At 63.9% G+C, this 56565-nt stretch carries 55 protein-coding genes (1 of these 55 cut by a window edge); 27 read left to right on the top strand and 28 right to left on the bottom strand.

What is annotated here, in order from left to right:
* The first annotated feature begins 127 nt into the window (after positions 1–127).
* The 4 genes from ureE to F753_RS33735 all read left to right on the top strand — a co-directional run bounded on the left by ureE (position 128) and on the right by F753_RS33735 (position 3240).
* Complete coding sequence (ureE, locus tag F753_RS33750; RefSeq protein WP_023444947.1) at positions 128–628, top strand: urease accessory protein UreE; 501 nt, start codon at positions 128–130, stop codon at positions 626–628.
* The gene (locus tag F753_RS33745; RefSeq protein WP_023444946.1) at positions 625–1317 is read left to right on the top strand and encodes an urease accessory protein UreF; all 693 of its coding nucleotides are present in this window, start codon (positions 625–627) and stop codon (positions 1315–1317) included. Before ureE ends, F753_RS33745 begins: the two co-directional genes overlap by 4 nt.
* 658 nt (positions 1318–1975) lie before the next feature.
* Positions 1976–2590, top strand: a complete 615-nt coding sequence (gene ureG, locus F753_RS33740) for an urease accessory protein UreG (protein WP_023444945.1) — start codon at positions 1976–1978, stop codon at positions 2588–2590.
* Between the two features lie 77 nt (positions 2591–2667).
* The gene (locus F753_RS33735; RefSeq protein WP_023444944.1) at positions 2668–3240 is read left to right on the top strand and encodes a HupE/UreJ family protein; all 573 of its coding nucleotides are present in this window, start codon (positions 2668–2670) and stop codon (positions 3238–3240) included.
* A gap of 15 nt (positions 3241–3255) precedes the next feature.
* On the opposite strand, the gene F753_RS33730 is transcribed toward F753_RS33735, so the two are convergent.
* The 3 genes from F753_RS33730 to scpC form a co-directional block, all read right to left on the bottom strand.
* On the bottom strand, positions 3256–3498 hold the full coding sequence (locus tag F753_RS33730; protein ID WP_014818983.1) for a DUF2789 domain-containing protein: 243 nt from the start codon (positions 3496–3498) through the stop codon (positions 3256–3258).
* Positions 3499–3581: 83 nt separating this feature from the next.
* Positions 3582–5057 carry an AMP nucleosidase gene (gene amn / locus F753_RS33725; RefSeq protein ID WP_023444943.1) on the bottom strand — a complete coding sequence of 492 codons (1476 nt, stop codon included), beginning with the start codon at positions 5055–5057 and terminating at the stop codon, positions 3582–3584.
* A 221-nt stretch (positions 5058–5278) separates the two neighbouring features.
* The gene (gene scpC, locus F753_RS33720; protein ID WP_023444942.1) at positions 5279–6790 is read right to left on the bottom strand and encodes a succinyl-CoA:acetate CoA-transferase ScpC; all 1512 of its coding nucleotides are present in this window, start codon (positions 6788–6790) and stop codon (positions 5279–5281) included.
* Positions 6791–7312: 522 nt separating this feature from the next.
* Between scpC and F753_RS33715 the strand changes: the two genes are divergently transcribed.
* Positions 7313–8155: an ion transporter gene (locus F753_RS33715; protein ID WP_023444941.1), complete on the top strand. Its 843-nt coding sequence runs from the start codon at positions 7313–7315 to the stop codon at positions 8153–8155.
* 22 nt (positions 8156–8177) lie between these two features.
* On the opposite strand, the gene F753_RS33710 is transcribed toward F753_RS33715, so the two are convergent.
* Together F753_RS33710 and F753_RS33705 are read right to left on the bottom strand one after the other, a co-directional pair.
* Complete coding sequence (locus F753_RS33710; RefSeq protein WP_023444940.1) at positions 8178–9824, bottom strand: acyl-CoA dehydrogenase family protein; 1647 nt, start codon at positions 9822–9824, stop codon at positions 8178–8180.
* Between the two features lie 129 nt (positions 9825–9953).
* Positions 9954–11954 (bottom strand): sensor histidine kinase, encoded by a 2001-nt coding sequence (locus F753_RS33705; RefSeq protein ID WP_023444939.1) that lies wholly within the window; start codon positions 11952–11954, stop codon positions 9954–9956.
* Between the two features lie 224 nt (positions 11955–12178).
* Between F753_RS33705 and F753_RS33700 the strand changes: the two genes are divergently transcribed.
* The 10 genes from F753_RS33700 (at position 12179) to lnt (ending at position 21745) form a co-directional block, all read left to right on the top strand.
* Positions 12179–12973 carry a hydroxymethylpyrimidine/phosphomethylpyrimidine kinase gene (locus F753_RS33700; protein WP_023444938.1) on the top strand — a complete coding sequence of 265 codons (795 nt, stop codon included), beginning with the start codon at positions 12179–12181 and terminating at the stop codon, positions 12971–12973.
* A 14-nt stretch (positions 12974–12987) separates the two neighbouring features.
* Positions 12988–13629 carry a thiamine phosphate synthase gene (gene thiE, locus F753_RS33695; RefSeq protein WP_023444937.1) on the top strand — a complete coding sequence of 214 codons (642 nt, stop codon included), beginning with the start codon at positions 12988–12990 and terminating at the stop codon, positions 13627–13629.
* A 55-nt stretch (positions 13630–13684) separates the two neighbouring features.
* Positions 13685–14968 (top strand): glutamate-1-semialdehyde 2,1-aminomutase, encoded by a 1284-nt coding sequence (hemL, locus tag F753_RS33690; RefSeq protein ID WP_023444936.1) that lies wholly within the window; start codon positions 13685–13687, stop codon positions 14966–14968.
* An 8-nt stretch (positions 14969–14976) separates the two neighbouring features.
* Complete coding sequence (locus F753_RS33685) at positions 14977–15600, top strand: hypothetical protein (protein ID WP_023444935.1); 624 nt, start codon at positions 14977–14979, stop codon at positions 15598–15600.
* A gap of 117 nt (positions 15601–15717) precedes the next feature.
* Positions 15718–16254 carry a tetratricopeptide repeat protein gene (locus tag F753_RS33680; protein ID WP_014818973.1) on the top strand — a complete coding sequence of 179 codons (537 nt, stop codon included), beginning with the start codon at positions 15718–15720 and terminating at the stop codon, positions 16252–16254.
* A 97-nt stretch (positions 16255–16351) separates the two neighbouring features.
* Positions 16352–17665 carry a tRNA (N6-isopentenyl adenosine(37)-C2)-methylthiotransferase MiaB gene (gene miaB, locus F753_RS33675; protein WP_023444934.1) on the top strand — a complete coding sequence of 438 codons (1314 nt, stop codon included), beginning with the start codon at positions 16352–16354 and terminating at the stop codon, positions 17663–17665.
* Between the two features lie 119 nt (positions 17666–17784).
* The gene (locus F753_RS33670) at positions 17785–18792 is read left to right on the top strand and encodes a PhoH family protein (protein WP_023444933.1); all 1008 of its coding nucleotides are present in this window, start codon (positions 17785–17787) and stop codon (positions 18790–18792) included.
* Complete coding sequence (gene ybeY / locus F753_RS33665) at positions 18785–19267, top strand: rRNA maturation RNase YbeY (RefSeq protein WP_023444932.1); 483 nt, start codon at positions 18785–18787, stop codon at positions 19265–19267. The genes F753_RS33670 and ybeY overlap by 8 nt, the downstream gene beginning before the upstream one ends.
* A gap of 9 nt (positions 19268–19276) precedes the next feature.
* Complete coding sequence (locus F753_RS33660; RefSeq protein ID WP_003301723.1) at positions 19277–20119, top strand: CorC family transporter; 843 nt, start codon at positions 19277–19279, stop codon at positions 20117–20119.
* A 117-nt stretch (positions 20120–20236) separates the two neighbouring features.
* Positions 20237–21745 (top strand): apolipoprotein N-acyltransferase, encoded by a 1509-nt coding sequence (lnt, locus tag F753_RS33655; RefSeq protein ID WP_023444931.1) that lies wholly within the window; start codon positions 20237–20239, stop codon positions 21743–21745.
* Positions 21746–21994: 249 nt separating this feature from the next.
* On the opposite strand, the gene F753_RS33650 is transcribed toward lnt, so the two are convergent.
* On the bottom strand, positions 21995–22768 hold the full coding sequence (locus F753_RS33650; RefSeq protein WP_023444930.1) for a YdcF family protein: 774 nt from the start codon (positions 22766–22768) through the stop codon (positions 21995–21997).
* Between the two features lie 60 nt (positions 22769–22828).
* Positions 22829–23236, bottom strand: a complete 408-nt coding sequence (locus F753_RS33645) for a hypothetical protein (RefSeq protein WP_003301719.1) — start codon at positions 23234–23236, stop codon at positions 22829–22831.
* A 305-nt stretch (positions 23237–23541) separates the two neighbouring features.
* Between F753_RS33645 and leuS the strand changes: the two genes are divergently transcribed.
* From leuS to F753_RS33620, 5 genes are all read left to right on the top strand, one after another.
* A complete protein-coding gene (gene leuS, locus F753_RS33640; RefSeq protein ID WP_023444928.1) occupies positions 23542–26148 on the top strand; it encodes a leucine--tRNA ligase in 2607 nt (868 codons plus the stop codon).
* A 43-nt stretch (positions 26149–26191) separates the two neighbouring features.
* Positions 26192–26797, top strand: a complete 606-nt coding sequence (locus tag F753_RS33635; protein ID WP_023444927.1) for an LPS-assembly lipoprotein LptE — start codon at positions 26192–26194, stop codon at positions 26795–26797.
* A 36-nt stretch (positions 26798–26833) separates the two neighbouring features.
* The gene (gene holA, locus F753_RS33630) at positions 26834–27862 is read left to right on the top strand and encodes a DNA polymerase III subunit delta (RefSeq protein WP_023444926.1); all 1029 of its coding nucleotides are present in this window, start codon (positions 26834–26836) and stop codon (positions 27860–27862) included.
* A 106-nt stretch (positions 27863–27968) separates the two neighbouring features.
* Positions 27969–28127, top strand: a complete 159-nt coding sequence (gene arfA / locus F753_RS33625; RefSeq protein ID WP_003285150.1) for an alternative ribosome rescue factor ArfA — start codon at positions 27969–27971, stop codon at positions 28125–28127.
* A 62-nt stretch (positions 28128–28189) separates the two neighbouring features.
* Positions 28190–29485, top strand: coding sequence for a lytic murein transglycosylase (locus F753_RS33620; RefSeq protein ID WP_023444925.1), 1296 nt, complete (start codon positions 28190–28192; stop codon positions 29483–29485).
* Between the two features lie 73 nt (positions 29486–29558).
* Here the strand turns inward: F753_RS33620 and F753_RS33615 are convergent, their stop codons facing one another.
* The 13 genes from F753_RS33615 to F753_RS33555 form a co-directional block, all read right to left on the bottom strand.
* Positions 29559–29903 carry a hypothetical protein gene (locus F753_RS33615; protein WP_003301712.1) on the bottom strand — a complete coding sequence of 115 codons (345 nt, stop codon included), beginning with the start codon at positions 29901–29903 and terminating at the stop codon, positions 29559–29561.
* 212 nt (positions 29904–30115) lie between these two features.
* Positions 30116–31093 (bottom strand): lipoyl synthase, encoded by a 978-nt coding sequence (gene lipA, locus F753_RS33610; protein ID WP_023444924.1) that lies wholly within the window; start codon positions 31091–31093, stop codon positions 30116–30118.
* Positions 31086–31742 carry a lipoyl(octanoyl) transferase LipB gene (lipB, locus tag F753_RS33605; RefSeq protein ID WP_023444923.1) on the bottom strand — a complete coding sequence of 219 codons (657 nt, stop codon included), beginning with the start codon at positions 31740–31742 and terminating at the stop codon, positions 31086–31088. Before lipB ends, lipA begins: the two co-directional genes overlap by 8 nt.
* Positions 31742–32023: a DUF493 domain-containing protein gene (locus tag F753_RS33600; RefSeq protein WP_023444922.1), complete on the bottom strand. Its 282-nt coding sequence runs from the start codon at positions 32021–32023 to the stop codon at positions 31742–31744. Before F753_RS33600 ends, lipB begins: the two co-directional genes overlap by 1 nt.
* Positions 32024–32090: 67 nt before the next feature.
* Positions 32091–33248 carry a D-alanyl-D-alanine carboxypeptidase family protein gene (locus tag F753_RS33595; protein ID WP_014818959.1) on the bottom strand — a complete coding sequence of 386 codons (1158 nt, stop codon included), beginning with the start codon at positions 33246–33248 and terminating at the stop codon, positions 32091–32093.
* A 47-nt stretch (positions 33249–33295) separates the two neighbouring features.
* Positions 33296–34288 carry a septal ring lytic transglycosylase RlpA family protein gene (locus F753_RS33590; RefSeq protein WP_014818958.1) on the bottom strand — a complete coding sequence of 331 codons (993 nt, stop codon included), beginning with the start codon at positions 34286–34288 and terminating at the stop codon, positions 33296–33298.
* Positions 34285–35262: a lytic murein transglycosylase B gene (mltB, locus tag F753_RS33585; RefSeq protein ID WP_023444921.1), complete on the bottom strand. Its 978-nt coding sequence runs from the start codon at positions 35260–35262 to the stop codon at positions 34285–34287. The genes F753_RS33590 and mltB overlap by 4 nt, the downstream gene beginning before the upstream one ends.
* Positions 35263–35309: 47 nt before the next feature.
* Positions 35310–36455 carry a rod shape-determining protein RodA gene (gene rodA / locus F753_RS33580; protein WP_023444920.1) on the bottom strand — a complete coding sequence of 382 codons (1146 nt, stop codon included), beginning with the start codon at positions 36453–36455 and terminating at the stop codon, positions 35310–35312.
* Positions 36452–38341 carry a penicillin-binding protein 2 gene (mrdA, locus tag F753_RS33575; protein WP_023444919.1) on the bottom strand — a complete coding sequence of 630 codons (1890 nt, stop codon included), beginning with the start codon at positions 38339–38341 and terminating at the stop codon, positions 36452–36454. The genes rodA and mrdA overlap by 4 nt, the downstream gene beginning before the upstream one ends.
* A gap of 18 nt (positions 38342–38359) precedes the next feature.
* A complete protein-coding gene (rlmH, locus tag F753_RS33570; RefSeq protein WP_014818954.1) occupies positions 38360–38827 on the bottom strand; it encodes a 23S rRNA (pseudouridine(1915)-N(3))-methyltransferase RlmH in 468 nt (155 codons plus the stop codon).
* A gap of 3 nt (positions 38828–38830) precedes the next feature.
* Positions 38831–39190: a ribosome silencing factor gene (gene rsfS, locus F753_RS33565; RefSeq protein ID WP_014818953.1), complete on the bottom strand. Its 360-nt coding sequence runs from the start codon at positions 39188–39190 to the stop codon at positions 38831–38833.
* A gap of 15 nt (positions 39191–39205) precedes the next feature.
* The gene (nadD, locus tag F753_RS33560) at positions 39206–39865 is read right to left on the bottom strand and encodes a nicotinate-nucleotide adenylyltransferase (RefSeq protein ID WP_023444918.1); all 660 of its coding nucleotides are present in this window, start codon (positions 39863–39865) and stop codon (positions 39206–39208) included.
* On the bottom strand, positions 39865–41130 hold the full coding sequence (locus F753_RS33555) for a glutamate-5-semialdehyde dehydrogenase (RefSeq protein WP_023444917.1): 1266 nt from the start codon (positions 41128–41130) through the stop codon (positions 39865–39867). Before F753_RS33555 ends, nadD begins: the two co-directional genes overlap by 1 nt.
* A gap of 203 nt (positions 41131–41333) precedes the next feature.
* Between F753_RS33555 and F753_RS33550 the strand changes: the two genes are divergently transcribed.
* Positions 41334–42653 (top strand): bifunctional DedA family/phosphatase PAP2 family protein, encoded by a 1320-nt coding sequence (locus F753_RS33550; protein ID WP_023444916.1) that lies wholly within the window; start codon positions 41334–41336, stop codon positions 42651–42653.
* A gap of 169 nt (positions 42654–42822) precedes the next feature.
* On the top strand, positions 42823–44577 hold the full coding sequence (locus F753_RS33545; RefSeq protein WP_023444915.1) for a bifunctional alpha/beta hydrolase/class I SAM-dependent methyltransferase: 1755 nt from the start codon (positions 42823–42825) through the stop codon (positions 44575–44577).
* Positions 44578–44653: 76 nt separating this feature from the next.
* Here F753_RS33545 and F753_RS33540 read toward each other — a convergent pair whose 3' ends face one another.
* The 4 genes from F753_RS33540 to F753_RS33525 form a co-directional block, all read right to left on the bottom strand.
* The gene (locus F753_RS33540; protein ID WP_023444914.1) at positions 44654–45238 is read right to left on the bottom strand and encodes an LON peptidase substrate-binding domain-containing protein; all 585 of its coding nucleotides are present in this window, start codon (positions 45236–45238) and stop codon (positions 44654–44656) included.
* Positions 45239–45248: 10 nt separating this feature from the next.
* Positions 45249–45968 (bottom strand): LrgB family protein, encoded by a 720-nt coding sequence (locus F753_RS33535; protein ID WP_084799372.1) that lies wholly within the window; start codon positions 45966–45968, stop codon positions 45249–45251.
* Positions 45965–46327 carry a CidA/LrgA family protein gene (locus F753_RS33530; protein ID WP_003285172.1) on the bottom strand — a complete coding sequence of 121 codons (363 nt, stop codon included), beginning with the start codon at positions 46325–46327 and terminating at the stop codon, positions 45965–45967. The genes F753_RS33535 and F753_RS33530 overlap by 4 nt, the downstream gene beginning before the upstream one ends.
* Before the next feature lie 346 nt (positions 46328–46673).
* The gene (locus F753_RS33525) at positions 46674–47759 is read right to left on the bottom strand and encodes an IS5-like element ISPst12 family transposase (RefSeq protein ID WP_011913346.1); all 1086 of its coding nucleotides are present in this window, start codon (positions 47757–47759) and stop codon (positions 46674–46676) included.
* A gap of 132 nt (positions 47760–47891) precedes the next feature.
* Here F753_RS33525 and F753_RS33520 point away from each other — a divergent pair, with 132 nt between their 5' ends.
* The 3 genes from F753_RS33520 (at position 47892) to F753_RS33510 (ending at position 50759) form a co-directional block, all read left to right on the top strand.
* On the top strand, positions 47892–48347 hold the full coding sequence (locus F753_RS33520) for a MaoC family dehydratase (RefSeq protein ID WP_023444912.1): 456 nt from the start codon (positions 47892–47894) through the stop codon (positions 48345–48347).
* Positions 48348–48424: 77 nt separating this feature from the next.
* Complete coding sequence (locus F753_RS33515) at positions 48425–50098, top strand: C13 family peptidase (protein WP_023444911.1); 1674 nt, start codon at positions 48425–48427, stop codon at positions 50096–50098.
* 19 nt (positions 50099–50117) lie between these two features.
* Positions 50118–50759, top strand: coding sequence for an oxidoreductase (locus F753_RS33510; protein WP_023444910.1), 642 nt, complete (start codon positions 50118–50120; stop codon positions 50757–50759).
* Positions 50760–50945: 186 nt separating this feature from the next.
* On the opposite strand, the gene orn is transcribed toward F753_RS33510, so the two are convergent.
* Positions 50946–51488 (bottom strand): oligoribonuclease, encoded by a 543-nt coding sequence (gene orn / locus F753_RS33505; RefSeq protein WP_003301682.1) that lies wholly within the window; start codon positions 51486–51488, stop codon positions 50946–50948.
* 28 nt (positions 51489–51516) lie between these two features.
* Entirely contained in the window at positions 51517–52323 is an 807-nt protein-coding gene (locus F753_RS33500) for a class I SAM-dependent methyltransferase (RefSeq protein WP_031297515.1), read from the bottom strand.
* Positions 52324–52446: 123 nt separating this feature from the next.
* On the opposite strand from F753_RS33500, the gene rsgA reads away from it, so the two are divergent.
* Positions 52447–53478, top strand: a complete 1032-nt coding sequence (gene rsgA, locus F753_RS33495; RefSeq protein WP_023444908.1) for a small ribosomal subunit biogenesis GTPase RsgA — start codon at positions 52447–52449, stop codon at positions 53476–53478.
* Between the two features lie 8 nt (positions 53479–53486).
* Here rsgA and motB read toward each other — a convergent pair whose 3' ends face one another.
* Together motB and motA are read right to left on the bottom strand one after the other, a co-directional pair.
* Positions 53487–54488 (bottom strand): flagellar motor protein MotB, encoded by a 1002-nt coding sequence (gene motB / locus F753_RS33490; RefSeq protein WP_023444907.1) that lies wholly within the window; start codon positions 54486–54488, stop codon positions 53487–53489.
* A gap of 9 nt (positions 54489–54497) precedes the next feature.
* Positions 54498–55349, bottom strand: coding sequence for a flagellar motor stator protein MotA (gene motA / locus F753_RS33485; protein WP_023444906.1), 852 nt, complete (start codon positions 55347–55349; stop codon positions 54498–54500).
* A gap of 166 nt (positions 55350–55515) precedes the next feature.
* On the opposite strand from motA, the gene F753_RS33480 reads away from it, so the two are divergent.
* Positions 55516–56565: the 5' portion of an HDOD domain-containing protein gene (locus F753_RS33480; RefSeq protein ID WP_023444905.1), read on the top strand. 465 nt of this gene lie beyond the right edge of the window; only the first 1050 of its 1515 coding nucleotides appear in the window; its start codon is at positions 55516–55518; its stop codon lies beyond the right edge, outside the window.

Raw genomic sequence — 56565 nt, 5'->3', positions numbered from 1 at the left:
ATGACGGTGCGCTCAAAGCCCCATTATCAGGCACGCATGCCCCAAAGGCGCCGCGATCGCGATATATGGGACTGGTTGGCAAGCCACTTGCTCTTGTTCCGGAAACGATCCGACCGGAACTCTGCTCATGCTGGTGATTCGCCAACGCATCGACGCCCGCCCCGAGTGGCAGGCCGAACTCGAACTGACCTACGACGCGCGCAGCAAGAGTCGCCTGCGCTGCTTCAGTACCAGCGGCGAGGATGTCGGCCTGTTTCTCGAACGCGGCCAGCCGCCGCTGCACGATGGCGAATGCCTGCTCGCCGGTGATGGCCGTGTCGTGCGCGTGCGTGCTCGGCCCGAGCAACTGCTGCACGTCACCTGCACCAGCGCTTTCGAACTGACCCGCGCGGCGTATCATCTGGGCAACCGCCATGTCGCCCTGCAGGTCGGCGATGGCTGGCTGCGGCTGCTCGACGACTACGTGCTCAAGGACATGCTGTTGCAGCTGGGCGCCGGCGTCGAACACATCGAAGCCCCCTTCCAGCCGGAGCATGGAGCCTACGGCGGAGGTCATCACCATTCCCACGCGGGTGAGGCAGAGTTCAGCTACGCGCCGCGCCTGCACCAGTTCGGCGTACGGACGTGAACGCGACGGCCGCTCCCGGCTCGGCCTGGGCGCTGCTCCGGCTGGCCAGCCCGCAGCTGCCGATCGGCGGCTACAGCTATTCCCAGGGTCTGGAAATGGCGGTGGAAAACGGCTGGGTGAACGACCCGGACAGCGCTCGGCGTTGGCTGGAGGATCAACTGCTGCTCAACCTCGCGCGCTTCGAGGCGCCGCTGCTGCTCGCGCATTGCGAAGCGGCGGCACAGGACGACTGGCCGCGTCTGTTTCAGCTCGCCGCCGAGCACCGCGCCAGCCGCGAAACCCGCGAGTTGCAGCTGGAAAGCCGGCAGATGGGCTATTCCCTGACGCAGTTGCTCGACGGCCTGCCGGAACTCGACCAGCCAGCGCGCGACTGCCTGGCCGCTGCCGACGAGCCCGGTCTGGCACTGGCCTGGGCGCTGGCCGCCCGCGCCTGGCAGATCACGCCCGCCGACGCTCTCGCCGCCTGGTTGTGGGGCTGGCTGGAAAACCAGCTGGCGGTGCTGATGAAGACACTGCCGCTGGGGCAGCAGGCGGCGCAACGCTTGACCTCGCAGCTGGTGTCGGTCTTGAGCCAGGCGCAGCGGGAGGCCAGCGAACTGCCGGAAGCGGCCTGGGGCAGCGCGCCGTTCGGGTTGGTTCTGACCAGCATGGCGCATGAGCGGCAGTACAGTCGGTTGTTTAGGTCATGAGCGGATCGAGTCCGGCGTTGCCGTGCGCGTCTGTAGGGGCGAGCGCTGCTCACGAACCCGATGGTCACTCGTGGCGCACGGTGTTCACCGAACCAATGCGAAGGAATCTTGGCCACGAAACTGTTGGCTTTCTGCCTGAGTGCCGGCGCTCCGCGCTTTCCTCGGCGCGAGCGACAGGTTGCGCCTCTCACGGCGCCTTACTTTTCTTTGCACGCGCAAAGAAAAGTAAGCAAAAGAAAGCGCGCCCCTGCATCCGGCCCTGCGCTACGCGCAGGGTTCGTTCACTCCATCGCCGCTCCAAGGGCCGGCTTACAAGGGCCATCCATGGCCCTTTAAGCCTTTCGCCGCATCCATGCGGCTCATCCCCTTACGCAACGATTCCGCTCACCCTCCTGAAGGGGAATCGGGTGTTGCCTGTCAGGACGTGGATGGAAAAGCGAATGCCAGTGCAACGCAATATAGGGTGGAAAACTGCGCAGCATTTTCCACCACAGGCTACAACCACGCTCTCGCCGGACCATGGCGGATTACTTTTCAAAACGGTGGGTAAGCTTCGCATTACCCACCCTACGGACTTCGCGCCCCTCCGCGCACCACGGCAGCACGCCCTTCGCATCAACCCCAAGGCAGCCACACCGCCTTCCAGAGGAGACCACCCATGAACACCCAACCCCTGCGCGTCGGCATCGGCGGGCCGGTCGGTTCCGGCAAGACCGCGCTGACCCTCGCCCTGTGCCAGGCCCTGCGCGACCGCTACAACCTCGCCGTGGTGACCAACGACATCTACACCCAGGAAGACGCCCAGTTCCTCGTGCGTAACGAGGCCCTGGAGCCCGAGCGGATCATCGGTGTGGAAACCGGCGGCTGCCCGCATACCGCGATCCGCGAGGACGCCTCGATCAACCTCGAAGCCGTCGACCAGCTCAACCGGCGCTTCCCCGGCCTTGACCTGATCATCGTCGAGTCCGGTGGCGACAACCTTTCGGCGACTTTCAGCCCGGAGCTGTCAGACCTGACCATCTATGTGATCGACGTATCGGCTGGCGACAAGCTGCCACGCAAGGGCGGCCCGGGTATCTGCAAGTCCGACCTATTGGTGATCAACAAGGTCGACCTGGCGCCCATGGTCGGCGCCTCCCTGGAGGTCATGGACCGCGACACCCGCAAGATGCGTGGCGACAAGCCTTTCGTCTTCAGCAACCAGAAGGTCGGCCAGGGTCTCGAGGAAATCATCGCCTTTATCGAGAAACAGGGAATGCTCAGCGCCGCGTGACCTCGCCCAACCAACGGAAATCGACCGAGTGCCAGCTTCTCGGTCCAGCTCTCAGCCTTGCAATCAGAGGAACTCGCATGAACGTACAGAAAATCCTGGTCACCTCCGCCCTGCTGCTCAGCCCGGCGCTGGCCCTGGCTCACCCTGGGCATGACCACACCGGCGTGCTGTCCGGTATCGCCCACCCGATCTTCGGTCTCGACCATCTGCTGGCCATGCTCGCGGTGGGTCTATGGGCTGCCCAGCAGACTGGCAAGGCGCGCTGGGCGCTACCGCTGACCTTCGTCGCGACCATGCTGTTCGGTGGGCTGACCGGCTTTGCCGGGATCGAGATGCCGCTGATGGAAACCGGCATTGCCGGCTCGGTACTAGCCCTAGGCCTGCTGGTTGCCCTGGCGGTGCGCCCACCGCTGGTAGTGGCTGCCGCACTGACCGCGCTGTTCGCCGCCAGCCACGGCGTTGCCCACGGCCTGGAACTGCCAGAGCTATCCAGCCCGTGGGGTTATGCCGCCGGCTTCGTTATCGCCACTGCCGCTCTGCATGCCGCCGGTTATGCGCTGGTGCGTTACCTGCCGCAGGCCGCCGCGCCACTGGTGCGCATCGCCGGTGCTGCTTCAGCAGTCACGGGCGCCTGGCTGCTGGCCAGCTGAGAACTAGGCCATGCCTCAGTGATAGCGCCGTCGCAGCGCAACATTGAGGCGATCGACCACTTCGGCCCAGTCGGCATCCTCGAGGATTTCCTCGCGCAGGAAAGCCGCCTGGGCTGGCGTCCAGAACGACGCATCGGCCAGATAGACGTCTTCGGCCAGGGGTGAGTGGGTTTCGATAAAGCGCCTGATCGAGACATCATCGTTGGGCAGGCCCAATTGCTCGAACAGGTTATGGAAGGCGTGGATCGACTGTTCCATGTTGAACCTCCGGTGCTGACGCGGGAATGAACGATGTGAGTATCGTCCATTCCCACGAAACCGCCGTGGCAGCGCATGCTGATTCAGCGGAACGGCGGCTCGTCAAAGCTGCGTAGCTTGCGCGAATGCAGCGAGTTGAGCTGGCTGCGCAGCAGTTCCAGTGCGGTGATGCCGATTTTCAGGTGCTGGGTCACGGCCCGCTCGTAGAACGCATTGGCCGAGCCGGGCAGCTTGATCTCGCTGTGCAGCGGCTTGTCCGATACGCAGAGCAAGGTGCCGTACGGCACCCGCAGGCGGTAGCCCTGGGCGGCGATGGTGCCGCTTTCCATGTCCACCGCTACCGCGCGCGAAAGGTTGATCAGCGGCCTTTCCTGCGCCCAGCGCAGCTCCCAGTTGCGATCGTCGTAGGTCAGCACGGTGCCGGTACGCAAACGCTTCTTCAGCGCTTCGCCCTGTTCGCCGGTGACCGTCGCGGCGGCATCCTGCAGCGCCTGCTGCACCTCGGCCAGTGCAGGCAGCGGGATGTGCGGCGGCAGTACGCGATCGAGGATGCCATCGCGGCGCATGTAGGCGTGGGCCAGCACGTAGTCGCCGATGGATTGCGACTGCCGCAGCCCGCCGCAGTGACCGATCATCAGCCAGCAGTGCGGGCGCAGCACGGCGAGGTGGTCGGTGATGTTCTTCGCATTGGACGGGCCGACGCCGATGTTGACCAGGGTGATGCCGTGGCCGTCCTCGGCGATCAGGTGATAGGCCGGCATCTGGTAGCGGTGCCACATCACGCCACCGATGATCGCCTGCGCCTCGCCCTCCTCCATGCCGCGCTCGATGATCACGTTGCCCGGCAAGACCATGCGCGTGAAGCGGGTGTCGTCGCGCAGCATGTCGAGGCCGTGGCGGATGAACTGGTCGACGTAGCGGTGGTAGTTGGTCAGCAGGATCCACGGCTGTACGTGGCGCCAATCGCTGCCGGTGTAGTGCACCAGCCGGCGCAGCGAGAAGTCCACCCGCGCGCCATCGAACAGTGCCAGCGGATAGGGATCGGCGTGCTCCCAGTCGTAGAGCCCGTCGGCGATATCGTCGGTAGCGGCGGACAGGTCGGTGCTGGGGAATACCCGCGCCAGCTCGGCGGCGGTCACACCGGTGCCGGCCAGCTCGTCGCCCTGCTCGATGACGTACGGATAAGGGATGTTGCGGTCGCTCATGCCGACCTCAACGGTGACGTTAAAGTCCTGGATCAGCGGTTTCAGCTGATCGAGCAGATAGGCGCGGAACGCCGCCGGATGGGTCACAGTGACGCTGTACACGCCGGGTGCCTGGACCTTGGCGTAGGCACGGGTCGAGGCCGGCACTTCGCCGTGGCACTCGTAGGTCAGGCGCAGCTGCGGGTAGCGGAACAGGTTGCGCTCCGCGGCACTGGGCTCGGTGCGGCTGGTTACGTAGCGTTTGAGCGCCTGGTTGAGCGCCGCTGTGGCCTGCGCGTGCAGCTCGGCCAGCTTGTCGACCGCCTCCTCAGCGCAGGTGGCGACGGTGAAGGTTCTGGATTCGTTGGAAGTCATGGCTCATCCTGGCTTAACACACGGGCCTATCTTGGCTGCATTTGGTGACGGATGTATACGCAGCCGAGCGGTTGGAGCCGCATCCGAGACGCCGGCGCGCTGGAAATGTGCGCCGTCATCGGCGAAAAAAAATCCGACGCCAGAGCCTGGCGTCGGATTCGGGCACCGCTTCGAGCCCGCCGCCGATGCATTGCTGCATCAGCCGCACAGGCTCCTACCGATTACTTGTCCAGCAGCATGGTGCCGTTCTTGGCGAAGTTGGCATGCCAGGAGAAGGCTTTTTCCAGCACGTGCGGGGTGTGGCCGCCACGCTGCTTCGCCTCTTCGAGGTAGGCGAGCGCCTGGGCCCGGTAATCCGGGTGCATGCAGTTGTTGATGATTCGCGCCGCCGCCTCGACGGGCGCCAGCCCGCGCAGATCGGCATAGCCCTGCTCGGTGATGATCACGTCGACGTCGTGGTTGGTGTGATCCACATGCGTGACGAACGGTACTATGGAGGAGATCTTGCCGTCCTTCGCCGTCGAGGTCGTCACGAAGATGCTGATACGTGCGTTGCGGGCGAAGTCACCCGAGCCGCCGATACCATTCATCATGTGGGTGCCGTTGACGTGCGTGGAGTTCACGTTGCCGTAGATGTCGGCTTCCAGCGCAGTGTTGAAGGAGATGATCCCCAGCCGGCGGATCACTTCCGGATGATTGGAGATCTCCTGCGGACGGAACACCACCTTGCCGGCGTACTTGGCGAGGTCCGAGGCCAGGTTGTCCACGCGCTTCTTCGACAGGGAGAAGGCGGTGGCGGCGGCGAACTTCACCACTCCGGCGTCGATCAGGTCGAAAACGCCGTCCTGCAGCACTTCGGAAGCGACGGTCAGGTCCTTGAACTCGGAAGTCTTCATGCCGGCCAGCACCGCGTTGGCTACCGAGCCCACACCGGACTGCAGCGGAGCCAGGCTGTTGGTCAGGCGTCCCAGCTTCACTTCCTCACGCAGGAAGTCCAGCAGGTTGTCGGCGATTTTCTGGGTTTCGGCGTTCGGCTCGAACAGCGGGGAAGGAATGTCCGGCTCGCTGGACAGCACGATACCGCGCACCTTGGCAGGATCGACCGGGATACCGATCGAGCCGATGCGCTTGCTGACGTTGTAGACCGGGATGTCCTTGCGCGAATCCTCGCCGGCCGGGCCGGGGATGTAGATGTCGTGCATGCCTTCGTACTCGCGCGGAGCAGAGGTGTTCAGCTCGATGATCACGTGCTTGGCGTTCTGCACGAAGATCGGCGAGTTACCGACCGAACCGGTCGGGATGATCTGGCCATCCTCGGTGATGGCCGCCGCCTCGATGATGGCGTAGTCGACCTGTGGCAGCACGCCTTGACGCAGCAGTTCCGCGGTATGGGACAGGTGCTGGTCGATGTAGAGCACCTCGCCAGCGTTGATTTTCTTGCGCTGCACCGGGTTGCCCTGATACGGAATGCGCTTGTTGATGATGCCGGCTTCGGCCATCGACTGGTCGGCTGCCGGGCCCATGGACGCGCCGGTGAACAGGTTGACCTTGAATTTCTCGCGCTGGCCGCGTTCGGACAGTGCCTTCGGAAACACCTTCGGCTCCCCGAACAGGGTGAAGCCGCTCATGCCCAGCGTCATGCCGTCCTCGATCCACGACGCGGCCTCTTCTGCCGAGACGACCTTGTCGAGAAACGCTGCGTTGCGGATGTACTTGTTTAGATCGGTTGCCATGAACTCACCTCAGAAACTCATCGAATGCTCGTCCGTGAAGGCTCTGCAAAGAAATTCGCCAGGCCTGACGAGGCAGGGAGACGGCCACTTGATGTCCGGAGACAAAGCGCCCATGTCTTTTGCCGCTCAAATCGGAACCTCAAAAAATCATGCGGCACTTGCAACCCCGTAACGTAGTCGCTCGCCCCATTCTAGGAGCACCAGCTCGTTTGGCTGTTATACAAAGGTACTAGCAGGCCGCCGCACAGGAGAGGTCATAGCCGGTATCGACGCCCAGCGCAACCGCGACCGGCCGGCGGCGAGGCGTTCGCAGGCCGCACTTCACGCGGTTAAACCGGGCCACCCAGGCTGTCGCCGCGCCCAAAGCGCCGCCTGAACGCTGTCAAATCAGGAAACGAACCGGGCACCGCCGTCACTTCCCCGCGCTGGTCTTCGCCACCATACTCGCGCCCGCCCGACTGTATTCAACGGTAGCCCCACGGTCGCGGGCAGGGCGATGATCGAAACAGACAGGTAGGCATCATGCAGGCAACACCCGTGGAAACGAGTACTCGTCGTCGACTGCAACAGCTCATTGAGCAGCCAGCCGTTCAGCGCAGCATTCTGCTGCTGATCGTGATCAACGCGGCCATCCTCGGCATGCAGACCTCGCCGGCACTGGTGGCCAGCTGGGGCGAGCTGCTCAGAGTGCTCGACATGTTGATCCTCGGCGTATTCGTGGTGGAAATCGCAGCGCGCATCTACGTTCATCGCGCGGCGTTTTTCCGTGATCCCTGGAGCCTGTTCGATTTCACCGTGGTTGCCATCGCGCTGGTGCCCGCCAGCGGCCCGTTCAGCGTTCTACGTGCCCTGCGCGTACTGCGGGTGATGCGCATGGTCACGATGGTGCCGTCGATGCGCCGCGTGGTTGGCGCGCTGCTGTCAGCCATTCCCGGTCTTGGCTCGATTGCCATGGTGCTGGCGCTGGTCTTCTACGTTTCCGCAGTGATCGCCACCGGGCTGTTCGGCGCCGACTTCCCCGAGTGGTTCGGCAACCTCGGTCGTTCGATCTACACACTGTTCCAGGTGATGACGCTGGAAAGCTGGTCGATGGGCATCGTGCGCCCGCTGATGGACGTATTCCCCTACGCCTGGGTGTTCTTCATCCCGTTCATCCTGATTGCCACCTTCACCATGCTCAACCTGTTCATCGCCATCATCGTCAACGCGATGCAGACGGTTACCGATGCGGAGCACGAAGCCACCCAGGCGAGCATCGAGGCGGCGCGCGAGCACATCGAGGCGGACCTGCATGAGGAGGTCCGCGCCCTGCGTGGGGAAATCGCCGAGCTCAAGGACCTGCTACGCGGGCAGGCGCGCCGCTAGGCGACGCAACCCTGCCACGGAGTCACAGATGCGGCGCACTGCGCGCCAGCAGCGCGTCGATGTCGAGCCCGCGCGGCAACGTTCCATAAACCCGCCCGTGCACTTCCAGGCGACTGGCGATGAAGGCATCCGAAACGGCGGCGTTGCCCGCTTCGAGCAGCAGTTTGGCCTGCAGGCCGACGGCAACGTCCTCGGTGAGCTGGCGGGCGCGGTACTGGATGTCCTCGGTATCGCCGAAGGCGGCCTTCAGCCGCCGGATATGCGCCTTCAGGCGGGCGTCGCCGTGACCGTCGCCGAGCTCGGCGAACAGTACTTCGAGCACGCCCGGCTCCTTCGATAGCGCGCGCAAGACGTCGAGGCACTGCACGTTGCCGGAACCTTCCCAGATGGAATTCACCGGTGCCTCGCGATACAGCCGCGGCAGGATGGTTTCCTCGACGTAGCCGGCACCGCCCAGGCATTCGCTGGCCTCGGCGATCATGTTCGGCGCGCGTTTACAGATCCAGTACTTGCCGATGGCGGTGACCAGCCGGGCGAACTTGTCTTCGTGCTCATCATGGCGATTGTCCTGGGCACGGCCCATGCGCAGGGTCAGCGCCAGCGCCGCTTCGCTTTCCAGGGCGAGATCGGCCAGTACGTTCTGCATCAGCGGCTGCTCCAGCAGGACCCGGCCGCCGACCTGGCGGTGCGCGCAATGGTGCATGGCCTGGGTCAGGGCCTGACGCATCAGCGAGCTGGAACCGATCATGCAATCGAAACGGGTCGAGGAGACCATCTCGATGATGGTCGGCACGCCGCGCCCTTCCTCACCGACCATCCAGGCCAGCGCGCCGCGGTACTCGACTTCGCTGGAGGCGTTGGCCCAGTTGCCCAGCTTGTTCTTCAGGCGCTGGATGTAGAACTGGTTGCGCGTGCCATCCGGGCGATGGCGCGGCAGCAGGAAGCAGGACAGGCCCTTGTCGGTCTGCGCCAGGGTGAGGAACGCATCGCACATCGGCGCCGAACAGAACCACTTGTGCCCGACCAGCTCGTAGGTCTGCCCGGGGCCACCGGCGCCAACCGGATAGGCGCGTGTGCTGTTGGCGCGCACGTCGGTGCCGCCCTGCTTCTCGGTCATCGCCATGCCGATGGTCACGCCGGCCTTCTGCTCCATCGGCAGGTTACGCGGGTCATATTCGCGGGCGAGGATCTTCGGCAGCCAGCGTTCGGCTAGGTCAGGCTGCAGGCGTAGCGCCGGCACGCTGGCGTAGGTCATGGTCAACGGGCAGCTGCTGCCGGCTTCGGCCTGGTTGTGCAGGTACATCAGCGCCGCACGGGCCACTTGGGCACCGGGCTGCGGATCGCTCCAGGGCAGCGACGGAATGCCGTGCTCGACGGCAGCACGCATCAGTTCGTGATAAGCGGGGTGAAACTCCACCAGATCGATGCGATGGCCGTAGCGGTCATGACTCCTGAACACCGGCCTGTTCTCGTTGGCGAGAAAGCCGGCCTGCATCAAGGGCCCGCCGGCGAGCGCGCCGTAACGGTCCAGTCGATCTTCCGCCCAGCTGCCGTGGTAGCGCTGCACCCACTGCTGCAATGGCAGGTCGATGCGGTAGAGGTTGGCGCCATCCAGCGGCGGCACCTGATTGGTGACCTCATGGGTTTCGGCGCAGGTCTGCAGGTTCATCTAGCGTCCTCCTTCGATACCGATGCCGCGACGGTGCCAGCAAGCGTAGTCCGCGCTCGCGATGGATCAGCAGTGAACCATGCTGTACGGCGACGGTTGAAGCGAGGTATCGGCCAAAAGGTCCGCGCGTCAGGCAATCGGCGCGCTGGGCGGAAGTCCGTTGGCACGGCCCGCGGCGAGCCCATCCGCGGCGCTCAGCGGCAGGCGCAGGCGCACGCAGAAGCGGCTACCCAGCCCCGGTCGCGATTGCTGATCGAGCTGTCCACCCATCACTTCGATCAGCCCCCGACTGATTGCCAGGCCGATGCCGAGGCCGCCGTAGCGCCGGGTCATGGAGCCGTCGACCTGACGGAACTGGTGATAGAGAAAGGCCTGATCGGCGTCGCTGAAACCGATGCCGCTGTCGACGACCTCGATATTCAGCAGCAGCTCGCGCTGCTCCACCGCGCCGGCGAAACGCAGCGTGACGGCTCCGCGGGAAGTGAACTTGACGGCGTTGTCGAGCAGATGACAGATGCTCTGTTCCAGCTTCTCGCCATCGCCGTACACGCGGTCGGGCAGTTTCTCGTCGAACTCGAGATCGAAGGCCAGGCCCTTGTCCTGCGCCCGCGGGTCGAACTGCTGCTGCAGCCGTGCCGCAGTTTCCCGCAGACTGAAACGCTGATCCTGCAGGCGCAGCTTGCCGGCGCGCAGTTCGCTGAGCACCAGGATGTTGTTGACTAGGCGCATCATGTCGCGCGCCGAGCCGGTGGCGATGTGCTGGTATTGCTGCAGCTCTTCCGCCGTATCCGAGCTCGGCAACAGCTCCAGGGCGCCCATGACACCCATCATCGGCGTGCGCAGTTCGTGGCTGATATTGGAGAGAAACTCGTCCTTGAGCCGGTTGCTCTCGGCCAGCTCGCTGTTCAGCTGTTCCAGCTCGGCGCGGGCGTTTTCCAGGATCTTCGCCCGCTCGTCCTTCAGCGCGTTGATGCGATCGGCCAGCGCCATCGACAGCAGCACTACTTCCAGCGCGGCGCCAAGCTGGCTGGCGTACATGGTCAGGAAGTTGTGCGGCAGGTGCCCGAGCACCATCAGCGTGTTGATCTGCCCGCCGACCAGCAGCGCGCTCCAGGCGATGATGAAGTAGCGCGCCACGCGCATGCCACGCAGCCAGGCCAGGATGCCGGCGGCAAACACCGCCAGGGTGAACAGCAGCGCCAGCGCGGTGGCCAGGCGCAGGGCCACTCCGTAATCGGCGGCCATTGCGAGCGCCATCACCAGCACCGAGAAGACAATGATCAGCCGCAGCAGCCAATCCACCCAGCGGCTGTGCTCGGCGGTGCGCAGGAAGCTGCGGGTAAACAGGCAGCCGAACAGCCCGGTGGCCCCGATCAGCAGCGGCGTCGCGGCATTGGCCCACCAGGGACGATCCGGCCAGAGGAACTGCACACCGGCACCGTTCACCGAGACCTGGTAGAGGCCGAACGCGGCGATGTAGAGGATGTAGTAGAGATAGCTGGGATCGCGGATGCTGATATAGATGAACAGGTTGTAGACCAGCATCGCCAGCAGTACGCCGTAGATCATGCCCAGCACATAGAGCCGCCCGGGTTGCGCCTCAAGATAGGCGTGATGCGACCAGAGACTCAGGGGCACCTGGATCGAACCCTCGCTTTGCACGCGCAGGTACAGGCGCTGGGGCCGATCGGTCGGCAGCTGCACTTCGAACAGGTAGTTACCCTGGCCGATCTCGCGGCTGGCCCAGGGGCGGGTGTCGCCAGTGTCGCGGGCCAGGCGGTAACCGCCTTTGCCGTCCGGCAGGTACAGCTGCAGGCTGTCGAGCGGCGGATAGGCCACCTCCAGCAACCAGCGTCGCGCGCCTTGCACGGTTTGCGGACGGTAATGCAGATCGACGCGCACCCAATGCGCGGAGCGCGAATAGCCGGCGTTGAACACCGCGGTCCGGTGAGGCAGGAAGTGACTTTCGAACGCGGGCGAGGCGACCTCGTCGATCTGCGCGTTGCCTAGTGGATCCTCGAACACCCGCATGTGCTGCCCGAGTGGCAGGTGACGGGGGTGTTCGTCCAGTTCGACGGCAGCGGCCAGGGCCGGCAAGAGGGCCAGGATAAGCAGGAAGACGTACCGCATGATGCCTCGTGCAGGCCAGGCGACGAAAACGGATTCACGCCCCGCGAACCCCGCCACCCGGTCCGAAAACCAAAGTGCCAGCAATCTACCACAGCGATGGTTGCAGCCGGAAAAGGCGAATGCCTGAGGGATCGATCGTCCGATGGCCGGCGAGCTCCGCAGCGGCGGTTAAACGCACAACTGCCGCGTCCCGCCAGCGCTGTTTGGTGATAAGCTCGCACGCCATGAAAAACCCTACTTCAAGACCCGTCGTCCTCTGTCTGTCCGGCCATGATCCCAGTGGCGGCGCCGGCCTGCAGGCGGACATCGAAGCCCTCCTGGCGCAAGCCTGTCACGCCGCACCGACGGTCACCGCACTGACCGTGCAGGACACCGTCAACGTCACCGACTTCCGCGTCCTCGACCGCGAATGGGTGCTCGCCCAGGCCAACGCAGTGATCGCCGATATGCCGATCGCGGCAGTCAAGCTCGGCATGCTCGGCTCGGTGGAAATGGTCGAGACCGTTCTCGAGATCATGGCCAGGCTGCCCGGCGTGCCGCTGGTCTGCGATCCGGTACTGCGCGCCGGTGGCGGCGGCGCGCTGGGCAAGGATGATGTCGGCTTCGCCATGCGCGAGCGGTTGTTCCCGGTGTCGACCATCGCCACACCGAACCTGCCGGAAGCCCGCATCCTCGCCGAGCTGCCCGAGGGCAGCGCCGACGAATGTGCCGAACGCCTGCTGCCGCACATCCGCCACCTGCTGATCACCGGCGGCCACGGCGATGAAAGCGAAGTGCATAACCGTCTTTACTGCCGCGATGGTAGCCGCCACGATTTCACCTGCGCGCGCCTGCCTGGCAGCTATCACGGTTCCGGCTGCACACTGGCCAGCGCCCTGGCCGGCCGTTTGGCGCTGGGCGAGGAGCTGACCAGTGCCGTCCGTTCGGCGCTCGACTACACCTGGCGCACCCTGCGCGATGCCGAGGCGCCCGGCCACGGGCAATTCGTCCCGCGGCGCCTGCCACTGGACCTGGTCTGACTGGAGAGCAGCGCATGAAGGATTCGGCCCGCCTGCGCGGCCTGTACGCCATCACCGATAGCAAGTTGCTCGCCGAGGGCCGTTTGCTGCCGTATGTCGAAGCCGCGTTGAAAGGTGGCGCCCGCCTGCTGCAGTACCGCGACAAATCCAGTGACGAGGCCCGTCGCTTGCGTGAGGCCGATGCGTTGCAGGAACTCTGCGCCCGCCATGGCGCGCAACTGATCATCAACGACGACGCCGAGCTGGCGGCGCGACTGGGTGTCGGCCTGCACTTAGGCCAGGAAGATGGCTCGCTGGCCGCCGCCCGTGCCCTGCTCGGCCGCCAGGCAATCATCGGCGCCACCTGCCATGCGCAGCTGCCGCTGGCCGAGCAGGCCGCGCGTGAGGGCGCCAGCTATGTCGCCTTCGGCCGCTTCTTCCAGTCGCAGACAAAGCCGGGCGCACCCTCGGCCGGTCCCGAGCTGCTGCGCGAGGCCCGCGCCCGCATTGGCCTGCCGATTGTCGCCATTGGCGGCATCACGCCGGAAACGGCACCAAGCCTGATCGCCGAGGGCGTGCAGATGATCGCCGTGGTGCACGCGCTGTTCGCCGCTGACAGCCCCGCCGAGGTCGAGCGCCGCGCCAGAGCGTTCAGCCAGTTGTTCAATACCCCCTGATTCCGCCACGGCTGACCCGCCATACGGCGGTCAGCCCCTGTTCTGCGAGGCCCGCATGTCCCGTTCCGAAACCCTTTTTGCCAGCGCCCAGACCCACATCCCTGGCGGCGTCAATTCCCCCGTGCGCGCCTTTCGCAGCGTCGGCGGCACCCCGCTGTTTTTCAAACACGCCGCCGGCGCCTATGTGATCGACGAAGATGACAAGCGCTACGTCGACTACGTCGGCTCCTGGGGCCCGATGATTCTCGGCCACAGCCACCCTGAGGTGCTCGATGCCGTGCGCCGCCAGCTCGAACACGGGCTGTCCTACGGCGCGCCGACCGCCATGGAAACCGAGATGGCCGAACTGGTCTGCCGCTTGGTGCCATCCATGGAGATGGTGCGCATGGTCAGCTCCGGCACCGAAGCGACCATGAGCGCAATCCGCCTGGCCCGTGGTTACACCGGCCGCGATGACATCATCAAGTTCGAAGGTTGCTACCACGGTCACTCCGACAGCCTGCTGGTCAAAGCCGGCTCCGGCGCCCTGACCCAGGGCGTGCCGAGCTCGGCCGGGGTGCCGGCGGATTTCGCCAAGCACACCCTGACCCTGGCCTACAACGACCTAGCAGAAGTCGAAGCCACGCTGAAGGAAAAAGGCGAGCAGGTCGCCTGCATCATCGTCGAGCCGGTCGCCGGCAACATGAACTGCGTTCCCCCGGCACCAGGCTTCCTCGAAGGCCTGCGCGCCCTGTGTGACGCGTATGGCGTGGTGCTGATCTTCGACGAAGTGATGACCGGTTTCCGCGTCGCCCTCGGCGGCGCCCAGGCCTACTACGGCGTGACTCCGGACCTGTCGACCTTCGGCAAGATCATCGGCGGCGGCATGCCGGTCGGCTGCTTTGGCGGCAAGCGCGCCATCATGCAGCACATCGCCCCGCTTGGCCCGGTTTACCAGGCCGGCACCCTGTCGGGCAATCCACTGGCGATGGCCGCGGGCCTGACCACGCTGGGCCTGATCAGCCGCCCCGGCTTCCATGACGAACTGAGCGCCTACACCAGCCGTATGCTGCAAGGCCTGCAGGACCGCGCCGATGCCGCTGGCATCCCCTTCGTCACCACCCAGGTCGGTGGCATGTTCGGTCTGTATTTCAGCGGCGCCGATGACATCGTGACCTTCGCCGATGTCATGGCCAGCGATGCCGATCGCTTCAAGCGCTTCTTCCATCTGATGCTCGAAGGCGGCGTCTACCTGGCACCGAGCGCGTTCGAGGCCGGTTTCACCTCCATCGCCCATGGCGACGCCGAGCTCGCAATCACTCTGGATGCCGCCGAGCGCGCCTTCGCCAAGCTCAAGTGAACCCGACGATGGAATTGCTGCAGAGCATCCTGCTCGCCCTGACTGCCGGCACCAGCGCACTGCTGATCGGCCGCGCCCGGCGCCGTTACGGCGAGGCGGACCAGCCAGCGCTGTTCAGCGCACTGCTTGGCTTCATCCTGACGGCCGCCAGCGCTGCGTGCGCCGCGGCGAGCGTGCTTGGCATGGACCTGGAGGAGGCGCACCAGTGGCTGGAGCGCGCCAGCCTGCTGCTCGGTTTGCCGCTGATCGCGGTGGCTGCGCTGACCCTGGCGCGGCGCTGGGTGTGGAGTCGACCGAACTGGGGTCGCGTGGTGTTGGGGCTGTGCGTGTTCTTCGAACTGGCGCGACAGCTGGGCTGGAGCGAGCCCTACGCCTTCGGCCTGATGCTGACCAGTGCGCTGCTGGTGGTCTACGCCGGCGCGCTGCGATGGCCGGCAAGCCTGCCGACCCTTGCCGGCCTGGCGGCTGGCGCGCTTCTGCTGGGCGCGGCACCGCTGCCGAACGGCGGGTCGATCATCCAGCCGCTCGGCGACCTGGGGCCGCTGCTATTGGCGATCGCCAGCCCGCTGCTGACCATTCTGCTGGTGCGCCTGCCGGGCAGCACACGTGAGGACAGTCCGGCAGTCGCATAAAAAGCCGATGACAGGCGGTTAAAGGCTTTGTAAGCAGGCTGCAGCTTATCCATAATGTGACGGCTGGCTCGTTCCAGCCTTTCATTACCGCCCTGCTCCTCGAGGCGCCAGATTTTCATGATCCGCACCGGCCGCATCCTGTCTTTGGGCTGTCTGCTGCTTCTCTCGCCTCTCACGGCCCTGGCCGGCGGGAATACCCTGCTGATCCCGGCGACCGCGCGCTGCGCGCTCGACACCCTTCCCGAAGAACTCCCCGAAGCACTGCGCAACTGCCAGCAGGCCGCCAGCGAAGGCGATGTGCAAGCCGCCTACGAGCTGGGCGAGTTTCACTACGACGGCAAGCGTGCGCCACGCGACCTGGCCAAGGCGCTGTACTGGTTCGAGCAGGCCTCACTGCGCGGTCATGCAGCCGCGCAACACCGGCTCGGCGTGATGTTCTTCCGCGGCGAAGGGGTCAAGGCCAACAACGTCCAGGCCTACATCGTGCTGAAGATGGCTGCCGTGAATGGCGAAGACGATGCGCTGGATACCGCCGACCGAGTTTCCGGACAGATGCGTCGCGACGAGCTGGAAATTGCCACCCAGGTCCTCGGGCAGATCTTCCGCGACTACCTGATGCAACTGCAGGCCGCCGACGCGCCGCAGATCCCCTGAACAATCGAGAAACCCCGCGGCATCCACCCGCGCTTTCCCCTGCTCGGTCGTGGGCATATAATCGCCGGTCATTTTTTGCACAACGCCGGCCCGTAACATGACCCGCAAGCTTTTCATCGAAACCCATGGCTGCCAGATGAACGAGTACGACAGCTCGCGCATGGTGGACCTGCTGGGCGAACACCAGGCCATGGAGATCACCGAGAACCCGGCAGAAGCCGACGTGATTCTTCTCAATACCTGCTCGATCCGCGAAAAGGCCCAGGAAAAGGTCTTCTCGCAACTGGGTCGCTGGCGCGAACTGAAGCTGGACAATCCGCAACTGGTGATCGGCGTCGGCGGCTGCGTGGCCAGCCAGGAAGGCGCGGCCATTCGCGACCGCGCCCCGTACGTCGACGTGGTCTTCGGGCCGCAGACCCTGCATCGTCTGCCGGAAATGATCGACGCCGCGCGCACCACCAAGAAACCGCAGGTGGACATTTCGTTCCCCGAGATCGAGAAGTTCGACCGCCTGCCAGAGCCGCGCGTCGACGGCCCCAGTGCTTTCGTTTCGGTCATGGAAGGCTGCAGCAAGTACTGCACCTTCTGTGTGGTGCCCTACACCCGCGGCGAAGAAGTCAGCCGCCCGCTGGCCGACGTGCTGGCGGAAGTCGTCCACCTGGCCGAAAACGGCGTGAAGGAAGTCACCCTGCTGGGGCAGAACGTCAATGGCTATCGCTACGACGGGCATGACTTCGCCGACCTGCTGCACGCCGTCGCCGCGGTAGAAGGCATCGGCCGTATCCGCTACACCACCAGCCATCCACTGGAGTTCTCCGACGCGATCATCCAGGCCCATGCGGACATCCCGCAGCTGGTGAAATATCTGCATCTGCCGGTGCAGGCCGGGTCCGACCGCATCCTCGCGGCGATGAAGCGCAACCACACCGCCCTGGAGTACAAGTCGCGCATCCGCCGGCTCAAGGCCGCAGTGCCGGACATTCTGATCAGTTCGGACTTCATCGTCGGCTTCCCCGGCGAGACCGACAAGGACTTCGAGCAGACCATGAAGCTGATTGAGGACGTCGGCTTCGACTTTTCCTACTCCTTCGTCTACAGCTCGCGCCCCGGCACCCCGGCCGCGGATCTGGCCGACGACACCCCGGACGAGGTGAAAAAGCAGCGCCTGGCGATCCTCCAGCAGCGCATCAATCAGCAGGGCTTCGAGAACAGCCGACGGATGGTAGGTACCACTCAGCGCATCCTCGTCAGCGACTACTCGAAGAAGGACCCTGGCATGCTGCAGGGCCGTACCGAGCACAATCGCATCGTCAACTTCCGCTGCGACAACCCGCGACTGATCGGCCAATTCATCGACGTGCACATCGACGACGCGCTGCCGCACTCGCTACGTGGCACCTTGCTAGGTTGAGAACCGGGCATGCGGCCCCCATGTGATTGCATCGGGGCCGCGACTGCGCTTTCCGCTTTGCGCCCGCGGCGCTATTCTTCCCTCACCACTTCGCCGACCACGGCCACATATAAAAGCCCTTGAACGCACCCATAGAACCGCATCGTTTCACCCTCGAACCCTTTGAAGCCCGTCGCTTCGCCAATCTCTGCGGCCAATTCGACGAGCATCTGCGCCTGATCGAACAGCGCCTGGAACTGGAAATCCGCAACCGCGGCAACCAGTTCGAGCTGATCGGCCCAACCGACGCGGCCAAGTCTGCCGAACAGCTGCTACGCCGGCTGTACCGGAAAACCAAGAACACCGAGCTCTCTCCGGACATGGTGCATCTGTACCTGCAGGAATCCGGAATGGAGGAGCTGGCCAATCCGAATGCGCACCAAGGCGTCGCCCTGCGCACCAAGAAGGGCATGATCCGCCCCCGCGGTGCGAATCAGCAGCGCTACGTCAAAGCCATCCTCGACAACGACATCAACTTCGGCGTCGGTCCGGCTGGTACCGGCAAGACCTACCTCGCCGTCGCCTGTGCCGTGGACGCGCTGGAGCGCGAACAGGTGCGCCGCATACTCCTTGTACGCCCGGCGGTGGAAGCCGGCGAGAAGCTCGGCTTCCTGCCCGGCGACCTGGCACAGAAGATCGACCCCTACCTGCGCCCCCTCTACGACGCGCTCTACGAGATGCTCGGTTTCGAGCATGTGGCACGGCTGATCGAGAAACAGGTGATCGAGATCGCCCCGCTGGCCTACATGCGCGGCCGCACGCTGAACAACAGCTTCATCATCCTCGATGAAAGCCAGAACACCACCCAGGAACAGATGAAGATGTTCCTTACGCGGATCGGCTTCGGCTCCACCGCGGTGATCACTGGCGACATCACCCAGGTCGACCTGCCCCGCGGCACCAAGAGCGGTCTGGCGCACGTCATCGAGGTGCTCAAGGACGTCAACGGCATCAGCTTCACCCACTTCAAGCCAAAGGACGTCGTTCGCCATCCGCTGGTGCAGCGCATCGTCGAGGCCTACGAGTCCTTCGAGGATCGCCAGTCGCCGGCCAGCAAGCGTGCCGCGCAGGACGCCAGCGATGATTGAGCTCGACCTGCAGTGCGCCAGCACGGGCGCTGCGCCGGCCCTCGCCGATCTGCAGCGCTGGTGCGAACTGGCGCTACGCCAGCGTAGCGGCGACTCGGAGCTGACCATTCGCCTGGTGGACGAGGAAGAAGGGCGCGAGCTGAACCGCACCTGGCGGCAGAAGGACTACGCGACCAACGTGCTGTCGTTCCCGGCAGACGTTCCCGACGAACTGCTGGACATCCCGCTGCTCGGCGACCTGGTCATCTGCGTACCGGTGGTCGAGCGCGAAGCCGCCGAACAGGGCAAGGCTCTGACGGCACACTGGGCACATCTGGTCATCCATGGCTGTCTGCATCTGCTCGGCTACGATCACATCGACGATGCCGAAGCCGAAGAGATGGAAGAGCTGGAGCGTCAACTGCTGGCCGAGCTGGGTCATCCCGACCCCTATGCCGAAGAATCGCCCGTCATGGGCACTTGCAAGGACTCCTGAGTCAACGACATGAGCGAAGATCGATCGATCAGCGGGCAGAAGACCTGGCTGGAAAAAATCACCCAGGCTTTTGCCCATGAGCCCAAGAATCGCCAGGAGCTGCTGGAAATCCTGCGCGAAGCCCATCAGAACAAGCTGCTCGACAGCGAGGCGCTGGCCATCGTCGAAGGTGCCATCCAGGTCGCCGATCTGCAGGTACGCGACATCATGGTGCCGCGTTCGCAGGTGATCAGCATCAAGGCCGATCAATCCCCCCGCGAGTTTCTGCCGGCCATCATCGGTGCCGCACACTCGCGTTATCCGGTCGTCGGTGAAAGCCTCGATGAAGTGATCGGCGTGCTGCTGGCCAAAGACCTGCTGCCGCTGATCCTCAAGGATGAACACCACAGTTTCGACATCAAGGATCTGCTGCGCCCGGCCACCTTCGTGCCGGAGTCCAAGCGTCTCAACGTACTGCTGCGCGAATTCCGCGCCAACCATAACCACATGGCCATCGTCATCGACGAGTACGGCGGCGTGGCCGGCCTGGTGACCATCGAAGACGTGCTGGAGCAGATCGTCGGCGACATCGAGGACGAGCATGACGTCGAGGAAGACAGCTACATCCGCCCGCTGCCCAGCGGCGACTTCCTGGTCAAGGCGCTCACTCCGATCGACAGCTTCAACGAGTACTTCGGCAGCGCCTTCCCCGACGACGAATTCGATACCGTCGCCGGCCTGGTGATGAGCACCTTCGGGCACCTGCCCAAGCGCAACGAAGTCACCGAGATCGACGGGTTCCGCGTGCGTGTGCTCAACGCCGACAGCCGCCGTGTGCATATGCTGCGCCTGAGCCGCACCGCGGGCGCGTAAGCCGGCACGAGCCGTTCCGCGCAGCCGACCCTGCGCGGACGCTCGTCCGCCAGCTGCTTGCCGGCCAACTTCATCGCCCTTAGCCTCCCTCCCCGCACCGCTGCGCAAGGAACTTCCATGCACTGGATCACCCGTCCCGGATGGCCGGGCAACCTGCTGGCACTGGTCGCCGGCACACTGACCACGCTGTCGCTGGCGCCTTTCGACATCTGGCCGCTGGCGCTGCTCTCGGTGGCGCTGCTGTACCTTGGCCTGCGCGAAACCGCAGCGAAGCAGGCGGCGCAGCGCGGCTGGTGCTACGGCTTTGGGCTATTCGCCTCGGGGGTCAGCTGGGTCTACGTCAGCATCCATGACTTCGGCGCGGCCTCGCCGGCGCTGGCCGGATTGCTCACTCTCGGCTTCGTCGCCGGCCTGGCGCTGTTCTTCGCCCTGCTCGGCTGGCTCTGGGTGCGCCTGCTGCGCAATCGCCATTCCGCACTTGGCGATGCGCTGGCCTTCGCCGCACTCTGGCTGGCGCTGGATGCGCTGCGTGGCTGGATTCTCACCGGCTTTCCCTGGCTGTACATTGGCTACAGCCAGCTGGATGGTCCGCTGGCCGGACTGGCTCCGCTCGGCGGGGTCTGGCTGCTGAGCTTTGCCGTCGCACTGAGCGCCACCCTGCTCGCGGCGATCCCGCGACTGCTTGCCGACGAAGCACGCCTGGCCGCCGCCGTCGTGCTGCTGCTTTCCCCCTGGCTGGCAGGCCTGGCACTCAAGGACCATGCCTGGACGACCAGCAAGGGCGAACCGCTGACCGTTGCCGCAGTGCAGGGCAACGTCGCACAAAGCATGAAGTGGGACCCGAAGAAGCTCGAGATGCAGCTGCTGCTGTATCGCGACATGACCTTCGGTAGTCGCCCGGCAGACCTGATCGTCTGGCCGGAAACCGCCGTGCCGATCCTCAAGGATCATGCCGAGGGCTACCTGACGATGATGGCCGGCTTCGCCAACCAGCGCGAATCGGCACTCATCACCGGCGTACCGGTACGCCAGCCCAATGCGGCTGGCGAGCTGCGCTATTACAACGGGCTGACCAGCACCGGTGACGGTGCCGGCACCTATCTCAAGCAGAAACTGGTGCCGTTCGGCGAGTACGTACCGCTGCAGGATCTGCTGCGCGGCCTGATCGCCTTCTTCGACCTGCCGATGTCCGACTTCGCCCGCGGCGAATCCGGCCAACCACTGTTGCAGGCGAAGGGCCTGCAGATCGCGCCATACATCTGCTACGAGGTGGTCTACCCGGAGTTCGCCGCAGGGCTCGCGGCGCAGAGCGATCTGCTGCTGACGGTGAGCAACGATGCCTGGTTCGGCCGCTCCATCGGTCCGCTGCAACACCTGCAGATGGCGCAGATGCGCGCTCTGGAAGCCGGGCGCTGGATGATCCGCGCGACGAACAACGGCATCACCGTGCTGATCGACCCCTACGGCCAGATCACCGAGCAGATTCCGCAGTTCGAACAGGCCGTGCTGTATGGCGAAGTCACCCCGATGCAGGGGCTGACGCCGTATCTGCGCTGGCGCTCCTGGCCGCTGATCGCGGTATGCGTGCTGCTGCTCGGTTGGGCACTGATCAGGCGCAAGGCATAGCCTCATCTATGCGAAGCTGCTGGGTCCTGAACGGGTCTTTTGGCTGCCGCTGAGAGGGCTTCATCGCAAGCCAGGCGGTTATGCTGAGCGCTGCGCCGCTCTTGACTGCGAAAGTCCAGCTCCGAGCTGGCTTTGTTCGCGGCCAAGGCCGCTCCTACAGCCGCCAACGTGGGGGCGACCTTGACCGCGAATGGCGAGTTGCGGGCTGAGGCTCACCCACGACCGTACACTCAGGTTAATGCGTTCGACTCAGTCGTTCGCGGAGCGGTACACAAGCGGGTAAACCGCCATACCGACGACCTCGTTGAGCAACATGCCGTTCTGCCAGAAGGCCTTGGCCTCCGGCAACCAGCCATTCAACGGCCGACGATTGGGCACGCCCATGAAGCCCACCGGCGCAGCGATCACCTCGATCCCGTTCTGCTCGAAGCACCAGCGCGAGCGCGGCATGTGCGAGGCGGATGTCACCAGCACCACCCGCTCGATGCCCGCCGCACGCAGCATCTCGGCGCTGAAAACCGCGTTCTCCCAGGTCGTCCGGCTACGCTCCTCGAGCCAGCGCGTGGCGACGCCAAAGTCGCGCTGCAGCACCTCCGCGCCGAGCATCGCCTCGCTGGGTGGCTGGCCGTAGTGCAGCCCGCCACTGGTGAGAATCGGCAGGCCGCTGGTCTTGGCTAACCGCGCCGCATAACGCAAGCGCTCCAGCGCGATGTAGCCGGGCTGATCGCCGCCCCATGCCGGATCACTCTGCTCGCGCCCGGCCCCCAGCACCACGATGGCGCCGGCCTCTTCATCCAGCTGCATCCACTGCGCCTCGGCCAGCGCCGGCTCGCGCTCAACCAGTCGCGCCGTCCATTCGACGACGACCGGCAGGCTCATCAACCAGAGCCCAACCAACCCCGTGACGAAGCACAGCGCCGCCAGCTTTGGCGCGCGCCGGCGCAGCCACCATCCGAGCAACAGCAGGAGCAGCAGCACGCCCGGCGGCAAAAGCAGCTGCTTGAAGAAATAGCGAATCGGCATCCGACCTCCGCGGCAAAGGCAGACACTCTAGCCGCAGCCGGAGGATTTGTCGGCCACTGTTCAATGCCGCGGATAAGTGTGCAGACGCTGCCTGGCGCGCAGCAGCTGCGACCCGCAGACGTGGCAGGCTGCGGGGCCGGCGCCTTCCGGCCAACTCACTTCGGCGTTGCACAGCGCGCAACTCAGCGTCTGTTGCAACGCCAGCGGCGCGTGGCGGCCATGCGCGCCGTGCCGTTGTCGACTACCGCTGCGCACAGCCGGACGCAGTGCCTGGCGCGACAGGTGAGCCTGCTCCTCAGCCGCGGCATGCCAGCCCGAGAGCCATTGGGAATCACGCTGCAGATACGCACGGATCAGCTCGAATTCCGCCGGCGTCAAACCGCGTACTTCCAGCTCGCCAGCACCGTCCGCATCACCGGACGTGGCACGTTCGGCCTCCTGCAGGGCCGAGCTCAGTCGCTGCAACACCCTTGCATAAAGACTACTGTCCTCAGATCGTGGCTCTCGGTCCATCAACCTCACCTCACATTCGTCCCGCCCCTGGATCAAGCGTAGCTCAGCCTGACGCACTCAAGCCGCGCACGACGGACGGAGCTCTGGAGCAGCGGCAAATGGGGTTTCCCTAGGCCGCGGGGGGTCATGTATGCTACGGCGCTTCCATGCCTCCGCCCGCAGCCCGCCGGGTCGCGTTAGCGCCAGGTCCGCCGGACCTGCCAACGTGCCCGCGACAACGCATTCGCGGAGAGCCAGCCCCCATCCCAACGCCAGTAGCCATGCACGAACAGTATCAGCCCCGCGAAATCGAAGCCGCCGCGCAATCCCATTGGGACGCGCAGAAATCCTTTGAAGTGAGCGAACAGCCAGGCAAGGACACCTTCTATTGCCTGTCGATGTTCCCCTACCCCAGCGGCAAGCTGCACATGGGTCACGTGCGCAACTACACCATCGGCGACGTGATCGCGCGCTATCAGCGCATGCAGGGCAAGAATGTCCTGCAACCCATGGGCTGGGACGCGTTCGGCATGCCGGCGGAAAACGCCGCGATGAAGAATCAGGTGGCACCGGCGAAGTGGACCTACGAAAACATCGCCTACATGAAGGCCCAGCTGAAAAGCCTCGGCCTGGCGGTCGACTGGACGCGTGAAGTCACCACCTGCAAGCCGGATTACTACCGCTGGGAGCAGTGGCTGTTTACCCGTCTGTACGAAAAGGGCGTGATCTACCGCAAGAACGGCACCGTCAACTGGGACCCGGTCGACCAGACCGTACTGGCCAACGAGCAGGTCATCGACGGCCGTGGCTGGCGTTCCGGCGCGTTGATCGAGAAGCGCGAAATCCCGATGTACTACTTCAAGATCACCGCCTACGCGGATGAGCTGCTGGAGAGTCTGGACGAGCTGGATGGCTGGCCGGAACAGGTCAAGACCATGCAGCGCAACTGGATCGGCAAGTCGCGCGGCATGGAGATCAGCTTCCCGTACGACGTCGCCAGCATCGGCAGCGAAGGCGTGATGAAGGTCTTCACCACCCGCCCCGATACGCTGATGGGTGCAACTTACGTCGCGGTGGCCGCCGAGCACCCGCTGGCCACGCTTGCCGCGCTGAACAATCCCGAGCTGCAGGCCTTCATCGATGAATGCAAGCGTGGCGGCGTCGCCGAAGCCGACATCGCCACCCAGGAGAAGAAGGGCCTCGCCACTTCACTGCGCGTGCAGCATCCGCTGACTGGCGAGTTGCTGCCGGTGTGGGTCGCCAACTACGTGCTGATGAACTACGGCGAAGGCGCGGTCATGGCCGTCCCGGCGCACGACGAGCGCGACTTCGAGTTCGCCAGCAAGTACGACCTGCCGATCAAGCCGGTGGTACGCACCAGCGCCGGCGACCAGACCCCGGCACCCTGGCAGGACGCCTACGGCGAACACGGCGAGCTGATCAATTCCGGCATCTTCGACGGCCTCGACTTCGACGGCGCGTTCGATGCCATCGAAGTGGCGCTGCAGAAGAAAGGCCTCGGCCAGGCACGCACCCAGTTCCGCCTGCGCGACTGGGGCATCAGCCGTCAGCGCTACTGGGGCTGCCCGATCCCGATCATCCACTGCGACAGCTGCGGCGACGTCGCGGTCCCCGAAGACCAGCTGCCGGTCGTGCTGCCGGAAGACGTGGTACCGGACGGCGCCGGCAGCCCGCTGGCGCGCATGCCGGAGTTCTACGAATGCAGCTGTCCGAAGTGCGGTGCGCCGGCCAAGCGTGAAACCGACACCATGGACACCTTCGTCGAGTCGTCCTGGTATTTCGCCCGCTACGCCAGCCCGAACTACGACAAGGGCATGGTCGATCCGGCCGCGGCCAACCACTGGCTGCCGGTGGATCAGTATATCGGCGGCATCGAGCACGCCATCCTGCACCTGCTCTACGCGCGCTTCTTCCACAAGCTGATGCGTGACGAAGGCCTGGTCAGCTCCAACGAGCCGTTCAAGAACCTGCTGACCCAGGGCATGGTGGTCGCCGACACCTACTACCGCACCCTGGAAAACGGCGGCAAGGACTGGTTCAACCCGGCCGACGTGATCGTCGAGCGTGATGCCAAGGCCAAGATCATCGGCGCGAAATTGGCCAGCGATGGTCTGCCGGTGGAAATCGGCGGCACCGAGAAGATGTCCAAGTCGAAGAACAACGGCGTCGACCCGCAGGCTATGATCGATGCATACGGCGCAGATACCTGCCGCCTGTTCATGATGTTCGCCTCGCCGCCGGATATGAGCCTGGAGTGGTCCGACTCCGGCGTCGAGGGCGCCAGCCGCTTCCTGCGCCGCGTCTGGCGTCTGGCTCATGCACACGTGAGCGCCGGCGTCGCTGGCTCACTGGATACCGCCAACCTGAGCGACGAGCAGAAGGCCGTACGCCGCGCGATCCATCTCGCCATCAAGCAGGCCAGCGTCGATGTCGGCCAGCATCACAAATTCAACACCGCCATCGCCCAGGTGATGACGCTGATGAACGTGCTGGAGAAAGCCGCGACCGCCAGCGAGCAGGATCGCGCGCTGTTGCAGGAGGGCCTGGAAACGGTCGCCCTGCTGCTCGCACCGATCACACCGCACATCTCTCACGAACTCTGGCAGCGACTCGGCAAACAGGGCGCGATCATTGACGCGCAATGGCCGAAGGTCGACGAGTCCGCCCTGGTGCAGGACAGCCTGACGCTGGTGGTACAGGTCAACGGCAAGCTGCGCGGGCAGATCGAAGTGCCAGCCGCGGCAAGCCGCGAGGAGGTCGAGGCCGCTGCCCGTGGCAATGAGAACGTGCTGCGCTTCACCGAGGGCCTGACGATCCGCAAGGTCATCGTGGTGCCGGGCAAGCTGGTCAACATCGTCGCTAACTGATTCGGCCCCGGCGCATGCGCCGGGCCTGCAAGGGGATAACAAGATGAACAAACGGAATCTGGTGGTGCTGGGCCTGACACTGCTGCTGAGCGCTTGTGGCTTCCAGCTGCGCGGCACCGGTGACGTGGAGTTCGGTCTCAAGGAGATCGACCTGCAGGCGCGCAACAGCTACGGCGAAACGGTGCAACAGCTCGAAGACCTACTCAAGAGCAATGGCGTGCGGGTTTACCCGGGCGCCAAGTACAGCCTGAACCTTGCCCGCGAGCAGACCCGCCAGCGCACCGCCAGCTACACCAGCTCGGCACGCAGCGCCGAGTATGAGCTGACCAGCACCCTCGATTACGAATTCCGCGGCCCGCAGAACATGCTGCTGCTCGAGGACAGCATCGAAGTGCAGAAGGTCTACGTGCACGACAGCAACAACCTGATCGGCTCGTCCCAGGAAGGTGATCAGCTGCGCCAGGAAATGCGCCGCGAGCTGCTGCAGCAGCTGACCCTGCGTATCCAGCGCATCACCCCGGCGCAGCTCGACCGCCTGCAACAGGAAGCCGAAGCCAAGGCCCGCGCCGAGGCTGAAGCCATGGAAGCTGCCCGTCATGCCCAGGACGCGCAGCCGCAACAGTCGCCCATCCAGCTGCCCATCCAGTAACAGGTAACGGGGCCTCAAGGCCCCCGTCTTCGTACCATGAAGCTTTCTCCCGCTCAGCTCGGCAAACACCTGCAAGGCCCGCTGGCGCCCGTGTACGTCGTCTGTGGCGACGAGCACCTGCTGTGCCAGGAAGCCTGCGATGCGATCCGCGCAGCGACCCGAGCGCAGGGCTTCAGTGAGCGTCAGGTCTTTCACGTGGAGACCGGCTTCGACTGGAGCCAGCTGATCGAAGCCGGTGCGAGTCTTTCGCTGTTCGCCGAGAAGCGCCTGCTCGAACTGCGCATCCCCAATGGCAAGCCCGGTGACAAGGGTGCCGCGGCGCTGCTGGAATATCTGGCCCGCCCCGCCGAGGACACCGTGCTGCTGGTCAGTCTGCCCAAGCTCGACGGCAGCACCCAGAAGACCAAGTGGGCCAAGGCGCTGATCGATGGCAAGGACGTGCAGTTCCTGCAGATCTGGCCAGTGGATGCCGCGCAGCTGCCGCAGTGGATACGTCAGCGGCTGGCCCAGGCGGGCCTGTCCGCGGACCAGGAAGCCGTCGAACTGATAAGCGCCCGGGTCGAAGGCAACCTGTTGGCCGCGGCGCAGGAAATCGAAAAGCTCAAGCTGCTGGCCGAAGCCGGACAGGTCACCGCGGAAACCGTCCAGGCCGCGGTGGCTGATAGCGCCCGTTACGATGTATTCGGCCTGATCGACGCAGCCCTGCACGGCCAGGCGGCCCATGCGCTGCACATGCTGGAGGGCCTGCGCGGTGAGGGCGTCGAGGCGCCGGTGATCCTCTGGGCGCTGGCCCGCGAACTGCGCCTGCTGGCCAATATTGCGCAACAATATGCCCAGGGCACTCCGCTCGAGCGTGCCTTCAGCCAGGCCCGCCCGCCGGTCTGGGATAAGCGTCGCCCGCTGGTTTCCAAAGCACTGCAAAGGCATGACGCGGCCGGCTGGAACCAGTTGCTGAGAGACGCGCAACGCATCGACGAGCAGATCAAGGGCCAGGCCGCCGGGGATCCCTGGATCGGTCTGGCGGACATTTGCCTGCAACTGAGTGGCCGCCGGATCGGTACCTGACAAGCGAATCGCGGAGAGCGAATTCACGCCGCGGCGCACTGGACATTTTTTGTACAAGGCCTATGATTCCCTCGCCCGATAGCGGGCCATTTGAGGGAGTCGAAAAATGAGCACACGCAAGAAACGGCCGAACAAGGCCAAGCACCTGGTTGCGCAACCCCTGTTCCGCCTCCGCCAGGAAACGCCGAAAAAAGGCAAAGGCAGCTACCGCCGCGAAGCCTCCCAGTCCACCAACTGGGAGGCTTCGGTCCTTCTGGCAGCCTGAAAACCCAACACCGCCAAAGCGTGATAATGTCTGCGGCCGACGACACGTTTCGAGAGCGGTGCATGTATCACACCTTCGTTCCCGTTCTGCTGCTACGTACCCTGGTTGCCGCTTCGGCGATGAGCCTGGTCGTTGCCTGTGCAGCCGAACCCCTCGCGCAGTCCACTCTGGTCAGCAACGTCCCCGCCGCCAGCCAGCCTAGCGACGCCACCATCGCCGATGTCCGTTCGGAAGCCACTCACCTGAGCTTCAGCCAGTGGCGCGAGCAGTTCCGCGCTGAAGCCCTTGCGGCCGGTATCTCCGCCGCGACCTTCGACCAGGCCTTCGCCGGCGTCCAGCCCGATCCAGCGGTGATCGAGGCGGACCGTAGCCAGCCCGAGTTCACCCGGCCCGTCTGGCAGTACCTGGAAGGCGCCATTTCGCCACAGCGCGTGCGCAGCGGCCGCCGCTTGCTTAGCGAGCACGCCACCACACTGGATCAGATCGAGGCCCGCTACGGCGTCGATCGCGAAACCCTGGTTGCCGTCTGGGGACTGGAAAGCAGCTTCGGCCAGATCATGGGCGACAAATCGGTGATTCGTTCCCTTGCGACCCTCGCCCACGAGGGTCGCCGTCCGGCATTCGCCAAGAGTCAGCTGATTGCAGCGCTGGACATCCTCCAGCACGGCGACGTCGCGCCACAGCGCATGCGCGGCTCCTGGGCTGGTGCTATGGGGCAGACGCAGTTCATTCCGACCACTTACAACACCCATGCCGTGGATTTCGATGGCGACGGCAAGCGCGATATCTGGAACAGCTCGGCCGATGCCCTTGCCTCCGCCGCGCATTACCTTCAGGCATCCGGCTGGAAACAGGGTAAGGCCTGGGGCTTCGAGGTAGAGCTACCCGAAGGGTTCGACTACGCCTTGGCCGACACCGAGATTCGCAAGCCGCTGGCCGAATGGCGCAGCCTCGGCCTGCGCAACCTGCCCGGCGACCAGGAAGAAGCCAGCGCCAGCCTGCTGCTGCCTGCCGGCCATCGTGGCCCGGCATTCCTCATCATGGACAATTTCCGCGCCATCCTGCGCTACAACAACTCCTCGGCATATGCCCTGGCGATCGGCCTGCTGGCAGAGAATTTCCAGGGCAAAGGCGAGGTCGCGGGCAGCTGGCCACGCGGCGAACAGCCACTCAGCCGCTCCGAGCGCCTTGAACTGCAGGAACGTCTAGTCGCTCAGGGCTTCGACCCGGGCACCCCGGACGGCATCATCGGCGCCAATACCCGCAAGGCTATCCGCGGCTTCCAGCAACGCCTGGGTTGGCCGGCCGATGGCCATCCCACTCAGGAGCTGCTCGGGCGACTGCGCGCCCACAACTGATTGAGTTGGGCTTGGCGCCATACACAAAAGCCCCGGCAGACTGCCGGGGCTTTTTTTTATCCCTGCAACAGGGTCAGTGTTTGATGGCTACTTCGTAGAGGTAGTCCGGCAGCGGGTCGATGATTACCTGCTGGCCTTGATAGTGGGCCTTCACTGCCTCGCGCGCGACCACGCCATGTGGCACGCGCTGATCACCACCAAGGCGCTGGCGTGCGCGGTAGTCGATCACGCAGCCGTCGGTCTCGACCCAGAAGTGCGGTGAAACCACCTTACCGTCCAGTTCGACCTGCCCCAACATCGCTCGGTATGGAATGTGCTGCTTGGCCAGCCGCGTCACCACCAAGCGGCTCATCGCGTCGCACTCGACCTTCGCGGCATCCAGATCGTCAAGCAAGTCCTTCAATTGGGGTTCGTTCATCTGCAGTGGCCCTCGGTTGGCCTCATGGTGTAAACGAACGCCACTATAGACCAAAGTCTAATGCGGCGTAATGCCGCAATTTTCTTGCCAATCGCTTGGCAGTTCCCGCGCCATGCGCTTTCGCAAGGCGCATGGCGGACGGAAAAGAAAAAACCGCGCAGACAGCCTGGACTGTCTGCGCGGTCTTCAAGAGCCGCAATAACTTTACGGTTTCAGTCTTTTTTGGCTCCGTGCGCCTGCTGATCGGCATGGTACGACGAGCGCACCAGCGGACCTGAGGCGATGTTCTTGAAGCCCATCTTCATCCCCTCTTCGGCAAACCAGGCGAAGGTGTCGGGATGAACGAAGCGCTGCACCGGGAGGTGGTTACGCGAAGGCTGCAGGTACTGACCCAGGGTCAGCATGTCGATATCGTGCTCGCGCATGCGGTGCATGACCTCGATGACCTCCTCGTCGGTCTCGCCGAGGCCGAGCATCAGTCCCGACTTGGTCGGCACGCCCGGCACGCGCTGCTTGAACTTCTCCAGAAGATCCAGTGACCACTCGAAATCCGAGCCCGGCCGCGACGACTTGTATAGCCGCGGTACGGTCTCCAGATTGTGGTTGAACACATCCGGCGGCTCGCTGGCAGTGATATCCAAAGCGATATCCATGCGTCCACGGTAGTCGGGCACCAGGGTTTCCAGCTGGATCGACGGCGACAGCTTGCGAATCTCGCGCAGGCAATCGGCAAAGTGCTGGGCGCCACCGTCGCGCAGATCGTCGCGATCCACCGAGGTGATGACCACGTACTTCAGGCGCATGTCGGCGATGGCCTGGGCCAGGTTCTTCGGCTCATCCGGGTCCAGCGCATTCGGCCGGCCGTGGCCGACGTCGCAGAACGGGCAGCGACGGGTGCAGATGTCGCCCATGATCATGAAGGTCGCGGTTCCGCTGGAGAAGCACTCGCCCAAATTGGGGCAGGAGGCCTCCTCGCAGACGCTGTGCAGTTTGTGCTTGCGCAGGGTCTGCTTGATCTGGTCGACCTCCGGGGAAACCGGAATGCGCACGCGAATCCAGTCCGGCTTCTTCGGCAGCTCATCGGTGGGTATGATCTTCACCGGAATCCGCGCAACCTTCTCGGCACCACGCAGTTTGACGCCTGCCTCTACCTTGGCTGGGAGCTTGCCTGCCGTTTCTACACTACTCATAAGCTTCGATTCCGCCCGCGAGGGTCTTCTGTTGCGCGTATCCGAGCTGCCGGACCAGGTGATCACGCAGTCGATCGGCCACTTCAGAGATGTCGATCGGCCCGATCAGGTCACGCAACTGGGTCATGGGCAACCCTGCATAACCGCAGGGGTTGATGCGCCGGAAAGGTTCGAGATCCATGTCCACGTTCAGCGCCAGGCCGTGGAAGGAACGGCCATTGCGAATGCGCAGGCCCAGAGACGCGATCTTCGCACCGTTGACGTAAACGCCCGGTGCATCCGCTTTGGCAGCCGCCTCGATGCCATAGCTGGCGAGCAGATCGATCAGGCTCTGCTCGATACGACTCACCAGCTCGCGCACACCGATACCGAGTCGGCGCACATCGAGCAACAGATAACCAACCAGTTGGCCGGGCCCGTGATAGGTCACCTGACCGCCTCGATCCACCTGCACTACCGGAATTTCGCCAGGGAACAGCAGGTGCTCGGCCTTGCCGGCCTGGCCCTGAGTGAATACGGGCGGGTGCTGCAGCAGCCAGATTTCGTCGCCACTGTCTGCATCGCGCGTGTTGGTGAAGTGCTGCATGGCCTGCCAGGCAGTCCGGTACTCGATCTGGCCGAGCTCACGCACGCCCACTTCGAGGGTCATCACAGCACCATGTGAACACGGCCAGTGGCGCGCAGGTCGACGTGAATGGCCTGCAGCTGCTCTACGCCGGTGGCGGTGATCAGCACCTGCAGCGAAAGGAATCGCCCGTTGCGGCTGTCGCGGGTGACGACGGTGGCTTCGTCGAAATCCGGCGCGTGGCGCTGGATGACTTCGATCACGACCTCACGGAAGCCTTCGCCAGCGTCGCCGATCACCTTGATCGGGTAGCGCTCGCAGGGGAAGTCAATCTTGGGTGCTGCGACATCTTGGTTATCGGTCATGGGCGTAACGGACTCGTGATCCGCACGTGCGCCGCGGCGGGATCAGCCGCGGTGCACTCGCGCGTGGTCAGTTGAACAGGCTGTAGAAGAAGAGGCGAATGCTATCCCAAAACCGGCGGAACAGCCCACCCTCTTCGATGGTTTCCAGCGCCACCAGATCGGTGCTGCGGACGACCTTGTCCTCCAGCTTGACCTCGACCTTGCCGATGACGTCACCCTGCTGGATCGGTGCGGTGAGTGTGCCGTTGAAGCTCATGACCGCTTGCAGCTTCTCTGCCTGGCCACGCGGCAGGGTCATGGTCAGGTCCTGTGCCAGGCCCGCCTTCAGCTTGTCCTGCTGCCCTTTCCAGACCTGCGCCTGAGCCAGCTCAGTGCCCTTCTGGTAGAAGGTGCGGGTCTCGAAGAAGCGGAAGCCATAGGTCAGCAGCTTCTGGGTCTCCGCCGCGCGGGCCTGCTCGCTGTCGGTACCGAACACCACCGAGATCAGGCGCATGTTGTCACGCACGGCAGACGCCACCAGGCAGTAGCCAGCCTCTTCGGTATGACCGGTTTTCAGGCCGTCGACGGTCTTGTCGCGCCACAGCAGCAGGTTGCGGTTGGGCTGCTTGATGTTGTTCCAGAAGAACTCTTTCTGCGCGTAGATGGCGTAGTGCGCCGGGTCTTCGTAGATGATCGCGCGAGCCAGCTTGGCCATGTCGTTGGCCGAGGAATAATGATCCGGGTCCGGCAGGCCGGTGGCATTCATGAAATGGCTGTTGGTCATGCCCAGGCGCTGAGCCGTGCTGTTCATCAGGTCGGCAAAGGCCTCTTCACTGCCCGCGATGTGCTCGGCCATGGCGACGCTGGCGTCGTTGCCCGACTGAATGATGATGCCATGCAGCAGATCGTCGACCGACACCTGCGTGTTGACCTGGATGAACATCCGCGAGCCGCCGGTACGCCAGGCCTTCTCGCTCACCGTGACCATGTCGCTGTCGCTGATCTGGCCCTTCTGGATTTCCAGGGTGGCGATGTAGGCGGTCATCAGCTTGGTCAGGCTCGCCGGCGGCAGGCGCTCGTCACCGTTGTGCTCGACCAGTACCTCGCCGCTGGCCGCGTCCATCAGCATGTAGGACTTGGCCGCCAGCTGCGGGGCGGACGGTACGATCTGCGCTGCCCAGACGGTCGGGGTGACCGTCAGCACTGCCAGGACTATGAAGCGTTGCACGAGGCTGGTGATGTTCATCCGAATCTCAAATTAGTCAGGTAAAACGAAGGCAAGGTTTGCAGCGGTCAGTCAGCGGCAACGCGCCGCGGCTGCCCGAGGTTGGCCAGGCGTACGCTCTCTTCGAGCTGCATGGCCTCATCCGGTGTGTCGATGGGTCCCAGGCGCACGCGGTGCAGGGTCTGCTGGTTGTGTACCACCGAGCTGATGAACACCGGGGCAGAGACCACGCCGCTCAGCTTGTCCTTGAGCAACTGCGCTGCATCCGGATTGGCGAAGGCGCCAACCTGGAGAAACAGGCCAGAGGCTGCGGGCGAAGCGTTTTTTTTTGCATCGACTTCCAGCGGCACCGTGGCCGCAGCGTGCTGCTGGGGCGGCGGCGTGTACTGCTCGATCGGCTGCGCGACATTGCTGGCGGGCTTGCTCGCAACCATCTCCGGCTGCGCCATCATCGTGGGCACCGGTCGGCCCTGGTCGGCCCACCATTGCTGAGGGTCGATGCCTTCGACCTTTACCCGCGCCGTTCCGCTCTCGGCATAGCCGAGCTTCTTCGCCGCGGCGAAAGACAGATCGATGATCCGATCGGAGTAGAACGGACCACGGTCATTGACGCGCAAGACCACGGTGCGCCCGTTATCCAGATTGGTGACCTTGACGTAAGTGGGCAAGGGCAGCGTCTTGTGCGCCGCGCTCATGCCATAAAGGTCGTACTTCTCGCCATTGGCGGTGGGCTGGCCGTGAAACTTGGTGCCATACCAGGATGCCGTCCCGGTAGCTGAATAACGCCGACCATCGCTGATTGGAAAGTAGGTCTTGCCCAGCACCGTATAGGGATTGGCCTTGTAACGGCCGTAATGCGGCATCGGCGTGGCATCGGGGATCTGCGAAACGTCGACGTCCCACCAGGGCGCGCCGTCCTTGTGCGGACGGCTGTAGTCGCCGGGACCACTGATCCCGGTACTCTTACTTGGTGCACTGCTCGGTGTCGGCGTCGATGAGCAGCTCGCCAGCAGCGCCCCTGCGACACCCAGCGCGACCAGCCTTGTCCAGATCACGGTCATTGTTCGCCTCGCGCTTCGGCCAGCAGCTGGGACAGCTGATGCACGGCCATTGCATACATCACGCTACGGTTGTAGCGGGTAATGACATAGAAATTCGGCAGGCCCAGCCAGTACTCATCACCCTCTGCGCCATCCAGGCGGAAGGCGGTAATGGCCGTATCGTTGGCCACCGACTTGTCGAACTGCCAGCCCAGGCTACGCAGTTCGCCGGCATTTTTTTGCGACTCCAGGCCGACGGTCAGCCCTTCTTCATAGCGCTCGCCGCCTACCTTGGCCCGCGCCACCACCGGCTCGCCCGCAGCCCAGCCATGTTGCTTGAAGTAACTGGCCGCACTGCCGATGGCATCGGTGGGGTTGTTCCAGATATCGATGTGCCCGTCGCCGTCGAAATCCACCGCGTAGGCGCGGAAGCTGCTCGGCATGAACTGCGGCAGTCCCATCGCACCCGCGTAGGAGCCCTTGAGCGTCAGCGGGTCGACCTGCTCCTCACGGGTCAGCAGCAGGAACTCCTTGAGCTGCTGACGGAAAAACGGCTGACGCGGAGGGTAATCGAAGCCCAGCGTCGACAGCGCATCGATCACCCGATGGCTACCGGTATTGCGGCCGTAGAAGGTTTCCACGCCGATGATCGCGACGATGATTTCCGCCGGCACGCCGTATTCGGTTTCCGCACGAGTCAGCGCGGCTTCGTTCTCCCGCCAGAAATCGACGCCCTGGGCGATGCGCGAGTCGGTGAGGAAGATAGGTCGGTATTCCTTCCACGGCTTGACCCGCTCCGCAGGACGCGAAATGGCATCGAGAATCGCCTGCTTGCGCTCGGCCTGCTTGAACAGATCACGCAGCTGCTCGTCGGCAAATCCGTAGTCGCGGGTCATCTCCGCGATGAACTCGTCCACGTTGGCGCCGGTGTAATCGGCCGCCTGCAGCGGCAGGCTTCCCAGCACAGCGCCGGCCAAAGCCACGCCCCCTAGCATCCGCGCCATCCAGCCACGCCGTAATGAAGTCAACAAATTCACTCTCGTCAAACCTGCGCGATCCACTTGCGATGGGTGTGGATCGACATCAAAACCCCGAACCCTGACAGCAGGGTCACCAATGAAGTTCCGCCATAACTAATGAAGGGCAATGGCACCCCCACCACCGGCAACAGCCCACTGACCATACCGATATTGACGAAAACGTAAACAAAGAAGGTCATCGTCAGCGCACCGGCCAGCAATTTTCCAAACAGCGTTTGCGCCTGCACGGTGATAACAAGGCCGCGGGTGATCAGCAGACCATACACCAGCAGCAGCAGGCAGACGCCGACCAGGCCGAACTCTTCAGCGAGCACGGCGATGATAAAGTCCGTGTGGCTTTCCGGCAAAAAATCCAGGTGCGACTGCGTGCCTGCCAGCCAGCCCTTGCCGAACACCCCACCCGAACCGATCGCCGCCTTCGACTGGATGATGTTCCAGCCAGTGCCCAGCGGATCGCTTTCCGGATCGAGAAACGTCAGTACTCGCTGCTTCTGGTAGTTGTGCAGTACGAAGTACCACATCGCCACAGCAATGGGCACGATCGCCGTGACCGCGCCAATGATCCAGCGCCAACGCAGACCGCCGATGAACAGGACGAATGCGCCGGAGGCGAGAATCAGCAGCGACGTGCCCAGATCCGGCTGTTTGAGGATCAGCACGAAGGGCACGAGGATCAGCGACAGACTGATCGCAGTGTGCTTGATGCTCGGCGGCAGGCTGCGCGAGGACAGATACCAGGCGATGGTCATCGGCATGATGATCTTCATGAACTCCGACGGCTGGAAGCGGATCACCCCCGGAATGTTGATCCAGCGGGTGGCGCCCATCGCTGTATGGCCGACGACCTCGACCGCCACCAGCAGCGCTACCACAGCGAGATAGCCCAGAGGTACCCAGCGCGCCATGAAGCGTGGCTCGAACTGTGCAATGACCAGCATTGCACCCAGGCCGAGGCCGAAAGACGTCGCCTGCTTGATGACCAGATCCCAGTTCTTGCCGCTGGCCGAATAGAGAATGAACAGGCTGCCCGCCGCCAGCATCAGCAGCAACACCAGCAGCAGCCCATCGATATGCAGGCGCTGCAACAGGCTGGCGCGACGCCGCAGTACGTCCTCGCGCGACAGGGTTCGGTCGAAATTGCCGCTCATGGCTTCTTCCCTTCGGCGGTCAGCGGCGGGGCGAACTCGGGCTTGAGCACGCCCTCCTCGTTCAGCAGCCAGGCGTCCATGACCTGCTTGGCCACCGGCGCGGCGACGCCCGAACCGGATTCGCCGTTCTCGACCATCACCGCCACGGCGATCTGCGGGTCATGCACCGGGGCGAAGGCGACGAACAGCGCATGGTCCCGATGGCGTTCGGCCAGCTTGGCACTGTCGTATTTCTCGCCCTGGCGGATCGCGACCACCTGGGCGGTACCGCTCTTGCCGGCAATACGATACGCCGCGCTGTCACCGACCTTCCTTGCCGTACCCCGCGCGCCATGCAGAACCTGCTCCATACCGTGGGTCGCGTAGTCCCAGAAGCGCGGATCGCGAAGCTGGATGTCCGGAACCGGATCATGGTCCACCGGCGCTTCACTACCGACGCTGCGCGCCAGATGCGGCCGAATCCACTTGCCGCGGGTCGCCACTAGCGCCGTGGCCTGGGCCAGCTGCAGCGGCGTGGCCTGCATGTAACCCTGGCCGATACCGAGAATCACTGTTTCACCGGGATACCAGGGCTGGCGATAGCGCGCCCGTTTCCAGTCGCGCGACGGCATCAGGCCCGCCGTCTCCTCGTGCATGTCCAGGGATACGCGCTGCCCCAGGCCGAAACGGGTCATGTATTCGTGCATGCGATCGACGCCCAGCTTGTGGGCCATGTCGTAGAAGTAGGTGTCGTTGGAGCGGGCGATGGCCAGGTCCAGGTCCACCCAGCCGTCGCCGTTGCGGTTCCAGTTGCGGTACTTGTGCTTCACGTTCGGCAGTTGGAAAAAGCCCGGATCGAACACGCGACTGCTCGGCGTGATCACGCCAGCATCGAGGCCGGCAACGGCCATCATTGGCTTGATGGTCGAGCCGGGCGGGTAAAGGCCGCGCAGCACACGGTTGAACAACGGACGATCAATAGAGTCGCGCAGTTCACCGTAATCCTTGAAGCTGATGCCGGTGACGAACAGGTTGGGGTTGAAGCTCGGCTGACTGACCATCGCCACCACCTCGCCGGTGCTCGGCAGCAGCGCGACGATTGCACCGCGACGACCACCGAGCGCCGCTTCTGCGGCCTCCTGCAGGTCGAGATCGAGCGACAGCGTGATGTCCTTGCCCGGTATCGGATCGGTACGCTTGAGCACGCGCAAGACCCTGCCGCGGGCATTGGTTTCGACCTCTTCGTAGCCGACCTGGCCGTGCAGCTCGTCCTCGTAGAATTTCTCGATACCGGTCTTGCCGACATGGTGCGTGCCGCTGTAATTGACCGGGTCGAGCTGCTTGAGCTCTTGTTCGTTGATTCGCCCGACATAGCCTACCGAGTGCGCGAAGTGCGGACCCTGCGGGTAATGCCGGACCAGCTGCGCCGCCACCTCGACCCCAGGCAGGCGGAACTGATTCACGGCAATGCGCGCAATCTGCTCCTCGGACAGCTCATACATGATCGGTACCGGCTCGAATGGCCGGCGCCCCTGCAACACGCGTTTCTCGAACAGCCCGCGCTCTTCCTCGCTGAGCTCCAGCACCTCGACCACGCCATCGAGCACAGTCTTCCAGTCGCCGGCGCGTTCGCGGGTGACGGTCAGGCTGAAACTGGGCCGGTTGTCGGCAATGACCCGGCCCTTGCGGTCGAAGATCAAGCCACGATTGGGCGGGATCGGCTGCACGTGGACGCGGTTGTTCTCCGACAGCGTCGAATGGTGCTCGAACTGCACCACCTGCAGGTAGTACATCCGCGACACCAGCACACCGATCAACAGCAACACGAACACAAGGCCAACGATGACGCGCCGGCGCACCAGCACGGCGTCCTTCTCGTGATCCTTGAGTTGAATCGGTTGCGGCATCTTGAAGGGGTTCGCGGACTACTTGTGATAGGGATGACCGGACAGCAGCGTCCAGGCGCGGTAGATCTGTTCGCCGATCAGGATTCGCACCAGCGGATGAGGCAGGGTCAGCGGCGACAGCGACCAGCGTTGCTCGCTGCGCGCGCAAACCTCGGGTGCCAGCCCTTCCGGACCGCCGACCATGAGGTTGACGTTGCGTGCATCGAGCCGCCAGCGCTCGATTTCCGCCGCCAGCTGCTCGGTGCTCCACGGCTTGCCATGTACTTCGAGCGTGACAATGCGCTCGCCTGGCTGAACCTTGCCCAGCATGGCCTCGCCTTCCTGGCGAATCAACCGCGCCACGTCGGCGTTCTTGCCACGGGTATTGAGCGCGATCTCATGCAGCTCCAGCGGTAGTTCGGACGGCAGGCGCTTGGCATATTCCTGCCAACCATCCTCGACCCAGCGTGGCATCTTCGAGCCGACCGCAATCAGCTTGATACGCACGGCTTATTCCGGGTCGTGAGCGTGCTGTGCGCGGCTCTGCTCGGCGCCCTGCCAGAGACGTTCCAGATCGTAGAACTGGCGGGTCGGCACCTGCATCACATGAACGACGACATCGCCCAGGTCGAGCAACGCCCACTCACCGCCTTCGAGACCCTCGCTGCCAAGCGGGCGAACGCCCTGCTCCTTGACCTGCTCCAGCACGTTTTCGACAAGCGACTTGACGTGCCGGCTGGAACTGCCGCTGGCGATGATCATGTAATCAGTGACACTGGTCTTGCCGCGCACATCGATGGTGGTGATGTCCTGGCCTTTCAGATCTTCCAGGGCGGCAACCGCCAGCTGGACCAACTCTTCAGTTTGCATAACGTGAAAACAACCTCAGTTCGACGCCCGGTACAGTCCGTGCGCGTTGATATAAGCCAGTACGGCATCGGGAACCAGGAATCGGACCGACTTGCCGCTGGCCAGCAATTGGCGAATCTGTGTGGCAGACACTTCCAACGGTGTCTGCCAGACGAAGGCAATCTGCCCGCTGCCCCCGCAAAGCACCTGGGGATCGGGCACGCTGCGTGCGGCGAGCAGATCGCGCAGCACCTGCGGCGCCTCGCTGCCGGCATCCGGGCGTTGCAGGACGAGGATATGGCAATAGTCGAGCAGCTCTTCCCAGCGATGCCAGGTTGGCAGGCCGCAGAAGGCATCCCAGCCCACCACCAGCAACAACTGATCCTCCTCGCCCAGCTCGGTGCGCAGGGAAATCAGCGTGTCAATGGTGTAGGACGGCTTCTCCCGCTCCAGCTCACGAGCGTCCACACAAAGTGGCGGCAGGTCTTGCACCGCCAGGCGAACCATTGCCAGGCGATCCTGCGCCGAGCAATTGGGGGTGTCACGGTGCGGCGGACGCGCGTTGGGTATCAGCCGCAGCTCGTCGAGATCGAACATCTCGGCCACTTCCAGCGCCCCGCGCAAGTGACCGATGTGTACCGGATCGAAGGTGCCGCCGAGTATACCGATGCGCCGGGCGCCGCTGCCTTGGCTCATCAGGTACGGACGTGGCCGTCGCCAAACACCACGTACTTCTCGCTGGTCAGCCCTTCCAGACCGACCGGACCACGGGCATGAAGCTTGTCAGTGGAGATGCCGATCTCCGCGCCCAGGCCATACTCGAAGCCATCGGCGAAACGCGTCGAGGCGTTGACCATCACCGAAGCGGAGTCCACCTCGGTGAGGAAGCGCCGGGCATCGGTGAAATTCTCGGTGACGATCGCGTCGGTGTGTTGCGAGCCGTAGCGATTGATGTGCTCGATGGCGGCATCCAGCGAATCGACGATGCGGATCGACAGGATCGGTGCGTTGTACTCGGTGGACCAGTCTTCTTCGCTGGCCTCCAGCACATCGCCGCCAAGCAGCGCCTGGGTTCGCGCACAGCCACGCAACTCAACGCCCTTCTCGCGATAGATGGCCGCCAGTGCCGGCAGCACCCGATCGGCGATGCCCTGGTGAACCAGCAGCGTCTCCATGGTATTGCACGGCGCGAAGCGCTGGGTCTTGGCGTTGTCGGCGACGCGAACGGCCTTGTCCACGTCCGCCGCCACGTCGATGTAGACATGGCAGATGCCGTCCAGGTGCTTGATCACCGGTACCCGGGCGTCGCGGCTGATGCGTTCGATCAGACCCTTGCCGCCGCGCGGCACGATCACATCGACGTATTCCGGCATGCTGATCAGCGCGCCGACCGCAGCCCGGTCAGTGGTCTCCACGACCTGCACCGCCGCTGCCGGCAGCCCGGCTTCGGCCAGGCCAAGCTGGATGCAGCGGGCAATGGCCTGATTGGAATGGATCGCCTCGGAACCACCGCGCAGGATGGTCGCGTTGCCCGACTTCAGGCACAGGCTGGCGGCGTCGATGGTCACGTTCGGCCGCGACTCGTAGATGATCCCGACCACGCCCAGCGGCACGCGCATCTTGCCGACCTGAATGCCCGAAGGCATGTAGCGCATATCGCGAATCTCGCCGATCGGGTCCGGCAGCGTGGCGACCTGGCGCAGCCCTTCGATTATGCCGTCGATCACCTTGGGCGTCAGCGCAAGACGATCGAGCATCGCCGCGTCCAGACCTTTGGCGCGGCCACCGGCAAGGTCCCGCTCGTTGGCGCTGACCAACTCGTCGCGGGCTGCGTCGAGCGCGGCGGCGGCGGCCTGCAGGGCACGGTTCTTCTGCGCCGTGCTGGCGCGCGCAAGCACCCGCGAGGCCTCGCGCGCGGCGCGGCCCAGGCGGTTCATGTAATCGAGTACGGACTCGGTCATGGATCTAGCTGGCCTGACTGAAGGGAAAGCGGCTGATTATAGCCACCCCGACCGCCCGCGCACAGCGGCGCCGGGCGAAAGGCGCTCGAATGCATGCGCGGACAGCGCTACGAACCAACCAGCACGGCGCAGTATCCTTGCGCCGAGGAAACCCACCACCCTTTCGTCAGGTCGAAAGGCGATCTCGATTCAAGGAAATCCGCATGGGCCAGTGGCTCGAAACCCTAACCCAATGGCTCGCCGGACATCCGCAATGGCTGGGCCTCGCGCTGCTGATCGTCGCCTGCATGGAGTGTCTGGCCGTAGTCGGACTGATCATCCCGGGCACGGTGCTGGTATTCGCCATTGCTGTACTCGCTGGCAGCGGAGTGCTGAGCCTGGGGGAAACCCTTTTGCTGGGCTTTATCGGCGGATTGATCGGCGACCTGCTTTCCTATGCCCTCGGTCGACGCTATCACCAGGGCATTCGCAGCTTGCGAGGCCTGCGCGACCATCCCGAGTGGCTGATGCAGGCCGAGCACTACTTTCAGCGCTACGGCGTAGCCAGCCTGCTGGTAGGCCGCTTCATCGGCCCGCTGCGCCCCATGCTGCCGATGACCGCCGGCATGCTCGACATGCCGCTCGGACGCTTCCTGCTGGTCAGCCTGTGTGCTGCCGCCGGCTGGTCGATGGCTTATCTGCTGCCCGGTTGGAGCGCCGGAGCCGCCATCCGCCTGCCGCTGGAGGAGGGTTTCTGGAGCGAAGCCGGGATAGTGGTCGGCGCGCTGCTGACGCTGATCGCGGCAACTGCATTCGGCAGCCTGCGCGGCTTGCGTTGGGTCAGCGCACTGTCGGCCAGCCTCGGCGTTGCCATCCTGCTCGGTTTGTTTTTCGGCTGGCCGCACCTGAAGGAACTCGACGAAGGCCTGCTGGCAGTGATCCAGGGCGCACGCAGCACCACCTTCGACCGCATCATGGTGATCGTCACCCGCGCCGGCGACTTTCACACCCAACTGTGGGCCGCGGTATTGCTATGCCTGCTGCTTCTGGTCGCACGCCAATGGCGCGCCGCCCTGTTCGCCATTCTCACGCTGCTGGGCACGGCCCTGGCCAACGGCGCCCTGAAGGCCACCTTCGCTCGCGTTCGCCCGGAAGTACTGATGGAGCCGCTGAGCAGCTACAGCTTTCCCAGCGGGCACAGCTCAGCGGCGTTTGCCTTCTTCCTCACCCTCGGCGTGCTCGCCGGTCGCGGTCAGCCACCGCGCCTGCGCCTTGCCTGGCTGGTCCTCGCCAGCTTACCGGCGACGGCAATCGCACTCTCGCGGGTCTATCTCGGCGTGCACTGGACCACCGACGTGACGGCAGGCGCCCTGCTGGCTGCCTGCATCTGCGCCGCCAGCCTGACCCTGGTGCAATGGCGCAGCCCGCTGCACGCAATGGCACCGAGAGCCTGGTGGCTGATCCTGCCGGCCTGTCTGGGCCTGCTCGGCGCATTCAGCGTCTGGGCTCTGCCGACAGCTATGCAGATGTATCGGTATCAGTGATTGCTCCCTCAAGCGTGTGATCCGAATTTTTTTCTGGTGCGAACCAGGAATGTGCGAGGCGTCGTTGCGTATATCGCGCCACCAGCGGAAAGTCCGCACCTTGGCAGAGCAGCCTTTCGCCGTTGAGTTTCGGATAACTCAATAACTGTCCAGGGACCAGGATATTCCGATGCGCGAGTCACGCCTTCTAACTTTCAGCACCCACGATGCCTTAGAGCTTTCCTACCGCCATTGGCCCGCGCTTTCGTCCACAGGGCCTACAAGGCGGGCCGTCGTCATGTTCCATCGCGGACATGAGCATTCCGGCCGGCTGGCCCACCTCGTTGATGAGCTCGACCTTCCTGACTGCGATTTCTTTGCCTGGGATGCGCGCGGGCACGGTCTGTCGCCTGGCACCCGTGGAGACAGCCCGAGCTTCGCGATGAGCGTACGAGACGTGCAGACGTTCATTGATCACATTGGCTCTATGCACTGCATCAAAGAGGAAGACCTGGCAATTGTTGCGCAAAGTGTAGGGGCGGTAGTTATTGCGACATGGGCCCACGACCATGCGCCCAAAGTTCGGGCGCTGGTGCTGGCGTCACCGGCGTTCAAGGTAAAGCTGTATGTACCATTCGCACGGACAGGCCTAAGGCTAATACGAGCGTTTCGCGGCAACTTCTTCGTCGACAGCTACGTCAAGGCCCGCTTCCTGACGCACGATCCCGCGCGGATTCAGAGCTATCAGCAGGATCCGCTTATCACCAAGGCCATTTCCGTCAATATGCTCCTTGGGCTGCATGAAGCGGCGCGGCGCGTGGTTGCAGATGCGCAGACGATCCAGATCCCAACTCAGCTCTTTATCTCAGGCGCAGACTTCGTCGTAGAACACAAACCACAAGTAACTTTTTTCGAAAGACTTGGCAGCTTACGAAAAGAAAAACACGTTCTGCCGGGTTTCTTTCACGACACGCTCGGCGAGCGAGATCGTAATCGGGCAGTAAGCCAGGCCCGCCGCTTCATTCGTCATAATTTCGATATGCCAATGGCGCCCCCGTCGCTCCTCGATGCGGACCGAATAGGCCCGATGTGTGCGGAAGCAGAAGCACTGACTGCCCCTGTAGCTCCGAACTCCATAGAAGGATGTTATTGGCGCGCCATGTGTGCGGGAATGCGCCTTGGCGCCCGGCTTTCTCATGGGCTGAAGCTCGGTTTCGATGCGGGTTTCGACTCCGGCAGCACGCTCGATTATCTCTACAGAAACGAACCAGCAGGGCTGACTGTGCTGGGGCGCAAGATTGACCAGCTTTATTTGAACTCCATAGGCTGGCGTGCAATACGCCCGAGAAAAAGGCATGTAGAAGAGCTGTTACGTGGGGCGATGAGCCGCCTGCGAAGCGCAGATCAGCCAGTACATATCGTGGACATCGCCGCCGGCCATGGCCGCTACATTCTCGAGGCAATACAGGACCTCGGAGAACGCCCTGCCTCGATTCTCCTGCGCGATTACAGCGATATCAATGTACGCAACGGCAGTGCCCTGATCCGGGCAAAGGGTTTCGAAGAGATCGCTCGATTCATCAAGGCAGACGCATTCGATCAGGCGGATCTGGCCGCACTCTCGCCGCGCCCCACGCTTGTAGTGGTATCGGGTCTCTACGAGTTGTTCGGCGACAATCAAATGATCGGCCGCTCTATTGCCGGCGTCGCCGAAGCGCTGCAACCGGGCGGCTACATCGTATACACCGGACAACCCTGGCACCCACAGCTGAAGCTCATAGCCCGAGCGCTGACCAGTCACCGAGATGGGCAGGCATGGGTGATGCGACGGCGTACCCAAGCGGAGATTGACCAACTGGCAGCAGCGGCAGGTTTGGTAAAAATCACGCAGCGTATCGACGACTGGGGGATCTTTACGGTGTCGTTGGCACAAAAACCCTACTGACGACCTTCTCTAGCGACACCAAGGTTGGCCGGTGCGGCGCTAGGTCACGCTGGCGAACACACGGGGGCGACACGCCTTACGCCCCGTCCTGCAATTGCTCGAGCAGGCTTTGAATCTGCTCGAGCTGCGACGCTGGCTCGTCCAGCCCCAGCAATTCGATCTTCTGCTCCGCATCGAATGGCAACAGGTAGGCCAGCTGTCTGGCCAGAGCTGCCTGATCGCTCACCGCGCCGCCCAGCCCCAGGGTTTTCACCATCGGATGCTGGCCCAGCGCGGCGAGCAGTACGACGAGGTCGGCGTGCTGCTCGGCCAGTGGCTGGCTATCGGCTTCGCTGCGCCAGGCGACCTGGGCGACGGCCAGCTGGTCACGCAGTACTTCGAACGATTGCACATCGAAGCGCCGCCCGCCTTCGACCCGGATACCCAACAGGCCGTTGGGCAGCTGTTGCCAGTCGCGAATCAGCGCTTCGCAACCGATATGAGAGAACGCCACCGGTGCTGCGCCAACCTCCTTGCCATCCAGGATATGCACCACGCCAAAGCCATGCCCGGCCTTGAGGCACTGGCTGACCATGTCGAGATAGCGTGCCTCGAATATCTGCAGGTCGAGAAAACAACCGGGGAACAGCACGGTATCCAGCGGGAACAACGGCAATCTCATGGCGACTCCATCACAGCAGCAAGGCAACCACCAGCGGCAACAGCACCGCAGTCATTACCCCCATCAGGCTCATGGCCAGGGCCGCGAACGCACCGCATTCGTCGCTTTCCTGCAGCGCCTGCGCGGTGCCCACGGCGTGGGCGGTCAGCCCGAGCGCAATGCCGCGGGCCGCAGGATGCTGAACGCCAAACCGGCGCAACAGTTCCGGACCGAAAATCGCGCCGAGCACGCCGGTGATCATCACGAACACCGCCGCCAGCGCCACCACACCGCCGATCTGCTCGGCCACCAGCATGGCGATCGGCGAAGTGACCGACTTCGGCGCCAGGGTCATCAGGATCATGTCATCCGCGCCGAAAGCCCAGGCCAGGGCCATGCCCAGCGCCGTGGCAAACACACCGGCGACCAGCAAAGTGATCACGATCGGGCCGAACAACTCGCGAATCCGCCGCAGGTTCAGGTACAGCGGCACGGCCAGCGCAACGGTGGCCGGCCCCAGCAGCAGCGTCAGCCACTGCGCACTGATGCGGTATTCGTCATAGTCGATACCACATAGCAGGAGGATGCCGACGATCAGCGTCATCGACACTAGAACCGGCTGCAGGAATACCCAGCGGGTCTTCTCATACGCCGCATACGCCAGCTGGAAGACAGCCAGGGTAATTGCCACACCGAACAGCGGATGATGGATCAGCGCCTGCCAGGCTGCATACCAGTGCAATTCCATCATGCGCCCTCCTGCCGGTGCTGCTTGCGCCGGATGAGCGCCTGCATCAGCCAGCCGGTGAAGACCAGCGAGATCAGCAGTGAGATCACCAGCACGCCGACGATGGCCCAGAAATCGTCGAGAATCGCCTCGGTATAGGCCATTACCCCCACCGCTGGCGGCACCAGCAGGAGCGGTAGATAGCGCAACAGACTGCTCGCCGCCAATTGCAGCGACTCGCTGGCCCGGCCGCGCGCCAACAGCCCGGCAAACAGCAACACCATGCCGATGATCGGCCCAGGCAGCATGGGCAGGAACAGCACATTGAGGACGGTGCCGAGCAACTGGAATGCGACCAGCCAGGTCAGGCCTCTGAGCAGCATGGGAGCCTCCCGCAAAATTGCGACAGTATAAAGGGCAACGCCGGCAGGCGCCCGCGCTGCGCTATGACGGGCCATTCGCGGTGCCGATGCTGGTTTGCCGCGACGCCTGCCCGTGCTGATCTAGAGCTGTAAATGATGCAGAGCCAGTCGGCCGCTTCGGGCCCGGCACTGCCCCTCTCTAGCAGGCCGTTGAAAAACTCGGCTTCAACTGCCCCAACCCGTCCGGTTTGGCGCTTTTTCAAGCGCTTTGGCCTAACGGAGTCCACACAAGGCCTGACTTCAGGCCTTTTTGACAGGTTTCAGCACCACGTTCACGCCTTTCGGCGTTTTTTGGGCGTAACTCGCCCTATACATGCGATCCTCGCCACCAACCCGACAGGCTACCCAGTCGGATCAGGTTGTAGACCGAGAAACCCAGCAATAACTGAGCACTCAGCTTGGCGCGACCGATCAGCTTGGTCTTGCGCAGGCCGCCAACCGTCTTCAGCCAGCCAAAACCTTCTTCGATCCGCTTGCGGATCTTCTGGCTGGCGGCATACCCCGGATGCCGCGTGGTGCGCCCATCGATGGCGCTGCCCTTGCGCTTCTGCGCCACATGCGGTGTCACTTTCAGCTCGCGCGCCCTCTGCACGAAACGCTTCTGGTCGTAATTCTTGTCTGCACCTACCGTGCTGCCCGGCTTGGCCGTGCGCTCCAGCATCTCCAGCGCCGCCTCTACCTCGGCACGTCCATTGAACTCGGTGCATTCCACATCCACGATCAGACCGTTGCGGTGCTCCATCATCGTGTGGGCCATGTGCGCCAGACGACTGGCATCGCCATTGCTCTTGCGCGCCAGCCGGGCCTCGGGATCGCTGGTCGATTGGTGGGTCGCGTTGCTGCGCTTCTCGCCCTTGAAGTCGGCATCGGGGTTGCGCGTGCCATCCTCCGGTGGGTCGCCGCCATCCTTCTTGATAAAGGACTTGTGCGAGGCCCAGGCGTCGATCAGCGTGCCATCGACGCTGAAATGCTCGTTGCTGGCGTACTCGGACCATGCGGCCAGCGACTTGATGCGCTGGAAGAACAGCCGCGCTACATCCTGGTTGAACAAGCGGTCACGGTTCTGGCTGAAGGTCGAGTGATCCCACATGCGCTCGTCCATCGACAAGCCGACGAACCAGCGAAACAGCAGGTTGAAATCAATCTGCTCGACCAACTGCCGCTCGGAGCGAATGGTGTAAATCACCTGCAGCAACGAGGCGCGCAGCAGCCGCTCCGGCGCAATCGAGGCCCGTCCCAGGGTGGAGTACAGCCCGTCGAAGTCCCGATCCATCGAAGCCAGAACGGTATCGACCAGGCCTCGCAGGGGACGCAGCGGGTGATCGTTCGGGATGCGCTGCTCCAGCGTCGTATAACTGAACAGCTCGTTTTGTTTGAGGTCGAGTCCACGCATCGGCTTGGGCTGGCTTCGGCAGAAGAGGATGGCCGCCATTTTGCCAGAGCCACGCGGGCTCTGGCTTTTTTCAACGGCCTGCTAGTCAGACTGCACATCGCTGCAGCCATACAAGAACAATCAGGAGGACACATGCCACAGGTACCCGTCGCACAGCTCAAGGACTACATCGGCAAGGAACTGGGCTACTCCGAGTGGCTGACCGTCGATCAGCAGCGCGTCAACCAGTTCGCCGACTGCACCGGCGATCACCAGTTCATCCACATCGATGCCGAAAAAGCCGCGCAAACACCGTTCGGCGGCACTATTGCCCATGGCTTTTTGTCGCTGTCGTTGCTGCCGATGTTGTCTGGCGACCTTATGGTCGTGCCGGAAGGCACGCGGATGGGCGTCAACTATGGGCTGGACAGCCTGCGCTTCATCCAGCCGGTGAGGGTCGGCTCGCGGGTGCGTCTGGGACTGACGCTGATCGATGCCTACGAGAAGAATCCCGGGCAATGGCTGCTCAAGGCGCGCGCGGTGATGGAGATCGAAGGCTCGGAAAAACCGGCCTATATCGCCGAAACCCTGGCGCTGTGCGTCCTCTGAGCCGCGACTCTGCGCGATTGTCGCAGCCCGCTCGGTTTGCGGCATACTGCGGACGTCCTGCCTGAGCGGATGTCCGCATGCTGCGTATTCTTCCCTTCCTGTTACTTGGTCTGCTCACCGCCTGCGGCGAGGGCGAGCCTCTCACCCCTGCCGATGGAGTGCTGCCGGACGGCGGCCGCTATCGCGGCGAAATCGTCGACGGCTTGCTGCAGGGCGGCGGTCGTATCGACTACCCGAACGGCAGCTACTACCTCGGCCAATTCAAGGACGGCCAGTGGCATGGCATGGGCACCTGGCAAAGCGCAACAGGCGATCGCTACGAGGGTGAGTTCAGGAACGGCTTGTTCGACGGCCTGGGCCGTTTCAGCTATATCGAGGGTGGCGTCTACGAGGGCGAATTCCAGGCCGGACGCATGCATGGCCACGGGCGCTTCAGCCAGGACGGTACGGTCTACGAAGGCGAGTTTCGCAACAACCTCTACCACGGCCAGGGCAGCCTGGAATATGCCGACGGCTTCAGTCATCGAGGGCAGTTCAGCAAAGGCCAGCCGGATGGACCGGGCACCCGCAGCGACGCCAATGGTCAACTCAGCGGGCATTTCAACGCGGGCAACCTGAACGGCGAAGGCAGCTTTTCGACCGAGCATGGCGAGCGCTACAGCGGCCACTTCGAGAACGATCAGTTTCATGGCCAGGGACGCTACGAGGACAGCGAGGGCAACGCCTGGAACGGCACCTTCGTCCACGGCGAACTGAGCGGCACCGGCACTTATGTCGCCAGCGATGGCAGCCGCTACAGCGGGCAGTTCCGCAACTGGCGCTACCACGGCCAGGGCCGTCTCGATCGCGCAGACGGCAGCTTCTATACCGGCGGTTTCCGCCACGGACACTTCGCCGGCGAGGGCGTACTGACCCAGGCCGACGGCACCGAGCTGCGCGGCAGCTGGCGTAATGACCGACGCGTCCGCGACGAGCAGGCACACGCGCTATCGGACCCGCTCGAGCTCGCGCTGCTGGAACAAGGCTCGCTGCTCGAGCGTGCGATCAGTGCGCTACCGCCTTCCAGCCCTGCCCAGGACCTCTATACGCTGACCGTGGCCGGCGATGGCCGGCAGAGCGTGTTCATGCGCGAAACCGATTACGTACAGAAGCTGCTAACCGAGCGTTTCGCCGCCCATGGCCAACTCAGCCTGGTCAACCACCGCGATCATCTCGTCGACCGGCCGCTGGCGACCCGGGAGAACCTGACCCGAGCGATTCGCACGCTGGCCGAACGCAGTGGCGAGGAAGACCTGATCTTTCTCTATTTCACCAGCCACGGTTCGGCGGACCACGAACTGGTGCTGAACCAGCCGCGTCTTTCGCTGGACGACCTGCCGGCAGCGGATCTGGCGCAACTGCTCGCGCCGCTCGCCCAGCGCAAAGTCATCCTGGTGATCTCGGCCTGCTATTCCGGCGGTTTCATCGAGCCACTGAAGAACGAGCAGACGCTGATCATGACCGCCGCCCGCGCCGACCGGGTGTCCTTCGGCTGCTCCGAGCAGAGCGACTTCACCTACTTCGGCCGCGCGCTGTTCGCCGAAGCGCTGCAGGAAACCGACGATATCGTGCAGGCCTTCACGCTGGCCGCAGCAAAAGTTGCCGAACGCGAGCAGGCCGACGACTATCAGGCATCGGAACCGCAAATTTGGGCGCCGGAAGCGGTCGTCCAACGCTGGCAGGAGCTGCGGCAGCGGCGTGCCACCCAATGATCGCCACAGGAGCAAGACCATGTATTTGACGCCACAGCGCATTCTGCTTGCCGGCGCCACCGGACTCACTGGCGAGCACCTGCTCGATCGCCTGCTCAACGAACCCACCGTCGAACGCGTGCTGGCGCCCACACGCAGGCCATTGGCGGCCCATCAGCGCCTGGAAAACCCGGTCGGAGAGCTGCTGGCGTTGCTGCCAACGCTGGGCGGCGAGATCGACACGGCGTTCTGCTGCCTGGGCAGCACGCTAAAGCAGGCCGGTGGCCAGGAGGCGTTCCGCGCCATCGATCATGATCTGGTGCTGGCGTTTGCCCGCCGGGCTAAGGAGATGGGCGCGCGTCACCTGCTGGTGATCAGCTCGCTGGGGGCCAACCCGGACAGTTCGATCTTCTACCTCAAGGTCAAAGGCGAAATGGAGGCGGCATTGCAGCAGCAGGACTGGCCACAGCTGACCATCGCCCGCCCCTCTCAACTGATCGGCCCACGCTTGGAGCCGCGGTTGAGCGAACGCATCGCGGCGCCCCTGTCGCAGCTGCTGCCGGGCAAGTACCACGGCATCGAGACCTGCACCCTCGCCCGCGCGCTGTGGCGACTGGCGCTGGAAGAAGGCGACGGCGTGCGCATCGTCGAATCGGACGAGCTGCGCAAGCTGGGGAAATGACTGTCGGCGCCTCGCCAAAAGGCGCCGATTGACCACTGGATGCACGACGCTGCGACCTCACTCTCACGATGATCATCAGTGACGTAGGGTGGATGTCGCTTTTAACATCCACCTGGCCTCGTCGGTGGATCGGTGAAGCGTGATCCACCCTACGATCCGCAAACGCGTCAGGCGTTAACGCCCCTTTCAGACCTTGATGAAATGCTCGCGGTAATGCCGCAGCTCGGCGATGGAATCACGGATGTCGTCGAGCGCCAGGTGCGTGCCGCTCTTCTTGAAGCCTTCCATGATCTGCGGCGCCCAACGTGCGGCCAGTTCCTTGAGCGTCGATACGTCCAGGTTGCGGTAGTGGAAGTAGGCCTCGAGCTTCGGCATCTGCCGGTAGAGGAAGCGTCGATCCTGGCAGATGCTGTTGCCGCAGATCGGCGACTTGCCCTTGGGCACCCACTGCTCGAGGAAGGCCAGCGTCGCCTGCTCGGCCTCGGCGGTGGAAATCCTGCTCTCACGCACGCGCTGGGTCAGGCCCGAGCCGCCGTGCTGACGGGTGTTCCACTCATCCATGCGCGCCAGTGTTTCATCGCTCTGGTGTACCGCGATCACCGGCCCCTCGGCCAGCACGTTGAGCTGACTGTCGGTGACGATGGTCGCCATCTCGATGATGACGTCGTTGTCCGGATCCAGACCGGTCATTTCCAGGTCGATCCAGATCAGGTTCTGCGGGTTCTGCATGGCGGGCTCCTTGGCTGTGCGGCGCAGTTTAGCCGCTCGTATCGACGCCGTCAGGTGTCGCGCCACCGGGGTACCAGATCAGCAGCCGCGAGCGGCGCCAGTCATCCAATTGCTGCACTTCAACCGGCTCGACCCCTGGCACCGCGAAGCTGTTGCTGATCAACCGCGCGCCGGGACGCATCTCGGCGTGCGCCTTGTCCCACAGGGCGGCCATGGGTGCCGGCGAGAGGAAGCAATAGACCACGTCGTACTCGGCGAGATCGACCCGCCACAGACTGAGCAGGCGAATATGGCAATTGCGCCGCGGCAGGCAGCGCAGCCAGGACAGTGCGAAGGTCAGCGGCGCGGTTTCCACGCCAATGAACTGCGCGACCGGAAAGTCCCGCGCCAGGCGCGACAGCGTGCCGGCCAGGCCGCTGCCCAGGTCGATATAGCGGAAACCCGCCGGCAGCTCGCTCAGCCGGTTGCGCAACTGGCGCTCGGCTTCACGACCGGTCAGGTAGAGCGGCACGCGCTCGGTGAAGGCATTCCAGTTCAACAGCAACAACAACGTGAATGCGCCCAGCGGCAACCAGCCCGGCACGTCGAAATCACGCAGCAACGCCAGGCCAGGAACGAACATCAGATTGATCGCCAGCCACCAGGCCGACAGCCCGAGCCGGGCCCCGATCAGCGCTGCCAGACAGCCCTGCGCGACTGCCACAAGGATGAGACCGGGACGCACACCCAGCACGCCGACCAGTCCGAGCAACAGCAGCCAGACCACCAGCAGCGCCAACAGCTGGGCCAGCAGCGCACGCAGGATGGGCAGGCGAGTAACGACAGAAGCAGGCATGACCGACAATCGAACGGGTGAAGGAGCACCAGTCTAACCCTCCGGCTTCAGCGCGATACAGGCCGAAGTGGGCGGGTTGCAGCATGCTAGACTCGCTCACCAACCTCAGAGACAACCGAATTCATGGCCAAACGCCAACTCAACCGCCGGCAGAACTGGCGTATCGAGAAAATCCAGGAAGAGCGCGCCGCCCGCGCCGCGCGGCGCGAAAGTCGTGCACTCGAAGAACTCGAAGGCGGCGATCTTGGCCCGGAGCAGACCGGACTGGTCATCGCGCATTTCGGCGTGCAGGTCGAGGTGGAAGCACTGGAAGGCGAACACAGCGGGCAGGTCTTTCGCTGCCACCTGCGCGCCAACCTGCCGGCACTGGTCACCGGCGATCGTGTGGTCTGGCGCCCGGGCAACCAGGGCATCGGTGTCATCGTTGCGCAGCTGCCGCGACATTCGGAACTCTGCCGCCCGGATACCCGTGGCCAGCTCAAGCCCGTGGCGGCGAACGTCGACCTGATCGTCATCGTCTTCGCGCCGCTACCGGAGCCCCACGCCAACCTGATCGACCGCTATCTGGTCGCCGCGGAGCACGCCGGCATCACGCCATTGCTGCTGTTGAACAAGGTCGACCTGATCGACGAGCAGAACGAAGCCGCGCTGAATCGCCTGCTGGAAGTCTATCGGCAGCTGAACTACCCGCTGCTGGAAGTCTCGGCCCACGGTGGTGGCGGCATGGAAGCGCTCAAGGCGCGGCTCGACGGCCACGTCAGCGTCTTCGTCGGGCAATCCGGGGTGGGCAAGTCTTCGCTGGTGAACAGCCTGTTGCCGGGCGTCGACACCCGCGTCGGGGCGCTGTCGGAAATGACCGGCAAGGGCACCCATACCACCACCACGGCACGTCTGTTCCACTTTCCCGGTGGCGGCGAGCTGATCGACTCCCCCGGCATCCGCGAATTCGGCTTAGGCCACGTCAGTCGCGCCGACGTCGAAGCGGGCTTCATCGAATTCCAGGATCTGCTCGGGCACTGCCGCTTCCGCGACTGCAAGCATGATCGCGAGCCCGGCTGCGCCCTGCTCCAGGCGCTGGAGGACGGGCGCGTCCAGCCGCAGCGCATGAGCAGTTACCGACACATCCTCAGCAGCCTGCCAGAACCGGATTACTGATCTGGCGCTCAGCCCTCGCCGGGCTGACTGAACTGCAGCACGCCATCTTCGAAGATGTTCAACCGCTCCCGCAGTTGCTCCGGCTGTAACGGCTCCTCCCCAGCCGGCGCCGCGCCGCCAGATGGCGCGACTTCGCCTTCGGCAGCACCAGTCGAATCCGTGGCAGCGGGCTGCTCATCCTCGATCGAACGCTGCGCCTTCTTGGTCAGCACCAGAATATCGATGCGTCGGTTGACCGGATTGAGCGGGTCCTTGCGATCGAACAGCGCGGACGAGGCGTAGCCCACTACCCGCGCGATCTGATCTTCCGGGTAACCACCGATCACCAGCGTGCGGCGTGCAGCGTTGGCACGCCCGGCCGAAAGCTCCCAGTTGCCGAAGTCGCTGCGCCCCGAGAAAGGCTTGGCATCGGTGTGGCCGCTGACGCTGATCTTGTTCGGCACCGCGGCGATGGTGTCGACCAGCGCCAGCAGGATGTCTTCGAAGTAGGGCTGCAACTGGGCGCTACCGAGGGCGAACATGGGCCGGTTCTCGGCATCCATGATCTGGATGCGCAGGCCGTCCTGGGTGATCTCGAAGAGAATCTGGTCCTTGAACTTCTGCAGCTCGGGATTCTCGTCGACCTTGTTCTGCAGCTCCTGCAACAGCAGCTCGAGGCGCTCGCGCTCCAGCTGTTCGGCGAAGGTTTCCACCTGATCGCTATCGATTTGCGCTTCGCTCTGCGCCGGCTCCAGCTCTGGATTGAGGGTGCGGTCCGGCGAGGGTGTCGGCGTCCCCCCCAGGTCGATGACGTGCGGGCTGGCGCTTTCGGTGAAGCCGATCGGATCCTGGAAGTAGCCGGAGATCAGTTTCTTCTGCTCTGGCGTCGCCGAACTCATCAACCACATCACCAGAAAGAACGCCATCATCGCGGTAGCAAAGTCGGCGAAGGCGATCTTCCACGCGCCGCCATGGTGGCCGCCCGCAACCTTCTTGACCCGTTTGACGATGATCGGTTGAGTGTTGTCCATGACGAGCCTTTAGCTGCCGCGCATGGCTTGCTCGAGCTCGGCAAAGCTCGGGCGATGCGCCGGATAAAGGACCTTGCGCCCGAACTCGACGGCCAGCGTTGGCGGCATGCCCGAGGCCGACGCGACCAGCGTCGCCTTGATCGCCTCGTAGACGTTCAGCTCTTCCTTGGCGTCGTGCTCCAGCGCCGCGGCCAGCGGACTGAAGAAGCCGTAAGAGGCCAGGATGCCGAGGAAGGTACCGACCAGCGCGGTAGCGACCTTTTCGCCAATCTCGGCGTTGTTCGCTTCAGCCAGGATCGACATGGTGATGACGATACCCAGTACCGCCGCGACGATACCCATTGCCGGCAGGCCATCCGCCACCTTGGCGACCGCATGGGAGGGATGATCGAGCTCTTCCTTCAGGCTGTTCAGCTCCATATCGAACAGGCCTTCGAGTTCGTGCGGCGCCATGTTGCCGGACGACATGATGCGTAGGTAATCGCAGGTGAAGGCGGTCATGCGCTCGTCCTGCAGGAAGCCCGGGTACTTGCTGAACAGCGGACTGGCGGCGGGATCTTCCAGGTCAGCTTCAATGGCCATCATCCCTTCACGACGACTCTTGTTGAGGATCGAGTAGAGCAGGCTGAGCACTTCCAGATAATAGGTATGGGTAAAACGGGTGCTGAACATCTTCAGCGATTTTTTGAACACCAGCATGGTGGTGCTGGCGGGGGTGGCCTGCAGAAAACCGCCCAGCGCCGCACCACCGATGATCATCACCTCGAACGGATGGATGAGCGCGCCGATCTTGCCGCCAGAGAGCACGAACCCGCCCAGCACGCTGGCGAACACGACGATAATCCCGATTATTTTGACCATAGGAGGTACGTCTAAAACCTGGTTACGAGCCGTCCGGATCAAGGGCAAATAAACGCCCAGAATCGCCACCAGACGACCTTGCGAAAGGAATGTTGGAAGAATTGTTCTGGTTATCGGAACTTTTGCGCCAGACTAAAGGCCATCCCGATGAAAAGCTAGTTCGGCCATGACCACCACACCTCCGCTGCCACGCACGATACCCGCCTGGATCAAGGCTCTCGACGACGCCCCCCTTCCCGCGTTTGCCGGCGTCCATGGCAAGGTGCGACTGGCGCTGCGCGACAGCAGCAAGTCGATGCGGCAGATCGCCGAGCTTATTCAGGACAGCCCCGTGCTGGCGCTGCGTTTCATCCAGGAGGCCAATCGAGGCATCGGCGACAGCCAGCCGGCCGAGAGCCTGGAGGTCGCGCTCAGCCGCATCGGCCTGCAGCGCGCCGAAGCGCTGCTGGCGCGCATTCCGGCCATGGAGGCCGCCGACATGCCGCAGCCACTGCGGCAACTGGTATTAATCAGCCGCCACGCCAGCCAGCAGGCCAACGGACTGTTCGCCGCCCGCCTCGCACGACTGTGGCAGGACATTCACTGGGGCAGCCTGCTGTTCCTGTCTCCCGCCTGGGCGCTGATAGGCGCCTATCCGCATCTGCTCGACAGTTGGGAGCAGCGGGTACTGGTCAAGGGCGAGCCGGCCAGCAGGGTCGAGCGCGAGCTGCTCGGCGTATCCCTGCTGGAGCTGTGCCTAAGGCTTGCTGAGCATTGGCGGCTGCCGGACTGGATCATTCAGGGTTATCGCCTGCTGGGCACCGATCGGCGGCGCCTGATCAAGGCCCTGCATATTGCCCACGACAACGAGCACCCGCTGCATCAGCAGCAGATGCTCGACGCCGACCCCGACCTGCGCCGCTGGCTGACGCTGCCGAGCAACACCATCGTGCTGGCCAACGGCCTGGCACTGTCCTCGCACCATAGCTGGAGCGGCGTACACAGCCTGCGCTGGCAGCGCCTGGCCGGTTTGTATCTGCAGGTGTCGCTCGCCGATCTGCAGCAGATGGTGCACCAGCAGGCGGCGACCAGCGCCCGGGAGATCGGCCGGACCGATCTCTGGCATCCGGCTCAAGGCCTGCTGTGGCCTACCGGTACCCGTTTTCAGGTGTTGCGTGCTGCGCCGGTAGCAAGCGACGCCGATCTGGCCGAATGGCGCGAGCACTGTCGCCGCCTG

This window comes from Stutzerimonas chloritidismutans AW-1, from assembly GCF_000495915.1.
GTDB lineage: Bacteria > Pseudomonadota > Gammaproteobacteria > Pseudomonadales > Pseudomonadaceae > Stutzerimonas > Stutzerimonas chloritidismutans.
This window is presented reverse-complemented; position numbering and strand designations above follow the sequence as displayed.

Bases quoted from the DNA above. Each gene is read 5' to 3' on its own strand.
- ureE (WP_023444947.1), top strand. From the start codon at position 128: ATGCTGGTGATTCGCCAACGCATCGACGCCCGCCCCGAGTGGCAGGCC.
- ureG (WP_023444945.1), top strand. From the start codon at position 1,976: ATGAACACCCAACCCCTGCGCGTCGGCATCGGCGGGCCGGTCGGTTCC.
- F753_RS33735 (WP_023444944.1), top strand. From the start codon at position 2,668: ATGAACGTACAGAAAATCCTGGTCACCTCCGCCCTGCTGCTCAGCCCG.
- F753_RS33730 (WP_014818983.1), bottom strand. From the start codon at position 3,498: ATGGAACAGTCGATCCACGCCTTCCATAACCTGTTCGAGCAATTGGGC.
- amn (WP_023444943.1), bottom strand. From the start codon at position 5,057: ATGACTTCCAACGAATCCAGAACCTTCACCGTCGCCACCTGCGCTGAG.
- scpC (WP_023444942.1), bottom strand. From the start codon at position 6,790: ATGGCAACCGATCTAAACAAGTACATCCGCAACGCAGCGTTTCTCGAC.
- F753_RS33715 (WP_023444941.1), top strand. From the start codon at position 7,313: ATGCAGGCAACACCCGTGGAAACGAGTACTCGTCGTCGACTGCAACAG.
- F753_RS33710 (WP_023444940.1), bottom strand. From the start codon at position 9,824: ATGAACCTGCAGACCTGCGCCGAAACCCATGAGGTCACCAATCAGGTG.
- F753_RS33705 (WP_023444939.1), bottom strand. From the start codon at position 11,954: ATGCGGTACGTCTTCCTGCTTATCCTGGCCCTCTTGCCGGCCCTGGCC.
- F753_RS33700 (WP_023444938.1), top strand. From the start codon at position 12,179: ATGAAAAACCCTACTTCAAGACCCGTCGTCCTCTGTCTGTCCGGCCAT.
- thiE (WP_023444937.1), top strand. From the start codon at position 12,988: ATGAAGGATTCGGCCCGCCTGCGCGGCCTGTACGCCATCACCGATAGC.
- hemL (WP_023444936.1), top strand. From the start codon at position 13,685: ATGTCCCGTTCCGAAACCCTTTTTGCCAGCGCCCAGACCCACATCCCT.
- F753_RS33685 (WP_023444935.1), top strand. From the start codon at position 14,977: ATGGAATTGCTGCAGAGCATCCTGCTCGCCCTGACTGCCGGCACCAGC.
- F753_RS33680 (WP_014818973.1), top strand. From the start codon at position 15,718: ATGATCCGCACCGGCCGCATCCTGTCTTTGGGCTGTCTGCTGCTTCTC.
- miaB (WP_023444934.1), top strand. From the start codon at position 16,352: ATGACCCGCAAGCTTTTCATCGAAACCCATGGCTGCCAGATGAACGAG.
- ybeY (WP_023444932.1), top strand. From the start codon at position 18,785: ATGATTGAGCTCGACCTGCAGTGCGCCAGCACGGGCGCTGCGCCGGCC.
- F753_RS33660 (WP_003301723.1), top strand. From the start codon at position 19,277: ATGAGCGAAGATCGATCGATCAGCGGGCAGAAGACCTGGCTGGAAAAA.
- lnt (WP_023444931.1), top strand. From the start codon at position 20,237: ATGCACTGGATCACCCGTCCCGGATGGCCGGGCAACCTGCTGGCACTG.
- F753_RS33650 (WP_023444930.1), bottom strand. From the start codon at position 22,768: ATGCCGATTCGCTATTTCTTCAAGCAGCTGCTTTTGCCGCCGGGCGTG.
- leuS (WP_023444928.1), top strand. From the start codon at position 23,542: ATGCACGAACAGTATCAGCCCCGCGAAATCGAAGCCGCCGCGCAATCC.
- F753_RS33635 (WP_023444927.1), top strand. From the start codon at position 26,192: ATGAACAAACGGAATCTGGTGGTGCTGGGCCTGACACTGCTGCTGAGC.
- holA (WP_023444926.1), top strand. From the start codon at position 26,834: ATGAAGCTTTCTCCCGCTCAGCTCGGCAAACACCTGCAAGGCCCGCTG.
- arfA (WP_003285150.1), top strand. From the start codon at position 27,969: ATGAGCACACGCAAGAAACGGCCGAACAAGGCCAAGCACCTGGTTGCG.
- F753_RS33620 (WP_023444925.1), top strand. From the start codon at position 28,190: ATGTATCACACCTTCGTTCCCGTTCTGCTGCTACGTACCCTGGTTGCC.
- F753_RS33615 (WP_003301712.1), bottom strand. From the start codon at position 29,903: ATGAACGAACCCCAATTGAAGGACTTGCTTGACGATCTGGATGCCGCG.
- lipA (WP_023444924.1), bottom strand. From the start codon at position 31,093: ATGAGTAGTGTAGAAACGGCAGGCAAGCTCCCAGCCAAGGTAGAGGCA.
- lipB (WP_023444923.1), bottom strand. From the start codon at position 31,742: ATGACCCTCGAAGTGGGCGTGCGTGAGCTCGGCCAGATCGAGTACCGG.
- F753_RS33600 (WP_023444922.1), bottom strand. From the start codon at position 32,023: ATGACCGATAACCAAGATGTCGCAGCACCCAAGATTGACTTCCCCTGC.
- F753_RS33595 (WP_014818959.1), bottom strand. From the start codon at position 33,248: ATGAACATCACCAGCCTCGTGCAACGCTTCATAGTCCTGGCAGTGCTG.
- F753_RS33590 (WP_014818958.1), bottom strand. From the start codon at position 34,288: ATGACCGTGATCTGGACAAGGCTGGTCGCGCTGGGTGTCGCAGGGGCG.
- mltB (WP_023444921.1), bottom strand. From the start codon at position 35,262: ATGCTAGGGGGCGTGGCTTTGGCCGGCGCTGTGCTGGGAAGCCTGCCG.
- rodA (WP_023444920.1), bottom strand. From the start codon at position 36,455: ATGAGCGGCAATTTCGACCGAACCCTGTCGCGCGAGGACGTACTGCGG.
- mrdA (WP_023444919.1), bottom strand. From the start codon at position 38,341: ATGCCGCAACCGATTCAACTCAAGGATCACGAGAAGGACGCCGTGCTG.
- rsfS (WP_014818953.1), bottom strand. From the start codon at position 39,190: ATGCAAACTGAAGAGTTGGTCCAGCTGGCGGTTGCCGCCCTGGAAGAT.
- nadD (WP_023444918.1), bottom strand. From the start codon at position 39,865: ATGAGCCAAGGCAGCGGCGCCCGGCGCATCGGTATACTCGGCGGCACC.
- F753_RS33555 (WP_023444917.1), bottom strand. From the start codon at position 41,130: ATGACCGAGTCCGTACTCGATTACATGAACCGCCTGGGCCGCGCCGCG.
- F753_RS33550 (WP_023444916.1), top strand. From the start codon at position 41,334: ATGGGCCAGTGGCTCGAAACCCTAACCCAATGGCTCGCCGGACATCCG.
- F753_RS33545 (WP_023444915.1), top strand. From the start codon at position 42,823: ATGCGCGAGTCACGCCTTCTAACTTTCAGCACCCACGATGCCTTAGAG.
- F753_RS33540 (WP_023444914.1), bottom strand. From the start codon at position 45,238: ATGAGATTGCCGTTGTTCCCGCTGGATACCGTGCTGTTCCCCGGTTGT.
- F753_RS33535 (WP_084799372.1), bottom strand. From the start codon at position 45,968: ATGATGGAATTGCACTGGTATGCAGCCTGGCAGGCGCTGATCCATCAT.
- F753_RS33530 (WP_003285172.1), bottom strand. From the start codon at position 46,327: ATGCTGCTCAGAGGCCTGACCTGGCTGGTCGCATTCCAGTTGCTCGGC.
- F753_RS33525 (WP_011913346.1), bottom strand. From the start codon at position 47,759: ATGCGTGGACTCGACCTCAAACAAAACGAGCTGTTCAGTTATACGACG.
- F753_RS33520 (WP_023444912.1), top strand. From the start codon at position 47,892: ATGCCACAGGTACCCGTCGCACAGCTCAAGGACTACATCGGCAAGGAA.
- F753_RS33515 (WP_023444911.1), top strand. From the start codon at position 48,425: ATGCTGCGTATTCTTCCCTTCCTGTTACTTGGTCTGCTCACCGCCTGC.
- F753_RS33510 (WP_023444910.1), top strand. From the start codon at position 50,118: ATGTATTTGACGCCACAGCGCATTCTGCTTGCCGGCGCCACCGGACTC.
- orn (WP_003301682.1), bottom strand. From the start codon at position 51,488: ATGCAGAACCCGCAGAACCTGATCTGGATCGACCTGGAAATGACCGGT.
- F753_RS33500 (WP_031297515.1), bottom strand. From the start codon at position 52,323: ATGCCTGCTTCTGTCGTTACTCGCCTGCCCATCCTGCGTGCGCTGCTG.
- rsgA (WP_023444908.1), top strand. From the start codon at position 52,447: ATGGCCAAACGCCAACTCAACCGCCGGCAGAACTGGCGTATCGAGAAA.
- motB (WP_023444907.1), bottom strand. From the start codon at position 54,488: ATGGACAACACTCAACCGATCATCGTCAAACGGGTCAAGAAGGTTGCG.
- motA (WP_023444906.1), bottom strand. From the start codon at position 55,349: ATGGTCAAAATAATCGGGATTATCGTCGTGTTCGCCAGCGTGCTGGGC.